52 protein-coding genes, 2 tRNA genes, 1 pseudogene and 1 riboswitch (1 of these 56 only partly in view) are annotated in these 56,304 nt (G+C 74.2%); of the genes and pseudogenes, 21 read left to right on the top strand and 34 right to left on the bottom strand.

Annotated elements, in window-relative coordinates:
• A protein-coding gene (locus tag AC060K_RS02010) for a LacI family DNA-binding transcriptional regulator (RefSeq protein ID WP_483763778.1) crosses the window boundary here: on the top strand, window positions 1–155 show its 3' end. The gene continues 961 nt to the left of window position 1, outside the view; only the last 155 of its 1,116 coding nucleotides appear in the window; its start codon lies beyond the left edge, outside the window; its stop codon occupies window positions 153–155.
• An 85-nt stretch (window positions 156–240) separates the two neighbouring features.
• Here the strand turns inward: AC060K_RS02010 and AC060K_RS02005 are convergent, their stop codons facing one another.
• The 7 genes from AC060K_RS02005 to AC060K_RS01975 all read right to left on the bottom strand — a co-directional run bounded on the left by AC060K_RS02005 (window position 241) and on the right by AC060K_RS01975 (window position 8,941).
• On the bottom strand, window positions 241–1,155 hold the full coding sequence (locus AC060K_RS02005; RefSeq protein ID WP_483763777.1) for a ketopantoate reductase family protein: 915 nt from the start codon (window positions 1,153–1,155) through the stop codon (window positions 241–243).
• Window positions 1,156–1,218: 63 nt separating this feature from the next.
• Window positions 1,219–2,631, bottom strand: coding sequence for a Re/Si-specific NAD(P)(+) transhydrogenase subunit beta (pntB, locus tag AC060K_RS02000; protein WP_483763776.1), 1,413 nt, complete (start codon window positions 2,629–2,631; stop codon window positions 1,219–1,221).
• The gene (locus AC060K_RS01995; protein WP_483763775.1) at window positions 2,628–4,148 is read right to left on the bottom strand and encodes a Re/Si-specific NAD(P)(+) transhydrogenase subunit alpha; all 1,521 of its coding nucleotides are present in this window, start codon (window positions 4,146–4,148) and stop codon (window positions 2,628–2,630) included. The genes pntB and AC060K_RS01995 overlap by 4 nt, the downstream gene beginning before the upstream one ends.
• Window positions 4,149–4,289: 141 nt before the next feature.
• Window positions 4,290–5,213, bottom strand: a complete 924-nt coding sequence (gene sigJ / locus AC060K_RS01990) for an RNA polymerase sigma factor SigJ (protein WP_483763774.1) — start codon at window positions 5,211–5,213, stop codon at window positions 4,290–4,292.
• The gene (locus AC060K_RS01985; protein WP_483763773.1) at window positions 5,210–5,800 is read right to left on the bottom strand and encodes a carboxymuconolactone decarboxylase family protein; all 591 of its coding nucleotides are present in this window, start codon (window positions 5,798–5,800) and stop codon (window positions 5,210–5,212) included. The genes sigJ and AC060K_RS01985 overlap by 4 nt, the downstream gene beginning before the upstream one ends.
• A 109-nt stretch (window positions 5,801–5,909) precedes the next feature.
• Window positions 5,910–7,217 carry a cytochrome P450 gene (locus AC060K_RS01980; protein WP_483763772.1) on the bottom strand — a complete coding sequence of 436 codons (1,308 nt, stop codon included), beginning with the start codon at window positions 7,215–7,217 and terminating at the stop codon, window positions 5,910–5,912.
• A gap of 101 nt (window positions 7,218–7,318) precedes the next feature.
• Complete coding sequence (locus AC060K_RS01975) at window positions 7,319–8,941, bottom strand: FAD-binding oxidoreductase (RefSeq protein ID WP_483763771.1); 1,623 nt, start codon at window positions 8,939–8,941, stop codon at window positions 7,319–7,321.
• 48 nt (window positions 8,942–8,989) lie between these two features.
• On the opposite strand from AC060K_RS01975, the gene AC060K_RS01970 reads away from it, so the two are divergent.
• Genes AC060K_RS01970 through AC060K_RS01960 form a run of 3 tightly spaced genes read left to right on the top strand, consistent with a single transcriptional unit; the run spans window position 8,990 to window position 11,779 of the window.
• Window positions 8,990–9,574: a TetR/AcrR family transcriptional regulator gene (locus tag AC060K_RS01970; RefSeq protein WP_483763770.1), complete on the top strand. Its 585-nt coding sequence runs from the start codon at window positions 8,990–8,992 to the stop codon at window positions 9,572–9,574.
• Window positions 9,571–11,112, top strand: coding sequence for a glycerol-3-phosphate dehydrogenase/oxidase (locus AC060K_RS01965; RefSeq protein ID WP_483763769.1), 1,542 nt, complete (start codon window positions 9,571–9,573; stop codon window positions 11,110–11,112). The genes AC060K_RS01970 and AC060K_RS01965 overlap by 4 nt, the downstream gene beginning before the upstream one ends.
• A gap of 31 nt (window positions 11,113–11,143) precedes the next feature.
• Window positions 11,144–11,779 carry a LysE family translocator gene (locus tag AC060K_RS01960; RefSeq protein WP_483763768.1) on the top strand — a complete coding sequence of 212 codons (636 nt, stop codon included), beginning with the start codon at window positions 11,144–11,146 and terminating at the stop codon, window positions 11,777–11,779.
• On the opposite strand, the gene AC060K_RS01955 is transcribed toward AC060K_RS01960, so the two are convergent.
• Window positions 11,728–12,468 carry a phosphatase PAP2 family protein gene (locus tag AC060K_RS01955; protein ID WP_483763767.1) on the bottom strand — a complete coding sequence of 247 codons (741 nt, stop codon included), beginning with the start codon at window positions 12,466–12,468 and terminating at the stop codon, window positions 11,728–11,730. The genes AC060K_RS01960 and AC060K_RS01955 overlap by 52 nt on opposite strands.
• A 139-nt stretch (window positions 12,469–12,607) precedes the next feature.
• The gene (locus AC060K_RS01950; protein ID WP_483763766.1) at window positions 12,608–13,087 is read right to left on the bottom strand and encodes an NYN domain-containing protein; all 480 of its coding nucleotides are present in this window, start codon (window positions 13,085–13,087) and stop codon (window positions 12,608–12,610) included.
• A gap of 217 nt (window positions 13,088–13,304) precedes the next feature.
• Here AC060K_RS01950 and AC060K_RS01945 point away from each other — a divergent pair, with 217 nt between their 5' ends.
• Window positions 13,305–14,744 (top strand): alpha/beta fold hydrolase, encoded by a 1,440-nt coding sequence (locus tag AC060K_RS01945; protein WP_483763765.1) that lies wholly within the window; start codon window positions 13,305–13,307, stop codon window positions 14,742–14,744.
• A 138-nt stretch (window positions 14,745–14,882) separates the two neighbouring features.
• Here the strand turns inward: AC060K_RS01945 and AC060K_RS01940 are convergent, their stop codons facing one another.
• Together AC060K_RS01940 and AC060K_RS01935 are read right to left on the bottom strand one after the other, a co-directional pair.
• Window positions 14,883–15,863: a sporulation protein gene (locus tag AC060K_RS01940; protein ID WP_483763764.1), complete on the bottom strand. Its 981-nt coding sequence runs from the start codon at window positions 15,861–15,863 to the stop codon at window positions 14,883–14,885.
• A gap of 114 nt (window positions 15,864–15,977) precedes the next feature.
• Entirely contained in the window at window positions 15,978–16,478 is a 501-nt protein-coding gene (locus tag AC060K_RS01935; protein WP_483763763.1) for a nitroreductase/quinone reductase family protein, read from the bottom strand.
• Between the two features lie 98 nt (window positions 16,479–16,576).
• On the opposite strand from AC060K_RS01935, the gene AC060K_RS01930 reads away from it, so the two are divergent.
• A complete protein-coding gene (locus tag AC060K_RS01930; RefSeq protein ID WP_483763762.1) occupies window positions 16,577–17,260 on the top strand; it encodes a TetR/AcrR family transcriptional regulator in 684 nt (227 codons plus the stop codon).
• A gap of 83 nt (window positions 17,261–17,343) precedes the next feature.
• Here AC060K_RS01930 and AC060K_RS01925 read toward each other — a convergent pair whose 3' ends face one another.
• Window positions 17,344–17,961: a GyrI-like domain-containing protein gene (locus AC060K_RS01925; RefSeq protein WP_483763761.1), complete on the bottom strand. Its 618-nt coding sequence runs from the start codon at window positions 17,959–17,961 to the stop codon at window positions 17,344–17,346.
• Window positions 17,962–18,127: 166 nt separating this feature from the next.
• On the opposite strand from AC060K_RS01925, the gene AC060K_RS01920 reads away from it, so the two are divergent.
• From AC060K_RS01920 to AC060K_RS01890, 7 genes are all read left to right on the top strand, one after another.
• Entirely contained in the window at window positions 18,128–19,330 is a 1,203-nt protein-coding gene (locus AC060K_RS01920; protein ID WP_483763760.1) for an acyltransferase family protein, read from the top strand.
• Between the two features lie 57 nt (window positions 19,331–19,387).
• Window positions 19,388–20,890: a carboxylesterase/lipase family protein gene (locus AC060K_RS01915; RefSeq protein WP_483763759.1), complete on the top strand. Its 1,503-nt coding sequence runs from the start codon at window positions 19,388–19,390 to the stop codon at window positions 20,888–20,890.
• Between the two features lie 54 nt (window positions 20,891–20,944).
• On the top strand, window positions 20,945–21,403 hold the full coding sequence (locus AC060K_RS01910) for a DUF2867 domain-containing protein (RefSeq protein ID WP_483763758.1): 459 nt from the start codon (window positions 20,945–20,947) through the stop codon (window positions 21,401–21,403).
• Window positions 21,400–22,011 carry a TetR/AcrR family transcriptional regulator gene (locus AC060K_RS01905; RefSeq protein WP_483763757.1) on the top strand — a complete coding sequence of 204 codons (612 nt, stop codon included), beginning with the start codon at window positions 21,400–21,402 and terminating at the stop codon, window positions 22,009–22,011. Before AC060K_RS01910 ends, AC060K_RS01905 begins: the two co-directional genes overlap by 4 nt.
• Window positions 22,012–22,054: 43 nt before the next feature.
• Window positions 22,055–22,555: an N-acetyltransferase family protein gene (locus AC060K_RS01900; protein WP_483763756.1), complete on the top strand. Its 501-nt coding sequence runs from the start codon at window positions 22,055–22,057 to the stop codon at window positions 22,553–22,555.
• 81 nt (window positions 22,556–22,636) lie between these two features.
• Window positions 22,637–23,143, top strand: a complete 507-nt coding sequence (locus tag AC060K_RS01895) for a PH domain-containing protein (protein ID WP_483763755.1) — start codon at window positions 22,637–22,639, stop codon at window positions 23,141–23,143.
• On the top strand, window positions 23,140–24,699 hold the full coding sequence (locus AC060K_RS01890; protein WP_483763754.1) for a PH domain-containing protein: 1,560 nt from the start codon (window positions 23,140–23,142) through the stop codon (window positions 24,697–24,699). Before AC060K_RS01895 ends, AC060K_RS01890 begins: the two co-directional genes overlap by 4 nt.
• Window positions 24,700–24,706: 7 nt before the next feature.
• Here AC060K_RS01890 and AC060K_RS01885 read toward each other — a convergent pair whose 3' ends face one another.
• Complete coding sequence (locus tag AC060K_RS01885) at window positions 24,707–26,098, bottom strand: MFS transporter (RefSeq protein WP_483764041.1); 1,392 nt, start codon at window positions 26,096–26,098, stop codon at window positions 24,707–24,709.
• A gap of 164 nt (window positions 26,099–26,262) precedes the next feature.
• Between AC060K_RS01885 and AC060K_RS01880 the strand changes: the two genes are divergently transcribed.
• Window positions 26,263–27,162: a helix-turn-helix domain-containing protein gene (locus AC060K_RS01880; protein WP_483763753.1), complete on the top strand. Its 900-nt coding sequence runs from the start codon at window positions 26,263–26,265 to the stop codon at window positions 27,160–27,162.
• Window positions 27,163–27,175: 13 nt separating this feature from the next.
• On the opposite strand, the gene AC060K_RS01875 is transcribed toward AC060K_RS01880, so the two are convergent.
• The 16 genes and pseudogenes from AC060K_RS01875 to AC060K_RS01800 all read right to left on the bottom strand — a co-directional run bounded on the left by AC060K_RS01875 (window position 27,176) and on the right by AC060K_RS01800 (window position 38,651).
• Window positions 27,176–27,248: transfer RNA gene (locus tag AC060K_RS01875), tRNA-Ala, on the bottom strand.
• An 85-nt stretch (window positions 27,249–27,333) separates the two neighbouring features.
• Window positions 27,334–27,666 carry a Rossmann-fold NAD(P)-binding domain-containing protein gene (locus tag AC060K_RS01870; protein WP_483764049.1) on the bottom strand — a complete coding sequence of 111 codons (333 nt, stop codon included), beginning with the start codon at window positions 27,664–27,666 and terminating at the stop codon, window positions 27,334–27,336.
• Between the two features lie 56 nt (window positions 27,667–27,722).
• A pseudogene (locus AC060K_RS01865) lies at window positions 27,723–28,139 on the bottom strand (SDR family NAD(P)-dependent oxidoreductase); the annotation flags it as partial.
• A gap of 82 nt (window positions 28,140–28,221) precedes the next feature.
• Window positions 28,222–28,294: transfer RNA gene (locus tag AC060K_RS01860), tRNA-Ala, on the bottom strand.
• A 93-nt stretch (window positions 28,295–28,387) separates the two neighbouring features.
• A complete protein-coding gene (locus AC060K_RS01855; RefSeq protein WP_483763752.1) occupies window positions 28,388–29,068 on the bottom strand; it encodes a histidine phosphatase family protein in 681 nt (226 codons plus the stop codon).
• Window positions 29,065–29,517 carry a ribosome silencing factor gene (gene rsfS / locus AC060K_RS01850; RefSeq protein ID WP_483763751.1) on the bottom strand — a complete coding sequence of 151 codons (453 nt, stop codon included), beginning with the start codon at window positions 29,515–29,517 and terminating at the stop codon, window positions 29,065–29,067. The genes AC060K_RS01855 and rsfS overlap by 4 nt, the downstream gene beginning before the upstream one ends.
• Complete coding sequence (locus AC060K_RS01845; protein WP_483763750.1) at window positions 29,514–30,698, bottom strand: hypothetical protein; 1,185 nt, start codon at window positions 30,696–30,698, stop codon at window positions 29,514–29,516. Before AC060K_RS01845 ends, rsfS begins: the two co-directional genes overlap by 4 nt.
• Window positions 30,691–31,299 carry a nicotinate-nucleotide adenylyltransferase gene (nadD, locus tag AC060K_RS01840; RefSeq protein WP_483763749.1) on the bottom strand — a complete coding sequence of 203 codons (609 nt, stop codon included), beginning with the start codon at window positions 31,297–31,299 and terminating at the stop codon, window positions 30,691–30,693. The genes AC060K_RS01845 and nadD overlap by 8 nt, the downstream gene beginning before the upstream one ends.
• A 36-nt stretch (window positions 31,300–31,335) precedes the next feature.
• Window positions 31,336–31,488 (bottom strand): hypothetical protein, encoded by a 153-nt coding sequence (locus tag AC060K_RS01835; protein ID WP_483763748.1) that lies wholly within the window; start codon window positions 31,486–31,488, stop codon window positions 31,336–31,338.
• Between the two features lie 105 nt (window positions 31,489–31,593).
• Window positions 31,594–32,970 carry a glutamate-5-semialdehyde dehydrogenase gene (locus tag AC060K_RS01830; protein WP_483763747.1) on the bottom strand — a complete coding sequence of 459 codons (1,377 nt, stop codon included), beginning with the start codon at window positions 32,968–32,970 and terminating at the stop codon, window positions 31,594–31,596.
• A 76-nt stretch (window positions 32,971–33,046) separates the two neighbouring features.
• The gene (gene proB, locus AC060K_RS01825) at window positions 33,047–34,228 is read right to left on the bottom strand and encodes a glutamate 5-kinase (protein ID WP_483763746.1); all 1,182 of its coding nucleotides are present in this window, start codon (window positions 34,226–34,228) and stop codon (window positions 33,047–33,049) included.
• Window positions 34,229–34,323: 95 nt separating this feature from the next.
• Entirely contained in the window at window positions 34,324–35,841 is a 1,518-nt protein-coding gene (obgE, locus tag AC060K_RS01820; RefSeq protein ID WP_483763745.1) for a GTPase ObgE, read from the bottom strand.
• An 82-nt stretch (window positions 35,842–35,923) separates the two neighbouring features.
• On the bottom strand, window positions 35,924–36,181 hold the full coding sequence (rpmA, locus tag AC060K_RS01815; RefSeq protein WP_483763744.1) for a 50S ribosomal protein L27: 258 nt from the start codon (window positions 36,179–36,181) through the stop codon (window positions 35,924–35,926).
• Between the two features lie 60 nt (window positions 36,182–36,241).
• Complete coding sequence (rplU, locus tag AC060K_RS01810) at window positions 36,242–36,550, bottom strand: 50S ribosomal protein L21 (protein WP_483764040.1); 309 nt, start codon at window positions 36,548–36,550, stop codon at window positions 36,242–36,244.
• A 229-nt stretch (window positions 36,551–36,779) separates the two neighbouring features.
• Window positions 36,780–38,237 (bottom strand): chitinase, encoded by a 1,458-nt coding sequence (locus AC060K_RS01805; RefSeq protein ID WP_483763743.1) that lies wholly within the window; start codon window positions 38,235–38,237, stop codon window positions 36,780–36,782.
• Window positions 38,238–38,444: 207 nt separating this feature from the next.
• The gene (locus AC060K_RS01800; protein WP_483763742.1) at window positions 38,445–38,651 is read right to left on the bottom strand and encodes a dodecin family protein; all 207 of its coding nucleotides are present in this window, start codon (window positions 38,649–38,651) and stop codon (window positions 38,445–38,447) included.
• A 145-nt stretch (window positions 38,652–38,796) separates the two neighbouring features.
• On the opposite strand from AC060K_RS01800, the gene AC060K_RS01795 reads away from it, so the two are divergent.
• Window positions 38,797–39,399, top strand: a complete 603-nt coding sequence (locus AC060K_RS01795; RefSeq protein WP_483763741.1) for a protein-L-isoaspartate O-methyltransferase family protein — start codon at window positions 38,797–38,799, stop codon at window positions 39,397–39,399.
• Window positions 39,400–39,490: 91 nt separating this feature from the next.
• On the opposite strand, the gene AC060K_RS01790 is transcribed toward AC060K_RS01795, so the two are convergent.
• From AC060K_RS01790 to AC060K_RS01780, 3 genes are all read right to left on the bottom strand, one after another.
• Window positions 39,491–40,078, bottom strand: coding sequence for a thymidine kinase (locus AC060K_RS01790; protein ID WP_483763740.1), 588 nt, complete (start codon window positions 40,076–40,078; stop codon window positions 39,491–39,493).
• Between the two features lie 22 nt (window positions 40,079–40,100).
• The gene (locus tag AC060K_RS01785) at window positions 40,101–40,679 is read right to left on the bottom strand and encodes a GNAT family N-acetyltransferase (protein ID WP_483763739.1); all 579 of its coding nucleotides are present in this window, start codon (window positions 40,677–40,679) and stop codon (window positions 40,101–40,103) included.
• 85 nt (window positions 40,680–40,764) lie between these two features.
• On the bottom strand, window positions 40,765–44,688 hold the full coding sequence (locus AC060K_RS01780; protein ID WP_483763738.1) for an Rne/Rng family ribonuclease: 3,924 nt from the start codon (window positions 44,686–44,688) through the stop codon (window positions 40,765–40,767).
• A gap of 470 nt (window positions 44,689–45,158) precedes the next feature.
• On the opposite strand from AC060K_RS01780, the gene AC060K_RS01775 reads away from it, so the two are divergent.
• From AC060K_RS01775 to cydC, 4 genes are read left to right on the top strand one after another with little or no spacing between them, the layout of a single operon-like run.
• A complete protein-coding gene (locus tag AC060K_RS01775; protein ID WP_483763737.1) occupies window positions 45,159–46,658 on the top strand; it encodes a cytochrome ubiquinol oxidase subunit I in 1,500 nt (499 codons plus the stop codon).
• A 52-nt stretch (window positions 46,659–46,710) separates the two neighbouring features.
• A complete protein-coding gene (gene cydB / locus AC060K_RS01770) occupies window positions 46,711–47,760 on the top strand; it encodes a cytochrome d ubiquinol oxidase subunit II (RefSeq protein WP_483763736.1) in 1,050 nt (349 codons plus the stop codon).
• Window positions 47,761–47,782: 22 nt separating this feature from the next.
• Window positions 47,783–49,675: a thiol reductant ABC exporter subunit CydD gene (cydD, locus tag AC060K_RS01765; RefSeq protein ID WP_483763735.1), complete on the top strand. Its 1,893-nt coding sequence runs from the start codon at window positions 47,783–47,785 to the stop codon at window positions 49,673–49,675.
• Window positions 49,672–51,510, top strand: coding sequence for a thiol reductant ABC exporter subunit CydC (gene cydC / locus AC060K_RS01760; RefSeq protein WP_483763734.1), 1,839 nt, complete (start codon window positions 49,672–49,674; stop codon window positions 51,508–51,510). Before cydD ends, cydC begins: the two co-directional genes overlap by 4 nt.
• 14 nt (window positions 51,511–51,524) lie before the next feature.
• Here cydC and AC060K_RS01755 read toward each other — a convergent pair whose 3' ends face one another.
• Window positions 51,525–53,213 carry a phytoene desaturase family protein gene (locus AC060K_RS01755; RefSeq protein ID WP_483763733.1) on the bottom strand — a complete coding sequence of 563 codons (1,689 nt, stop codon included), beginning with the start codon at window positions 53,211–53,213 and terminating at the stop codon, window positions 51,525–51,527.
• Window positions 53,214–53,319: 106 nt separating this feature from the next.
• Window positions 53,320–53,500, top strand: a riboswitch (cyclic di-AMP (ydaO/yuaA leader).
• Here AC060K_RS01755 and AC060K_RS01750 point away from each other — a divergent pair.
• Together AC060K_RS01750 and AC060K_RS01745 are read left to right on the top strand one after the other, a co-directional pair.
• Window positions 53,501–54,394, top strand: coding sequence for a C40 family peptidase (locus AC060K_RS01750; protein WP_483763732.1), 894 nt, complete (start codon window positions 53,501–53,503; stop codon window positions 54,392–54,394).
• A gap of 57 nt (window positions 54,395–54,451) precedes the next feature.
• On the top strand, window positions 54,452–55,435 hold the full coding sequence (locus AC060K_RS01745; protein ID WP_483763731.1) for an NAD(P)-dependent oxidoreductase: 984 nt from the start codon (window positions 54,452–54,454) through the stop codon (window positions 55,433–55,435).
• Here AC060K_RS01745 and mutM read toward each other — a convergent pair.
• Window positions 55,436–56,304, bottom strand: an 869-nt coding sequence (mutM, locus tag AC060K_RS01740) for a bifunctional DNA-formamidopyrimidine glycosylase/DNA-(apurinic or apyrimidinic site) lyase (RefSeq protein WP_483763730.1), incomplete at its 5' end; no start/stop codon positions are given.

Below are 56,304 nucleotides of genomic sequence, written 5' to 3'. Positions count from 1 at the left end.
TGCGGCAGCCGTTCGAGGAGTCGGGCCGCACGGCCGCTGACCTGCTGCTCCGCCTGATGTCCGACGGCACGAGCGTGACGCGCATGACGCTCTCGGTAGAGCTGGTGGTGCGGGCGAGCACGACGCGCGCCAAGGAGCTGGCCCCGGCGCCCTGATCGCCGGCCCGCGCCGCGCACCACGGCGCCCTCCCGCGCACCACCGCGACCCGTTCGACCGGATGCTCGTCGCGCAGGCGGGCCCTCAGCCCGCCACCCGCGACCCGATCCGCTCCACCACCCCGGCCAGCACGGGGGCCGCGATCCCGTGCGCCTGCGCCCGGCGCAGCATCGCGCCGCCGATCGCGTCGAGCTCGCCGGGGTTCCCGGCCTCGACGTCGGCCTGGAGCGACGACCGCATGCTCGCGGGGAACCCGCGCAGGATCCCGGACAGCTCGTCGCCGCCGGTCGGCACGCCCTCGGCCGTGGCCACCGCCGCGACCTCGGCGAGCAGCGCGTCGGTCAGCGCGGGGTCGCGGTCCAGAGCGGCACCCAACGAGGACTCCGCGAGGGTGGTGAGCAGCGCCATCGGTCCCAGGAACCGCAGCTTCTTCCACAGCACCTCGGCCTGCGTGCCGCCGGTCGCCACCTCGATGGGCGTGTCCCGGAGCGCGTGCACCAGGGAGAGGTGGGCCGCGTCGTCGGGCACCACGACCCGCAGGAGGCGACCGCGGTGCCGCACCCGCGGCGGCCCGAAGCCGCCCGCTCCGGTCCGGAGCGTCTCCCCCGCGATCGTGGCGCCCACGACGTCCAGCCCGGGCAGCGCCGCGCGCAGCGCGTCCAGGTGCTCGAGGCCGTTGAGGAGGGTGACCACCTCGGCGGGGTCCGTGCCCGCGAGCTGAGCGGCCGCGGCCTCGACCCCTTCGGCCTTGACCGCCACCACCACCCGGGCGCCGCGCGGCACCTCGGTCGCCGCCGCGAGGGGCGCGTGCCAGGTGCCGAACTCGTCCGTCTCGACGTCCAGGCCGTGCTCGGCGACCTGGCGGGCGGTGCGCTCCCGGGCGACCACGACGACGTCGTGCCCCGCCTTCTGGAGCATCGCGGCCACCAGGCCGCCGATGGCGCCCGCGCCCACGACGGCGACGACGGGTAGGTCAAGGGGGGTGCTCGCGCTGGTCACGGGTTCACCCTACGGCCGTCCGGCGCGGAAAGGGGAGCCCCCTCCCAGCTCCCGAGGGATCCCTCACAGCTCCCGGAGGATCGCCTCCACCTGCTCCTTCGCGTCACCGAACAGCATCTGCGTGTTCTCCCGGAAGAACAGCGGGTTCTGCACGCCCGCGTAGCCGGTGGCCATGGAGCGCTTGAACACCACCACGTCCGCCGCCTTCCACACCTCCAGCACGGGCATGCCCGCGATGGGCGACGACGGGTCGTCCTGGGCGGCCGGGTTCACCGTGTCGTTGGCGCCGATGACGAGCACCACGTCGGTGGCCGGCAGGTCGCCGTTGATCTCGTCCATGCCCTCCACCACGTCGTACGGCACGCGCGCCTCGGCGAGCAGCACGTTCATGTGGCCGGGCAGCCGCCCGGCGACGGGGTGGATGCCGAAGCGGACGCGGACGCCGCGGTCGCCGAGCCGCGCGGCCAGGTCGGCGACCGGGTACTGGGCCTTCGCCACAGCCATGCCGTAACCCGGCACGATCACCACGCTGCGCGCCGCGGAGAGCAGGGACGCCACCGCGGGCGCGGTGGTCTCCCGGTGCTCCCCCTGCGGCCCGACGGCGGACGGGTCACCCCCGCCGGTCGCGTCGCCCGTGCCGAACCCGCCGAGGATGACGCTCACGAACGACCGGTTCATCGCCTTGCACATGAGGTACGACAGGATGGCACCGGACGAGCCGACGAGGGCGCCCGTGATGATCAGCAGGTCGTTGCCGAGCATGAACCCGGCCGCGGCGGCGGCCCACCCCGAGTACGAGTTGAGCATCGAGACCACGACGGGCATGTCGCCGCCGCCGATGGCCGCCACGAGGTGCCAGCCCAGGGCCAGGGCGACGACCGTCATCAGCACGAGGGGCAGCAGGCCCCCGGTGCCCGCGTCCGCGAACCACCAGCCGAGCAGGACGCTCACCACGAGCATGCCCAGGTTGAGCCAGTTGCGGCCCGGCAGCGTGAGGGGCGCCGACCGGATGCGGGCGGACAGCTTGAGGAACGCGACCACCGACCCCGTGAACGTCACGGCGCCCACGAGCACGCCGACGAACACCTCGACCAGGTGGACGGTGTCGGTGGCGCCTGCCGCGGCGTCCGTCAGGAACGACCCGTACCCGACGAGCACCGCCGCGAGCCCCACGAACGAGTGGAGGAGCGCGATGAGCTCCGGCATCTGCGTCATCTCGACGGTCCGGGCGCGCCACGTCCCCACCGCCGCGCCGACCACGAGCACCAGCACGATGAGGGCGGCGGTCACCGCGACCGGCCGCTCGGACCGCTCCAGCGCGAGCCCCACCGTGGCCCCGAGCGCCAGCACCATGCCGCCCATGCCGAGGAGCACGCCGCGGCGGGCCGTCTCCTGCTTGGAGAGCCCGGCGAGGGACAGGATGAACAGGACGGCCGCGAGGAGGTAGACGGCCTGGACCACCGACGTGACGGTCATGCCCCACCTCCGCGACGGAACATGCCGAGCATCCGGTGCGTCACGAGGAACCCTCCGAAGATGTTGATGCTCGCGACGGCGGCGGCGACCACCGCGAGCAGCGTCACCACCCAGCTCGACGAGCCGATCTGCAGCAGCGCACCCACGAGGATGATCCCCGACACGGCGTTGGTCTGGGCCATCAGCGGCGTGTGCAGGGAGTGGCTCACGTGCGAGATGACGTAGAAGCCCACCACGACCGCGAGCGCCAGCACCGTGAAGTGCCCGGCGAGCGAGGGCGGCGAGACGGACACCAGCAGCCCGGCCGCGACGACGCCCAGGGCGAGGGCGACCCGGGAGGTGAGCGACCGGCGTCGAGCAGCGTCCATGTCCTCGACGGGCGGAACGCTCGGAGGCGGGGCCGGCGCCGCCGCCGTCACCGCGACGGGGGGCGGCGGCCAGAGGACCTCGCCCGCGTGGGCGACGGTCATCCCCCGCACCACGGGGTCCGTGAGGTCGAGGGCGAGGTGCCCGTCCTTGCCGGGCGTGAGCAGCGCGAGCAGGTTCGCGATCGCCGTGGCGACCAGCTCGGACGTGTGCCGGGGCATACGGGCCGGCAGGTCCGTGTAACCGAGGACGACGACGCCCCCCGGGGTCACCACCCGCTCGCCCGGCACGGTGACCTCGCAGTTGCCTCCGCCGGACGCGGCGAGGTCCACGATCACGCTGCCCGGCCGCATCCCGGCGACCATGTCGGCGGTGAGCGTGCGGGGCGCGACGCCGCGCACGAGCGCCGTGGTGACCACCACGTCGGCGGACGCCGTCTCCGCCGCGTAGACGCGCGCGGCCGCGGCCTCCTGGTCGGAGGTGAGGGCGGAGGCGTAGCCGTCGGCGCTGACCTGCTGGGTGGCGGCGTCGGCACGGACGAACGTGGCGCCCATGGACTCGATCTGCTCGGCTACCTCGGGCCGCACGTCGAAAGCGCGGACCCGGGCACCGAGGCTCACGGCGGCGCCGATCGCGGCCAGGCCGGCCACGCCCGCGCCGATCACGAAGACGGTCGCCGGCTTCGTGGTGCCGGCCGCGGTGACCTGGCCACCGAACATGCCGCCGTACTCGGCCGCCGCCTCGACGACGCCGCGGTAGCCCGCCACGTTGGAGAGGGCGCTGAGCACGTCGAGGGCCTGGGCGCGGGAGATGCGGGGCACGGCGTCGAGCGCCAGGGCGGTGACGCCGCCCGCGGCGAGCGCCTGCACCCGTCCGGGGTTCGTCGCGGGGGCGAGCTGGGCCACGAGGTACGAACCGGCGGGCGGCTCGCGGTCCACCGGCCCCACGGCCGTGACCACGTCGGCGCCCCAGACCTCGTCGGCCGAGCCGACGGCGGCCCCCGCCGCGACGTAGCCGGCGTCCGCGAGGCTGGCTCCCGCTCCCGCGCCCGCCTCGACGACGACGTCGTACCCGAGGGCGACCAGCCTGCTGACGCTCGACGGCGTGGCGGCGACGAGCCGCCCCTGCTCTCGTGGGACCCCGATACGCATGCGACCTCCCGCTCGTCATGGCGCGCGCCGGTCCGGGCGACGCTGCCACAGGCAACGTATCGCTGGACGCACGCCGAGCGCCCGGCGCGCCGTGGCGTGTCCGTGTTGCACAGGTCACTCGGGCGCGTCAGCAACCGGTGGTCAGGTGCGGCGCAGACCCGCCAGGCGGTCCGGGTTGCGGAACACCAGGACCCGGGCGACGCGGTCGCCGTCGAGCTCGGCGAGCGCGGCCATGACGGGCTCGCCGTCGGCGAGCCACAGCGTGCCGGTCTCGCCGTTGATCTCGGCCGGAACGGCCTCCAGGCCGGTCACGTCCTCACGCTCCACGAACGCGATCAGGGCGCGCGCCACCTTGTCCTGGCCGCGGATGACCCGGCGGGCCGCACGGGCCTTGCCGCCGCCGTCCGTCACGAGCTCGATCCCGGGAGCCAGGGCCTCCACCAGCGAGGTGACGTCCCCCGTGAAGCAGGCGCCGAGGAAGCGTTCGGTGACCTCCTCGGCACGTTCCGGCGGCGCGAACCGGGGCCGCCGGGCGCGCACGTGCTCCCGCGCCCGGTGCGCCACCTGCCGCACGGCCGGCTCGGTGCGGTCGAGCGCCGCCGCCACCTCCGGGTAGGGGAGGTCGAAGACGTCGTGCAGCACGAACACGGCCCGTTCCAGCGGCGACAGCGTCTCCAGCACCACGAGCAGCGCCATCGAGACGTCCTCCGCGCGCTCGACGGGCAGGGCGGCGTCGGGCGACGTGAGGAGCGGGTCGGGCAGCCAGGGCCCCACGTACGTCTCGCGCGACCGCTTCAGGGCACGCAGCCGGTCGAGGGCCAGACGGGTCGTCACGCGCACGAGGTACGCACGAGGGTCCAGCACGTGCGACCGGTCGGCGCCCGACCAGCGCAGCCATGCCTCCTGGACCACGTCCTCCGCGTCGGCCGCCGCGCCGAGAAGCTCGTACGCGACCGTGAAGAGGAGGCGACGGTGCTCGGCGAAGGGCCGAGCGAGGTCGTCGCCCGGCACGGCCGGGCCCCCGCTCGCCTCCGTGCCGACCGCGCCCGGGCCCGCCTCGGTCACGCGGCCCCCGACGCCGACGCCAGGCCGCCCGCGAGCGGCACCTCGCAGCGGTCCGAGAAGCCCTGGGCGGACAGGCCGAGCGCCGCGTTGATCCGGCTGCGCAGGTTCTCGACGGCCACCATGGCCGTCAGCTCGACGAGCGCCTCCTCGCCGAGCGCGACGCGCAGCCGCTCCGCGAGGTCGTCGGTCACGGTGGGCGGCGTGGCCGTCATGGCCTCGGCGTACTCGAGCACGTCCCGCTCGAGCGGGGTGAACCGGTCCGAGTCGCGCCAGCCGGGCACGTCGTGCAGCTTCGCGGCGTCCATGTCGCCATGCTGCGCCTCCCAGTAGCCGAAGTCCACGCACCACGTGCAGCCGATGGACACGGCGCTCGCCATGACGGCGAGGGTCTTCAGGCTCGGGTCGAGGGCACGCCACCGGCCCACGCCCAGCTCGAGGACCGAGTAGGTGCGCGCCACGGACCCGTGGTGCCCCACAGCGGCCAGCGGGTCCAGCACTGCGCCGTACCGCCGGCGCGAGAAGGCCGCGAGCAGGCGGTTCTGCAGGGTTCGCGGCGGGTCGAGGCTGATGCGGGCTGACGTGGTCACGGTGCTCTCCCTCCACCGGGCGGCCTGGTGCCACCCGGTCGACCATCCGACGCTCGCGCACCTCGGGCTGTGACATCGCCGGGCGTGGCGCGCGTCACAGCGGCCGGCGTCACCAGTCCTGCGCCACCTGGGTGGGCGGCGGAAAAGTCACCGGCAGGCTCAGCGGGAACCGCGCCCACAGCGACGGCGCCCACGGGATCTCCGCCGGGTCGGCCGCCAGGCGCACGTCGAGCCGGCGGAGCACCGTCGAGATGGCGACCCGGGTGATGATCCGCGCCAGGCGGGGTGCCGGGCAGGTGTGCGGCCCCGTGCCCCACGAGAGGTGGGCCCGGTTGCCGACCTCGTCCCACGGGTCGCCCGTGTGGACCCGCCGGTCGGTGTTGGCCGCCTGGAGAGCCATCACCAGGGCGTCCCCCTTGCGCACGTGCTTGCCGTCGATCTCGACGTCCTGCGTGGCGTACCGGGGCGACAGGTGCGCGGGTGGCGCTGCGTACCAGAGCACGTGGTCCAGGGCGTCGTCGAGGTCCATGCGGCCCCCGGCCAGCCGGTTCGCCACCCGGCTGTCGCTGAGCAGGATCCGCAGGGTCTGGGTGATCCACGACATCGTGTACCCGTCGCCCGCGCCCACCACGGCGAAGATCGTGTTCATCACCTCGAGGTCGTTCTCGAATCCCGGGTGCTGCACCAGCGCGGTCGTCAGGTCGCGCCGCGGGTCGGCCCTCCGGGTGGCGATGTGGTTGAAGACGATGCCGCCCATCTCCTGGCCGCTCTCGGACGCCTTGTCGCCGCCGGTCCAGACGGCTCGTGCGAGCTCGACCAGGCGACGGCTCGTCTGCTCGTCGAAGCCGAGCAGGCTCGCCGTGGCGAGCATCGGGATCATCGCCGCGTACTCCCAGACGAGGTCGGCGCTGCCCCGGTCGGCGAACCGGTCGACCAGGGTCTCGCACTGCCGGCGGACGCTCTCCGCCAGCGCGGTCTCGTCCACCCCGGCGAACGCGTCGTCGACGGGCTCCCGGAGGCGGCGCCGGGTCTCGCCGTCCTGGAGGTCGGCCGCCATGCGCCCCTGGGGATTGATGATCTGGAGCAGCGTGGGCGAGGCCGGCAGCACGGAGTGGCCGTTCCAGTGCCGCGGGTCGTGGGAGAACAGGCGCTCGTTCCGCATGACGTCGCAGATCTCGCGGTGCCCGAGGACCAGCCACGCGGGCACGCCCGGCTCCATGTCCACCGGCGCGACGACACCCCACTCGCGCTCGAGCCGGTCGTACTCCGCCCGCGTCTCCGGGGCGGTCGTGATGTCGGTCAGCAACGTCAGGCCTGTCAGCCCGTCCAGCACGAGAGGCCCTGAGCGGGCCGGTAGGGCCCGGCCGTCCTCGGACGCGCCCGTTCCCTGCAGCCCGGCCACGGTGGTTCCCGTCATGTCCCTGCTCCCCCGTCGGCAATGTTCGACGGCCGGATGCTATCGGAAAACCTTCGCCCCGAATTGCGAGTTTCGTCTCACTGTTGTAAGGGAACCGAGTCTCAGGCCAGGAGCGTGCCCGGGTTCATGATCCCGGCGGGGTCCAGCTCGGCCTTGACCGCGCGCAGCACCCGCAGCCCCACCTCGCCCACCTCGCGCTCCATCCAGCCGGCGTGGTCGGCGCCCACGCCGTGGTGGTGCGAGATCGTGCCGCCCGTGGCGGTGATCGCGTCGTTCACCGCGGCCTTCGTGCTCGCCCAGGCCTCCGCGGCGCGCACCGGGTCGGTACCGAGGTCTCCCACCACCGTGAAGTACAGCGCCGCGCCCGTGGGATAGACGTGCGACACGTGGCAGAGGATCTTGTGCCCGGCCCGGCCGAGACCGGCCCGCAGCGCCTCCGTCACAGCCTCTCGCAGACCGTGCAGGCCGGACCAGGTCGTGGCCGTCTCGAGCGTCTCCACGAACACGCCGTGCTCCAGCAGGGTGTCGCGCAGGTACGGGGCGTCGAACCGGCCGTGCTCCCACGAGGCAGCGAGCCGCGGGGCCGCAGGCGACCCACCCGCTCCCGCCAGCACGCGGCTCGTGGCCTCTCGCCGCGCAGCGGCGAGGCCCGCCGGACCCTCGTGCAGCACCACGACCGAGCACCCCGTGGTCAGCGCCTTGCCGATCGCCCCCACCTGCGCGAGGCTCACCGACGTCTCGGCTTCGTCCGACAGCCGGATCACCGTGGGGCCGGTGCCGAGCTGCGCGACCTGACGCAACGCGTCGGCGCCCGCGGCGAAGTCGGGGAACGTCCAGGCGTCGGCGAACCGCTCCTCGGGCAGGCGGTGCACCCGGACCCGCACCCGGGTGATGACGCCCAGCGCGCCCTCCGAACCGAGGAACAGCCGCACCAGGTCGGGCCCGGCCGACGACCCGGGCGCCCGGCCGAGGTCCAGGGTCCCCGTCGGCGTGACCACCCTCAGGCCCGTGACCATGGTCTCGAACCGGCCGTGCCCGGCGGAGCTCTGCCCCGACGACCGCATCGCTGCGAAACCACCGATCGTGGCGAACTGGAAGCTCTGCGGAAAGTGCCCCAGCTCGAACCCGCGCGCGCCCAGCGCGGCCTCGGCCGCGGGGCCGGTAGTGCCCGCGAGGAGGGTGGCCTCGCCCGACAGCTCGTCGAGCGACACCAGCCCTGACAACCGGCGCAGGTCGAGGGAGACCACCCCACGGTGCGGCCCGGCGTGCGGGGCGAGACCGCCCGTCACGGCCGTGCCGCCGCCGAACGGCACCACTGCCAGGCCGCGCTCGGCGGCCACCCGCAGCACCGCCGCGACCTCGTCCTCGTCCTCTGGCAGCACGACGGCGCCCGGGGCCTCCTGCTGCGACGCCCGGCGGCGGAGCAGGTCGGGCGTCGACTTGCCGCCCGCGTGGAGGAGGCGTGCGTCCCGGTCGGCCCGCACGTGGCCGTCACCGACCGCCGCGGCGAGCGCAGCCACGTCGGCGGCGCCGAGCGGCGGCGTGACGACCTCGACCTGGTCCCAGGCGGGGGCCGGGACCCGCCGCGGCACGCGCCCGAGGACGCCGGTCAGGAGCAGCCGCAGCGACGCGGGCAGGTTCTTGGCCCGAGCCGGGTCGCCCCAGCCGTCCCACCGCATGTCGGTGCGCTGCCCAGCGGTGGCCGCCGTGTCCCCGTGCGTCACTGTTCGTCCTCGTCGTCGCCCGTGATGTGGGTTACAGTCTTACATATTATGGCAAAGCGTAACGCTCATGACGCTGCCACGGCCACGGAGGCGCACCTCCTCGCCGTGGCCGGCGCGATCCTGGTCGCCCGAGGACCACGGGGGCTGTCCGTGGCGGAGCTCGCCCGCGAGGCCGGGGTCAGCCGGCCCACCGTCTACCGGCGCTGGACGGACGCCCAGGACGTGGTCCGGGACGTCCTCGCTCACCGGGCGTCGGCGCTCATCGCCGAGGTCGGGGCCGAGCCGTCGACGCGCGAGGAGATCGTCAGCACCACCGTCGCCTTCATCACCCGCCTCGAGACCGACCCCCTGTTCTCCCGCCTCCTGGAGCGGGAGCCCGAGACCTTCACCCGCTGGACGTTCCAGCGTCTCGGCCGCGCCCAGCACGTCCTCCTGGACCTCCTCACCGCGGCGGTGACCCGCGCGCAGCAGCACGGGTCGGTGCGGCCGGGCAAGGCGTCCGACCTCGCGTCGATGGTGCTCCTCCTGTCCCAGTCGGCCGCGCTCTCGCACGCCGCGGTGGCGGAGGTCCTGGACGACGCCACCCGCCAGGCCGAGCTGCGCCGGGCCCTCGACGGCTACCTGCGGCCATGACCGGCTCCGCCCTGCACGCCGTCCGCCGCGCGCGGGAGCTGGACGCCCTGGCCGACCGGACCCTCGACCTGCTCGTGGTCGGGGGCGGCGTGACCGGAGCGGGCGTGGCCCTCGACGCCGCGGCCCGCGGGCTCGACGTCGCCCTTGTCGAGGCGCGCGACCTCGCGTTCGGCACCTCGCGGTGGAGCTCGAAGCTGGAGCACGGCGGCCTGCGCTACCTCGCCACCGGCGACGTGGCGGTCGCCCGCGAGAGCGCCCGCGAGCGCCACCTGCTCATGACTCGTACCGCGCCGCACCTGGTGCGCGCCCTGCCGCAGGTCGCGCCGTTCGTGCCCGCCGTGTCCCGGGCCCAGCGGATCTCCACCTCGGTCGGGTTCGCGCTGGGCGACCGCCTCAGGTGGTCGGCCGGCACGCCGGCCGCGCTGCTCCCCCGGCCGCGGCGGGTCAGTGCTGACGCCGTGCTGCGGCTTGCCCCGGCCACGGCGCGGTCCGGGCTCACGGGCGGGATGCTCGGCTACGACGGGCAGCTCGTCGACGACGCCCGGCTCGTCGTGGCTCTCGCCCGCACCGCTGCCGGGCTCGGCGCGACAGTCCTGACCCGCGTGCGTGCCGAGCGCGCCCGGGGCGACGGCGCCGAGCTCGTCGACGGCGTCAGCGGCGCTCGGCTCGCGGTCCGGGCGCGGGCGGTGGTCAACGCCTCGGGCGTGTGGGCGGGCACGGTGGACCCGTCGGTCCGCCTCCGGCCGAGCCGCGGCACGCACCTGGTGCTGCCCGCCGGCCTGCTCGGCGACCCGTCCGCGGCCCTCATGGCCCCGCTGCCCGGCTCCACGAGCCGGTTCGTCTTCGCCCTGCCGCAGCAGCTCGGCCGGGTGGTGGTGGGCCTCACGGACGAGGACGCGCCGGGCCCCGTCCCGGACGTCCCGGAGCCGACGCCGGGAGAGGTCGCGTTCCTGCTCACCACGGTCTCCCGGGTCCTGGAGCGCGACCTCGCGCCCGACGACGTCGTGGGTGCCTTCGCCGGCCTGCGCCCCCTGGTCGACACGGGCGGCGGCGCCACCGCCGACCTCTCCCGGAGGCATCACGTCGGCGTCTCCTCCTCCGGGGTGGTCAACGTCCTGGGCGGCAAGCTCACCACCTACCGGGCCATGGCCCAGGACGCGGTCGACGCCGCCGTCGCGCACTCCGGGCTGGCAGCCGGGCCGTGCCGCACCCGGTCGCTGCCGCTTGTCGGCGCCGGGCCGCTGACCGCCCCCGACCTGCCAGGAGCGCTCGGCTCCTGGCTCGTCGCCCGCCACGGCGCGGAGGCGACCCGGGTCCTGGCCGGGGCGGTGCACCCGGGGGCGCGCGACGCCGTCGGGCACGGGCTGGACGTCACCCGGGCCGAGGTGGAGTGGGCGGTGACGCACGAGGGTGCGCTCGACGCGGACGACGTGCTCGACCGGCGCACGCGGATCGGGCTGGTGCCCGCCGACCGGGAGCGGGCGCGCGACGTGGTGGAGGAGCTCGTGGGCGCGACGCTCGCCCGGCTGGGCTGCTAGGAGGACGCGCGGGCGGGCGCATACTCGTAGGGTGCCCGACACCTCGACCCTGCTGTCGTTCGCGGGGGTCTCCCTCGCCTTCGCGCTGCTGCCCGGACCGAACATGCTGTTCCTGACGGCGACCGCCGCCTCGCGCGGCCCCCGCCCGGCGTGGCGGTCGGCGCTCGGCGTGGAGACGGCGACGCTCATCTTCGCCGTCCTGACCGCGTCGGGGCTGGGTGCGCTGGTGGCCGCGAGCACGGTGGTCTTCCAGACGGTGAAGTGGGCGGGCGTCGCCTACCTCGTCTGGCTGGGAGTCCAGGCCTGGCGGCTCGCCGCCCGGCCCACGGCCACCGGGCCGACGGCGGTCGCGGCGGCGCCCGGCGGCGACGCCCGGCGCGGCTTCCTCGTGGGGATCTCGAACCCGAAGGTGATCCTCTTCTTCGTGGCGCTCCTGCCGCAGTTCGTCCGGCCCGACGCCGGTCCGCAGTGGCTGCAGCTCCTGGTCTTCGGGCTGTTCTTCACGGTCGTGGGGCTGGCCGTCGACGCGGTGTTCTGCCTGACGGCCGGAACCGTCCGCCGCCTGCTCGCGGGGCGGGTCTCCCACCCCGTGGTGCGGCGCGCTCCCGCGCTCACCTACTTCGGGCTAGCGGGCTGGGCCGCGTTCACGGGGCACCGGACCGCCTGACCCGGCGCGCGCAGGACGACGAGCGACACCGCGAGCGCCAGCAGGCCCACCAGCCAGCCGCCGGGGACGTCGCTCAGCCAGTGGTAGTCGAGGAGCACCATGATCACGCCGACGGCGAGGGCGACCACCACCGAGGCGGCGAGCGCGAGCCGGAGCCCGGCGCGCGACGGCCGCAGGCCGCCCCGGCCCAGCACGAGGTACGACGCCATGGCCCACGTGTAGGCCGCGTTCGCGGCGTGCCCGGAGGGGAAGGCGCGGCCGCCGCCGAACAGCTCGTCCACGCCGGTCCACGGCATGGTGCGGCCCAGGCCGAACTTGATGGAGTAGCCGACGACCGCGATGGTGGCCACGCCGACGAGGACGGCGACGAGCGGGCCCCGGCTGCGCGTGCGGTACGACAGCCAGGCGGCGAGCGGGATCACGACGGGGAGCGTGAAGAGCCGCTCGCCCCCCACGCTCGCGACGCCGTCGAGGACCTGCTTGGCCCAGCCGCCGGGCAGGTGGGCGTCGGCCCACAGGTGGAGGGGCCAGTCCCACGCCACGAACGGGCCGCCCACCAGGACCTGCCAGGTCGCGGTGCCGAGGAGCAGGGCCGACACCACAGCCGTGAGGGTCGCGGGGTCGCGGGCGGCACGCGCCTGCCAGGGCCGCGTCGCGCTGGGCGACGCGGCGATCACATCGCCTGCCATACGTGCGTGCCTTCCGAGAGATCGGCCCCGATGCTACGACAGGGACATGAACGTCTCCGGACAGGTTTCTGCAGGGACGACGACGGGAGCGTAACGGTCCGGTGCAACCTGGACGTCACGCGGCCGGGGCGACCGCCCGTCAGGCAGCCGTGCCGAGCTCGCCGACGGGCAGGCGCACGTCCCGGGCGCGGAGCAGCCGCACGTCGTGGACCGCCGTCCAGAGGCGGGAGGAGATCCTGCCCTCGCGGGCCACGACCGTCACCTCGCAGCCGCTCCGGCCCAGGCCTGCCGCGGCGTCCGCGAAGATGCCGTCCCCGGACGCGATCACCACGTGGTCGAACCGCTCGGCGACGTCCTCCTCGAGGACGCCCAGGAGGGCCAGGTCCGCGCCGTCGGGGCCGCTGCGCCACACGTACCGGGCAGCGCCCCAGCCGTCGGCGATCGTCAGGGCCGCTGCGTGGCTGGAGCCGACGACGACGAGGTCGCCGTCGGCCACGGGGACCGTGCGCAGGAGGTTCTGCCGGGCTGCCTCCACCGCGAGCCGGTCGGGGAGCCCGGTGCCGGTGAGGTTCTCGATGTCCACCAGGTGCAGGGCGCGATCACGAAACTCGCGCGGCATGCTGCGACGTCGTCTCACGGCTCGCTCCCGTCTCTCGCCCCTACGCGATGGAGGTACACCGTAGACGCCGGAGCGCGTCGGAAAGTTCCGCCATGCGCGAGGAAACCTGCACGTCACGCGGCTGTCACGCGCCGTGCGATGACTCCGCGCCGAGGCGGCCGTCGGTCTGGGTACGAGGCACGCACCGGAGCGTGCCGCACGACCGGAGGAGAACGCGATGCGACACCTGCGAACCATGGCAGTACTGCCCACGGTGGCCCTGGCGCTAGCGGCGTGCGCCCCGGCCGCGGCGCTGGCCGCGCCCGGGGCCGCAGCCGGGGCGGCCGAGCCTGCCGCGGTCACCGAGCACACCGGCACCATCGACGGCGCCCGGTACCGCGTCCAGGTCCCCGACGACTGGAACGGCACCCTCCTGCTGTACAGCCACGGGCACTACCCGGGCGAGCTCGTCCCGCCCGAGTACGTGCCCTTCCTGCTGGCGAACCAGGAGGCGACGGCCGACGCCCTCGTCGAACGGGGCTACGCGCTCGCGGCGTCGCTCTTCCAGAACGGCGGCCTCGACCTCACGGTACCGACGGCGGTGCGGGACCAGTCGAACGTGCTCACCTGGTTCGAGGAGAACGTGGGCAAGCCGGAGCGGACGTTCACCTACGGGTCGTCGATGGGCGCGGTGACCGCGGTCAAGCACGCCGAGCTGGAGCCCGACCGGATCGACGGCGTGCTGGCGGTCGGCGGGGTGCTCGACGTCGTCGGCTCGTTCGACGCGATCCTCGACCTCAACCTCGCGACCAGGGTGCTGCTCACCGACGGGACCGACGCGAACGGCAACCCCGTCGAGCTGGTCCGCCCCACCGACCCGGCCGCGAGCCGTGACGCGCTCATGGCCGGGATCGCGGCGGCGGCGGAGACGGCGGAGGGCCGGGCGCGGATCGCGCTGATCTCGTCGCTCCACGACGTCACCGGCTGGTACGACGTGCTGAGCCCCGAGCCGGCCGACCCGGAGTCCCGGGCCAGGGGGCAGGCACAGTGGCTGACGTGGGCGTACACGGCCGGCCTGGGCCCTTCGGCCCGCCCGGGCTGGGAGGCGATGCTGGGCGGCAACCCGTCGAGCACGTTCGACGGCGACTGGTCGGCCCGGCTGGCGCGGTCCGGTGCCGTCCGGGAGGTGCGCGCCGCCTACGCCGCGGCCGGCCTCGACCTGGACGCCGACCTGGCGGCGCTGGACGCGGCGCCGGTCATCCACGCCGACCCGGCGGCCCGCGCGGCGCTCGCGCAGCACCGGCCTGAGGGCACCACGCCCTCGCCCGTCCTCACCCTCCACACGACGGGCGACGGCGGTGCGCCGCCGTCGTCCGAGCGGTCGTTCCGGGACCGCGTGGCGCAGGTGGGCGACCCCTCGCGGTACCGCAGCCTGTATGTCGAGCGGGGCGCTCACCTCACGGTGAACGTCGCCGAGGAGCTGGTCGCCCTGGACGCGCTGGAGACGCGGGTCGAGACGGGGACGTGGCCGTCGCTCAGCCCGCGCCACCTGAACGCGCAGGCGTGGGCGTACGGGCCGGGCTACTTCGGGGTGTTCGACCCGGTGACCGGGGTGTCGGAGCACGATCCGGCATTCGTCCGCTTCGTGCCGCCGCGCCACGCCCGCCCGTCGTGGTGAGCGGCCGCGACCCGGCTGACGCATCCGCGTGATCGGCAGTTCGGTGGGTGATCGGCAGCTCGAGCTGCCGATCACGCACCGAGCTACCGATCACGCGGGCCGATCACGCGGGCGGATCACGCCGCCCGGCCGCTGGGCTCAGCCCTCGTCGCCCTCGTCGCCGCCGAAGAAGTCGCCCACCTCGTCGAACACCTCGCCGAGGACCATGCCGCCGACGATGCCCGCGGCCAGACCGCCCGCCATGCCGAGCCCGGCCCCATGCCCGCCGTGCCCGCCGTGCCCCTTGCCGGCATAGCCCTGCTGGCCGTAGCCCTGCTGGCCGTAGCCCTGGCCGCCACGGCCGCCGAAGAGCGAGCGCCGCTCGGCGAGCTGCGCCACCCAGCCCTCCACCTCGGCGCCCCAGTCGCGCACCTCGTCGAGGCCCACGGTGAAGCGCAGCACCGTGTCCTGCCCGCTGCTGAGGAACCCGCCGCGCTTGTCGGCCTCCAGGATCACGTCCATGCCGTGCGCTCCCGCGACGAAGGTCAGCTCGACCTCGTTGATGCGGCCTGCGTACTGGCCGGACGGGACCAGCTCGATCTCCTGGAAGAACGGCAGCTGCTGCGCGACCCCGTGGAGCCGGCCGTACTCCAGGTCGGCCGAGCGGAGGCCGAAGCCAAGCCGCCAGAACGCGTCCAGGATCGCCTCCTGGACCGGCAGCGGGGCCACGCGGAGCGGGTCCACGTCACCCTTGTCGACCGCCTGCGCGAGCGCCAGCTCCGTACGCACGCCGAGCCCGATGCCGATCGGGCGGCCCTGCAGCTCGGTGACCGGGGTCTCCGGGTGCAGCGGGATCGAGAAGGGCAGCGACCGCTCCTCCCCGGCACCCAGCCGGAACCCGCCCGCGACGGTGAACCGCCCGAACGTCACGGTCCCGCGGCTCTCGCCGTCGCCGTGCTCGGCCTCGACCCGTGCCTCCAGCTCGAGCGTCACGTGCTGGACCTCGGAATCTGACGACCCGCCCTTCAGCCGCACCTCACCGTTGACCGTCCCGCCGGGCCGCACCGCACCCGGCTCGAGCACGGTGTCCACCAGGGGTCCGCCCACGCCGAGCGCACCCAGCAGCTTCTTGAATCCCATCGACGCTCCCACTCCCATGGTTGTGCTGACATGCTCCGGCTTCCGAACGTGCCGAATGCGCAGATCGTTCCCACGGGGGTCACGGGGATGCTGCCGCGTCCCGGCACCAGGACCTCAGCGCGGCTCCAGCACCACGACGGGGGTCTCGCGCGAGCGGAGCGCGGCGTACCTGTCGATCCCGTCCCCCCAACCCTGGTAGCCCGCGAACCCCGCCCAGAGCCGCTCCCGCTCCTCTCCCTCGGCGGCCCGTCCGCGCACGATGCGGGGGCCGTCGACGGTGTCCACGGCGGCGTCAGGGGTGGCCGCCAGGTTGAGCCACCAGGCGGGCGGCGGGTCGCCCCAGCCGTTCATCGCGAGGGTGACGAACCGGTCGCCGTCGGCCCAGTAGCAGAGCAGGACCGCACGCTCCTCGCCCGACCGGCGGCCCGTCGTGCGCAGCCGGAGGATGCCGGCCTTGCCGGGCCGGGCCGCCGTGCCGGGCCGCGGCCGGGCGAGGGGGTGCCGCCCGCCCGTGAGGCGGTACTGGGCACGCTGAAAGCGCCAGGCAGCGCGTACGAACAAGCGGGGCGGCAGCCAGGGCCTGCCCTCCGTGGCGGGGGTGGGGCTCTGGTCCATGAGTTCTCCCTCGGCAGGGGTGCGACGCCGGATGTCTACACCGTAGACCTACAGCGTAGACAGGCGGGCACGGCGACCGCAAGGGTAGGGTTTCGTGGGTGTCCAGCCAGCCCGCCCCAGCCCTCCGAGGGCGTGGCCTGAGCCGCGAGCGCATCGTCGCGGCGGCGATCGGGGTGGCCGACGCCGAGGGGCTCGACGCGGTGAGCATGCGCCGCCTCGGCCAGGAGCTGAGCGTGGACCCCATGTCGCTCTACCGGCACGTCGGCAAGAAGGACGAGCTGCTCGACGCGATGACCGACGCCGTCGTGGCCGGGATCGAGCCCGTGACCGACGCCGACGGCTGGCAGGCCTCCGCCCGCGCCACCATGCTCGCCGCCCGCGCCACCATGCTGCGGCACCCGTGGACCGCCGCGGTGCGCAAGGCGAGCACCACTCCCACCCCCGCGGAGCTGCGCTACCTGGACACCCTCCTGGGCATCCTGCGCGACGGCGGGTTCAGCGTCACCCTGACGCACCACGCGATCCATGTCCTGGGCAGCCGCATCCTGGGGTTCAGCCAGGACCTCTACGACGACAGCGGCGACGCGTCGGCCGAGGCGTCCGAGGCGCAGGCCCGCGCCTGGGCAGCCTCCCACCCGCGGCTCGCGGAGCTGGCCGCCGCCGTGACGCACGACGGCGCCCTGGGCGGGTGCGACGACGACGCCGAGTTCCGCTTCGCGCTCGACCTCGTGCTCGAGGGCCTGGAACGCCGGCGCGCCGCGGAGCAGGCGACGAGAGCGTAGAAACCGTCCCTGCGCCCCGGAGACTGGGCCCGGCTCTGCGCCGGCCGGGTCACCGTCCGCCCCGTCTGAGACGCCCCCGCCGCTCAGGCCGCCGGGGCCACCGGCTGGCGGAGGATCGTCCGCAGCCGGGCGGGCTCGGTCCTGCGTGCGTCGGAGAGGTAGATCTCGTGGTGGCGCCCGCGGGGCACCAGTCCGTGGGCGGGCAGGTGCTCGTCGTGGAGCCGCGCGAGGGTGGGTGCCTCGTCGTCGTACGACCCCACGTGCAGGATCTGCACGCACCGCCCCTCCGCGAACGACTCCAGGCGGACCAGGTCGAGCCCCGGCAGCCGCTTCTTCTCCCGGGCCACGGCGAGCGCCTCGTCGACGACCTCCTCGCCGATCCACGCGGGCTGGACGATCATCATCGTCCAGTCCCAGGAGTCCTTGTCGCGCGTGCGGAAGGCCGCGAGGTCGTCCGCCGACCACAGGCCTTCGAGCGGTCCCACGGTGTGCACCCTGCCGAGCTGCGCCTTCGCCACCGCACGGACCGCGTAGGAGGCCGTGTAGAGCGCCTCGACGGCCTGGGCGTACGACGCGGCCGTGTTGGGGTCGCCGTGCCCGTCGACCATGAGGTAGCCCAGCTCCGGCACGTCGACGTGAGCGAAGTCGCGTGACCCCGCGTAGAGATCCTTGCGGTCCTTCTTGATGTCGTACGTGGTCATGGTGTCCTCCTCGGCGCTCAGCCTAGGCACCGCCCGGCGGACGCGGGGGTCGGCCGATCGGCTGCACCACGTTCCACCCATCGGCCGCCCGAGGGGTCGATCCGCGACGGGGCAGCGCCGCACCACCATAGCCGGGTAGCCGACGCAGACCCGGAGGAGCCCGACCATGACGACCACCCGAACCCCACCGGACCGCCCAGGCGTGGCCGGCCCGCCGCGCGGGCGCCTGGAGCACGTGGACAACCTGAGGATCCTGCTGACGGTGCTGGTGATCCTGCACCACGCCGCCTGCGTCTACGCCCCTCTCCCCCTGTGGCCGTACAACGAGCCGGATGGTGGCCCCACCGCGTTCCTGCTCATGATCTTCGTGACGCTGAACCAGATGTGGTTCATGAGCGCGTTCTTCCTCGTCTCGGGCCTGTTCGTGCCCGGTTCGTACGAACGTAAGGGCGGCCGGCGGTTCGTCGTCGACCGGCTGTGGCGGCTCGGGGTGCCGCTGCTGGTGTTCCTGCTGGTGCTGCGCCCTCTCGTGACCTTCCCGGCCTACCCGGCGGCGCGTGACCTCGCGGCGCAGGCGGGCGACGGCGACCTCCCGTACTGGCTCTTCTACGTCCTGAGCTGGGACGCGTCCTACCTGTGGTTCGTGGAGGTGCTGCTCGTCCTGTCGCTGGGGTACGCGGTGTGGCGCCGGGTCCGGGGCGGGGCCCAGGCCACGACGGCCACCCCGGCCGGGGCGCCGGCTCCAACGACCCCCGCGCGAGCCGCCCGGTCCCCTCGCCTCCGCACCGTCGTGGCGTTCGGCGCCGGGCTGACCGTGCTCACCTACCTGTGGCGCATCATCGTGCCGAGCCTCAGCTACTGGCCGGTCGTCGGCCTGCCGACACCCGACCACCTGCCCCTGTACGTCGCGTTCTTCGCGGTCGGCACGCTCGCGCTGCGCCGCGGCTGGCTCGAGGCCCTGACGCCCCGGGCCGGCTGGACCGGCCTGGCGGCGACCGTGCTGGGGATCCTCGCGCAGCTCCCGCTCGCCGCCGCACCGCTCGACACCACGGCGGGCAACGGCACCTGGCAGTCGCTGGTCGTCGCGGCCGGGACGGTGGCGGTCGCCGTCGGCCTGACGACGGCGCTCGGTGCGCTGTTCCGCGCACGTCTCGACCGGCAGGGCCCGCGCCTGCGGTTCCTCGCCGACCACTCGTTCGCCGTGTACGTGGTGCACGGCGTCGTGGTGACGCTCACGGGCGTCGCGCTCGCGCCGGTGGAGGCGCCCGCGCTCGCCACGTTCGCACTGCTGGCCGCGGTCGCCGTCCCGGTCTCGTGGGCGCTGGCCTGGGCGATCCGTAGGATCCCCGGCGCCCGCAGGGTGTTCTGACCGGACCGACCGACCGGTATGCTCCGGCTCGACGACGACGAAGCCGATGGAGGCTCGATGGCAACGACGACCGACGGCGGCCGCGCCGTTCCGGACACCGGCGCGCTGGTGCGCGACACCGACACCGGTCCCGTACGAGGTCTCACCGAGGACGGCACCTTCCAGTGGCGCGGCATCCCCTACGCCGCGCCCCCGGTGGGCGACCTCCGGCTGCGGGCGCCGCAGCCGCCGGAGCCGTGGGCCGGCGTGCGGGACGCCACGCGGTACGGCGCCGCCTCGCCCCAGTCGCCGGGCGACGCACTGACCGGCGTCCCCGCCACCTGGCGGCAGGACGAGGACTGCCTCACCCTGAACGTCGTCGCGCCCGCGGAGCCCGCCGAGCAGCCCCGCCCGGTCGTGGTGTACCTGCACGGCGGGGCGTTCCTCGTCGGCTCCGGGGGTTCGTACCTCTACCGCGGCGAGGGCCTGGTGCGGGCCACGGACGTGGTCTACGTGTCCGTGAACTACCGGCTGGGCGCCCTCGGCTGGCTGGACCTCAGCGCGTACGGCACCGCCGAGCGCCCCGTCGACACCAACCTCGGCCTGCGTGACCAGGTCGCGGCGCTGCGGTGGGTGCAGCGCAACATCGCGGCCTTCGGCGGGGATGCCGCCGAGGTGACCGTGATGGGAGAGTCGGCCGGGGCGTCGTCGGTCCTCGCGCTCCTCGCGTCGCCGCTGGCGAGCGGCCTGTTCCGGCGGGCGATCGTGCAGAGCGGGTTCTCGGACGCCCGGCCGCGGGAGGAGGCCGCGCGGGTGGCGGAGCGCTTCGTGGAGGAGCTGGGAGGCCGGGCCGCCCTCCTCGACGCCGGGCCGACGGCGTTCGTGGCCGCCATGGAGCGGATGATCTCCGCGGGCCACGGCAGCCTGCCCGTGGGGCCCACGCTGGACGACGACGCCCTCCCCGCCGATCCCCTGACCGCGCTGCGCGACGGCGCCGCGGCGGAGATCCCGCTGCTCATCGGCACCAACCGGGAAGAGGGCCGCTTCTTCCAGAAGCAGACGAGCATCTTCCCCACGTCGGCCGACAGTCTCGACCGGCTCCTCGGCACGGGCCCCGCGGCCGACGCCGTCCGTACCGCCTACCGCGGCTACCGGCGCCGTCGCGGAGTGGCGGCGCGGCTGGGCGGCGACGCCGTCTTCTGGGCGTCGTCCGTGGCCCTGGCCGCAGCGCACTCGGCACACGCCCCCACCTGGATGTACCGGTTCGACTTCGCCCCTGCCGCCCTCCGCCTGGCCGGGCTCGGCGCCACGCACGGCATGGAGCTCCCGTACGTGTTCGGCCGGGTGGACACGCCGGGCATGCGGAGGACGCTCAGCCTCGGCGGGGCGCGGGCAGCCGCGGGCCTGGAGGCCCGCATGCAGTCGGTCTGGGGCACCTTCGCGCGCCACGGCACCGCGGGATGGGAGCTGTACGACGTCGGACGCCGCCTCACCCGGGTGTTCGACGCCACCGACCGCACTGTCGAGGACCCGGACGCGGCGCGACGGCTGGCGTGGGAGGCGTTCGCAGCCCGGGAGTGACTTACATACATGCGTGTATGTATGCTTCTGGTGCCGACAACCAGGAGGACGCTCATGTCCACGTACGCCGCCCAGCCCGTCCGACAGATCGAGCCCACCGACCCCGTCGCTGTCGCCGCCGCGCCCTACAGCTACGCCGACACGTTCGAGCTGCGGCTGCCCGGGCCCGACCTCCACGCACCGGAGGCCTGGGTCCGGGCGGGGCTGGCCGCGACTCCCCCGTGGGTGACCCGGCTCCTCGGGTTCCTGGGGATGGGCAAGGGACCGCAGGACGATCCCGGCGCGGTGGGACCGTTCCGGATCGTCCACTCCGGGCCGGAGGTGATGCACCTCGAGGCATCCCTGCCCCTCATGCGCGTGACCATGGTGGGCCGCAACCCCGAGCCCACGCGCCGGACCTTGACGACCGTGCTGCACTACCGCCGGCCCCTGCTCTGCAGGATCGTCTGGGCCGCCGTCGGGCCGGCCCACCGACGGACGGTCGCGGGGCTCCTGACGAGCGAGGTCGCGTGACCCCCGAGGCCCCGCGCCCCACCCAGGCCGGCCGCCGCGAGGCGACCCGGGCCGCCCTGCTCGAGTCCACCGCCCGGCACCTGGCCCGGTACGGTTACGGCAACCTCGTGCTGGAGCAGGTGGCCAAGGACGCCGGGTACACACGAGGCGCCCTCTACCACCAGTTCAAGGACAAGGAGGAGCTGGTCCTCGCCACCTGGTCGTGGGTGATCGACACCATGTGGGAGGAGGTCGCCCGCCCGGTCGACGCCGAGCCGGACCCGGTCGCCGCCCTCCTGCTCCTCGCCCGCGGCCACGCGGTGTTCTGCCGCCGTGACATCGCCCGCCTGGCCACAGCGCTCCGGGTCGAGCTCTCCGGCCAGGAGGAGCACCCGGTGGGACGGGAGGTCGAGCGGTCCTACGAGATCCTCGTGGGCCTCTGCGCCCGGCTGATCGAGGCCGGCCGCGCCACCGGCGGCATCCCGGACGGCCCGCCGGTCCGGACGCTCGCGCTCGCCGTGGTCGGGGCGCTCGACGGCGTCGTCGTGGCCGTCGCGGGACACGCCCCGCACGACGAGCTGCTGGCGGCCCGCGCGGTCGCCGGGGTGCTCGGGATCCGCGTCCCGTGAGACGCCGTCCCCGGGCCACCGGCAGCGTGGCACGCTGTCCGGCGTGCCTCTGACGATCCGCGCCGCGCAGCCTGCGGACGCCCCTGACCTGCACCGTTTCGTCCTCGCGCTCGCCCAGGACGAGGAGTTCCCCGGCAAGGTCACCGCCCGGCCGGAGGACCTCGCGGCCGCCCTGACCGGACCCGAGCCCGCCGCGCGCGCCCTCGTGGCCGAGCACGACGGCGAGCCCGTCGGCTGCGCCATCTACGTGTTCGGCTACAGCACGATCACCGGCTGCCGCACGTTGCACCTCGACGACCTCTACGTGGTGCCTGAGCAGCGGGACCGCGGGGTGGGCCGGCGGCTGCTCACGGAGCTCGCCCGGCGCGCGGTCGACGCCGGCTGCTCCCGCTTCGAGTGGTGGGTGCTGCGCACCAACGAGCGGGCTCTCCGCCTCTACCGGCGGCTGGGCGCCCGGACGCTCGACGAGATCCACGTGGTGCGGCTCGACGGCACGCCGCTCGCCGCACTGGCCTCGGCCGCGGACGGCCCGGCAGACCTGTAGCCCCGGGTCAGCCGAAGGGATGACCCCGGATCACCAGGAAGGTGGTTGTGACCGCCTCCTGGCACCCGGCAGCATGGCCTCATGACCAGCGCCGACGCGAGCACCCTCCGACTCCGTCCCCCTTGCCACGAGGTCGACCCGCGCGCCGTCGGGTTGTGGGCCCTCCAGCTCGTGCTGCTCGCCGGCATCCCTGCCCTGATCCTGGGCGTCCTCGGCCTGCTCATCCAGCCGGCCCGCTTCTGGCTGCTGCTCCCCGCCGTCGTGATCGCCGTGGTGGGCGGGGTCTCCGCCGTGCTGTTCCCCCGTCACTGGTTCCGGCACCACCGGTGGGAGGTGACCGACCACGCCGTCTACACCCGCACCGGGTGGCTCTTCCAGGAGTGGCGGATCGCCCCGCTCTCGCGGATCCAGACGGTCGACACGGTGCGCGGCCCGCTGGAGCAGCGGTACGGCCTGGCGACGCTGACCGTCACCACGGCGTCCGCCAAGGGCGCCGTCAAGATCGAGGGTCTCGCAGCCGAGACGGCAGCCGACCTCGCCGAGGCGCTGACGCTCGCCACCGAGGCCACGCCCGAGGACGCGACGTGAGCGGGCTCGGGCGGGCACCGGAGGAGGCTGTGGCCCCTGGCGGCACGACCGGGCCCGCCCTGGCGTGGGATGGTCTCGACCGCCGCGCCGCCCTCGCCGGCGCGATCTACGCGGGGGGCTTCGCCGTCGGGGCCGGGTTCGTCACCGGCTACTGGGTGGTGGTCGAGGGCTCTGTCGCCACCGCCCTGACTTGGATCGTCCCGGCGATCCTCCTCGTGACGGCGAGCGGCTCGGTGTTCGGGGAGTGGATGCGACGGGTCACCGCGTACCGCGTGGGCCCTGAGATGTTCGAGGTCCGGACAGGCGTCGTCTTCCGCAAGCGTCTCGCCCTGCGGCGGGAGCGGATCCGCTCGGTGGACCTCACCGCCGGCCCCGTGCTGCGCGTGCTCGGCACGGTCACCGTGCGCATCGGCACGGGCGAGCACGCGGGCAAGGAGGGGACGGTCACCCTCTGGCCGCTGCGCCGGGAGACGGCGCAGGCGCTGCGTGCCACGCTGCTCGCGCACGCCGCGGGCGAGGAGGCCCGGGTCTCCGAGGGCACGCTCGCGACGCTCGACCGGCGCTGGATCAGGTACGCGCCGCTGTCGGTGCTCACGCCCGTCCTGGGCGGCGGCGCCTTCGGCGGCGTGCTGCAGGTGGCTGAGTGGTTCGGACAGCAGGAGCGCGTCATCGAGACGGTCGGGTCCTGGTTCGGGCCGGCGCCCGTGCTGGCGATCGTCGCCGTGCTCACCGCCGCGCTGTTCGTCGTCGGCGCCGTCGCCGCGCTCGGCCTGTGGGTCGAGATGTGGTGGAACCACACGCTGGAGCGCGAGGCGGACGGCACGCTGCGGGTACGCCGCGGCCTGCTGACCGCCCGGTCGATCTCGCTGCAGGAGTCCCGCCTGCGGGGCGTGGAGCTCGTGGAGCCCCTCGGGGCGCGGCTCGCGGGCGCGGCCCGGGTCGACGCCGTCGCGACGGGCCTCGCCACCGGTGAGGAGGACAAGACCGACAGCCGCACGCTCCTGCCCGCCGCGCCACGCGACGTGGCCGACCGTGTGGCCGCCGACGTGCTGCGTGAGATCGAGGCTCCGCCCACGGCCGCACCGCTGACGCCGCACCCCCGTGCTGCTCGGCGCCGCCGGCTGGGCTGGGCCGTCGGCGCCGTCGTCGCGCTGGAGGCTGTGCTCGTCCTCCTCGGCCTGCTGCTCACCCCCGTGCTGCTGCACGTGGCGTGGGCGAGCGCCCTGGTCCTGCTGCCGGTGGCGGTCCTGCTCGCCCTCGACGCGTACCGGGCTCTCGGCCACGCGATCTCCGGCGAGTACCTCGTGGCCCGCAGCGGCACCGTCCGCCGCGCCACCGTGGCCCTCCAGCGGCGGGGGATCGTCGGCTGGACGGTCCGGCAGTCGGTGCTGCAGCGCCGCGCCGGGCTGGTGACGGTTCTCGCCACGACCGCCGCGGGGTCCGGCGAGTACGCGGTCCACGACGCTGCCGTGCACGACGGCCTGGAGCTCGCCGACACCGCCGTACCCGGCCTCCTCCGGCCGTTCCTGGAGGAGGCCGGTCGCACCCCGGCGTGACCCGTTCTCAGGACGCCGCGGCGATCGGCCGGGCGCGCAGGAACGCGGCTACGGCGAGGGCACCCGCGACGCAGATCGCGCCGTTGACCCAGATGGCCGCGGTCACGCCGTCGAGGACGGCCTGCGCATGCGGCACGGTGCTCGCCAGGACGACGGCGGTGACGACAGCGCTCATGACCGGGGTACCCATCGTGATCCCGACCTGCTGGCTCATCGTCGTCAGGCCGGTCGCGAGGCCCTGGTCCGAGGCCGGCACGCCTGACGTGGCGGTCACCATGAAACCGACGATCACGACGAGGTTCGCCACGCCGCCCACGAACGTCGCGACCAGGACGAGCCAGATCGAGCCCGGGGCGCCGGTGATGAGCACCAGCGACAGCGTGGCGGCAGCCTGGACCAGGAAGCCCCCGACGATGGCGGTCTTGTTCCCGAACCGGCCGATCACCCCGGGTCCCAGGAGGCCGCCGAGCACGGTGCCGACACCGAGGACCGCGAAGGTCAGCCCGGCCGCCAGCGGCGAGTAACCGAGCACCTCCTGCAGGTAGAGCGTGAGGAGGAAGACCAGCGACGTCTCGGTGACGAACGCGAGCGTCCCGGCGACGTTCCCCCACGCGACGTTCGACCGGGCAAGGATCCCGAGCGGCACGAGGGGGAACTCCGCCTGCCGTTCGACGAGCACGAAGGCGGCGAGCAGGACGACAGCCGCGGCGAACGCCACGAGGGTCACCAGGTCGGTCCAGGATGTCTCCGCCGCATGCGTCAGCCCGTAGACGAGGGAGAGCAGGCCCAGCGTGACGAGGACGGCGCCGGGCACGTCGAGGCGGGTGCGGTGCTCCGACCGGCTGTCCTCGAGCACCATCGGCGCCACGACCAGCACCGTGATCGCGATCGGGACGTTGATGAAGAACGCCCAGCGCCAGGACAGCAGGTCGGTGAGGAGCCCGCCGAGGATCGCACCGGTCGTGAAGCCGGCTGCCATCAGCGAGCCGTTCAGACCGAGTGCCTTGTCGCGGGCGCGCCCCTCGGGGAAGGCCCCGATGAGGAGGGCGAGCGCCGCAGGCACCACGATCGCGGTCGCGAAGCCCTGCGCCACCCGCGCGATCAGGAGCAGGGCCGGCGTGGTGGCGAGCCCGCCGACGACCGAGCCGGCACCCAGCAGGACCATGCCGATGAGGAGCATGCGACGGCGGCCGGCGAGGTCCGCGACGCGCCCCATGAGGAGCGTGAACCCGGCGGAGCAGAGCGCGAAGGCGGTGGCGATCCACTGGAGGTTCTCGATGCCGAGCCCGACGTCGGCGCCGATGCTCGGCAGGGCGACGTTGAGGATCGAGAAGTCGACGGCGAGCGTGAAGCTCGCGGTGAGCAGGACGACGAGCGCGACGCGCTGCCTGGGGGTCATGGCGGTGCCGAGGGGCGGTCCGGCTGTGCCGGCGCTGCCGGGGACTGCCTGGTCTGTGGTCATGCGCCCACCATCCGGTGGACCCTTCGTCACAGCCACACCCTCGTCGTCCTGTCACTGACGGGGACAGGCACGCCCGGCCCGCCGCACGGAGAATGGGCGGCATGAGCAGACCGAACGAGCTCGGCGACTTCCTCCGCGTACGCCGGGCCGCGCTCCGGCCCGAGGACGTGGGACTGCGGGGCTACGGCGCCCGGAGGGTGCCCGGCCTGCGCCGCGAGGAGCTCGCGATGCTCGCCGGGGTGAGCGCGACGTACTACTCGCGGCTCGAGCAAGGGCTGAGCACCAACGCCTCGGACGCGGTCATCACGTCCCTCGCCCGGGCGCTGGACCTGACGCCGGACGAGCGGGCACACCTCTTCGACCTGGCCCGGCCCGGCCGGGCACCGCGCCGGAAGCCGACGAGAGCAGACCGGGCGCGGCCGGGGACGCTCCGCCTGATCGCCTCGCTGGTGGGAACCCCGGCGATCGTCCTCGGGCGGCGCAGCGAGGTGCTCGGCTGGAACGCGCTCGGCCACCGGCTCGTCGCCGGGCACGTCGACGTCGACAGCCCCGGGCGGCCCGGCGACCGCCCGAACCTCACCCGGATCCTCTTCCTCGACGAGCACACGCGCGAGCTGTACGCACGATGGGACGAGGAGGCTGCCCGTGCCGTGGCCTCGCTCCGGGTCCTCGCAGGCCGCAACCCGGACGACGCGGAGCTCGCCACCCTGGTCGGAGAGCTGACCCTGAAGAGCCCCGAGTTCAGCGCGCTGTGGGCCAGGCACCCGGTCGAGAACTGCGTCTCGGGGGTCAAGCACTTCCGGCACCCGGAGGTGGGCGAGCTCGAGCTCGGGTTCGAGGTGCTCGCTCCCCCGGACGACTCCGGGCACCGGGTGCTCCTGTATACCGCCGACCCCGGACCCGCGGCCGAGGCGCTCGCGCTGCTCGGCCGCACCGAGGGGCCGCACACGACAGAGGGCCACTCCGTCGTCCCCGTACGGGATCTCGGAATGGCCCTCTGACCTGCTTATTCGGTGGAGCTGAGGGGACTCGAACCCCTGACCCCCTGCATGCCATGCAGGTGCGCTACCAGCTGCGCCACAGCCCCGCGCTCGGCTGCTGCCAAGCGGGCTCGGTCAGTCTAGACGGTCAGGTGCCCGGGGACCAAAGCGAGCAGCTGGCGGGTGCGGTGCTCAGTCGTAGACCGTCCACGGGTCTCGACGCACGCGCTCATCGACAGCGTCGGCGTCCTCGCCGATGACGACCCGCCAGTCGCCGCGCTCCACCGCGTCGACGACCTGCTGCGCCGCGGCGGCACTCGACACCGGCTGGTACTCGGCGAAAGCGGAGCCGAGCGCACGTCGCCAGGTCCGCGGAGGAGACGGCATGCCGGTGCGGACGTGCCCGGGCAGGACCAGGACGGCCGAGAGCTGCGGTGCGTTCTTCTGGAAGTCGACGACCAACGACTCGGTGAAGCCCCGGACGGCGAACTTCGCGGACGAGTAGGCCGTGTGGGGTGCGCCCACGCCGAGACTCGCCCACAGCGCGTTGACGGAGCAGATATTGAGACCTTGCCCTGGTCCGCGCCCAGCAGCAGCGGCAGGAACGCGCGCGTGCAGTGGTACGTGCCGAACCAGGACACCGCGAAGGTGCGTTCCCACTCCTCCCTCGGAGACGTCACGAAGGAGGACCCGCCGACGACGCCGGCATTGTTGAACAACAGGTGGAGGGGCGCGCCACTGCCGACCTCTGCAACCTCGTCGGCAAAACCGCGCACGGCGTCCTCGTCGACGACGTCGAGCACCTGCCCGAGGACCTCGGCCTCGGGGGCGATCGAACGAGCTCGTCGGATGGTGGCCTGGAGCCTGGCGCCATCGACATCGCACGTGGCGACATGGACGCCCCGTCGCACGAGCTCGAAGACCAGCTCACGACCGAGCCCGGAACCCCCTCCGGTGACGACCGCTCGCCGGTTCCGGAGATCGGGGAACGGAGTCACACCACGATCTTGTCACGTCTGCCGGAAGACGACACACCCCGCAGCGGTGAACCGCTGCGGGGTGTGAATGATGAACCTCGGGTGGAGCTGAGGGGACTCGAACCCCTGACCCCCTGCATGCCATGCAGGTGCGCTACCAGCTGCGCCACAGCCCCGACGCCCGGCTCTTGCCGGGCGGGCTCGGTAAGTCTACGCAGACCGGCGCCGGGTGACCAAATCGGAAACCGGGCCGGCCTGTGTGGACCTGATCACCTGGCCGAGGGTTCCAGATTCCAGTCCGGACCGGCCTGCCACTGGTCCAGCGGATAGCCGGCGCCCACGTTGTGGGCCACCAGGCGCCACGCCGGCACGCCCTGCGGGCCCGAGCGGTGCAGATGGGACCAGTGCACGTTGTGGAGCCCGTGCAGACCGCGCCACTCCCCCGGGTCGAGCCCGAGCAGACGCGTCACCGCCAGTGTGATGGCCGCCCCGTGGGAGACCACCACCAGCGTGTCGTCGGGCTCCAGCGCGTCGGCGTGCCGGCTGACCGCGGCCGCCATGCGCTCCGCCACCGCGGCCTTCGACTCTGCACCGGCGCGCGCCGGCTCGGCACCGCTGCGCCAGGCGGCGTGCTCCTCGGGCCACTGCTCGGCGATCTCGCCGTCCGTGAGGCCTTCCCACGCGCCGAAGCTGCGCTCGCGCAGCTCACGGTCGGTGGAGACGGGGACCCCGATGGTCTCGGCGTAGGCGTTGGCGGTGTCGACCGCACGGACGAGGTCGCTGGACACCACGACCGACGCCTTGTGGGACGCGGCGAGCGCCGCGGCCCCCTGAGCGGCCTGCCAGCGGCCGACGTCGTCGAGCGGGATGTCGATCTGGCCCTGCAGCCGCAGGCCCGCGTTGTAGGCGGTGCGGCCGTGCCGGAGAAGGACGACGGTGCCTGCCGTCACTGACGCGGCTCCGAGGAGAGGTGGATGGCGCCGTCGTCGGCGAAGTCTGCGTACTCGCTGTACTCGTTGCGGACCTCGTCGCTGCCGCGCGCGTCCTCGGGGAGCTCGACTGCCGGGCAGTCCTTCCAGAGGCGCTCGAGCGCGTAGTAGACCCGGTCCTCGGCGTGCTGCACGTGCACCACGATGTCACCGAAGTCGAGGAGGACCCAGCGGCCCTCGGACTTGCCCTCGCGGCGGATCGCCTTGACGCCCGCCTTGATCATCGCTTCCTCGACGGCGTCCACGATGGCGGAAACCTGACGCTCGTTGGTTCCCGAGGCGATGAGGAAGATGTCCGTGAGCACCAGCTGCTCGCTCACGTCCAGCGCGATGATCTCCTGCGCCTTGCGGTCGGACGCGGCGCGTGCCGCGACGATCGCCAGCTCGACCGAACGCTCTGTGGCCGTCATGCGGTACTCCCTGCTCGTTGATCGATCAGCAGACCCACCAGGCCTGCTGCCTCGCCGCTCTCGAACCCGGAGTCCGGGCCGGCCAGCACGAGGTTCCAGATCAGCAGACCCAGGACGAACGCGACAACCACGAGGATGATGTAGTGCAGCCAGGTGTACGAGGGGCCCGGGTCCTCCTCGACGTCGTCCCACTCGTCGGGCTGCTGGCCCGACCGGACGGACTGGGGCCGGCCCGACCCGACGAGAACCTCGAAGCCGTTGTCCGGTCCGGGTCCCCCCGGGCCCATGGGGCCGGGGCCACCAGGCGCGCCGCCCCGCGAGGGGAAGGGCGAGCCGCCGCCCGGAGGCATGGCCCCCGGCGGCACGGACGCGGGCGCTGCCGCCTGCGTCGCGGCGGACTCCCAGGGCAGGCCCGCCCCGGCGCCGGGCGCCGCGGGCGCCTGCGGTCCGGCCGAGTCCCACGGGAGGCCGGCCCCGGCGGGAGCACCGGGCGCTCCCGGGCCGCCAGGACGCTGACCGCCCTGCGCGGGCGGAGCGCCGAAGGGCGAGGGAGGGGCTGCCGGACCGGGAGCGGCGCCGAAGGCGGCGGGCCGCTCGGGCGCTGACGGCCGAGCGGGGGCGGGCGCCTGGGCCTGCCAGCTCTGGGAGTCGCCGGCGCCGGGGAACGGCGCGGCGGGGGCTGAGCCGAAGCGGCCGGGCGGCGCCTGCTGGGGGGCGGGTGCCGCGGGGCCGGGGCCTGCCGGACGACCGAACGGGCTGGGGGCTCCGCCGGGACCGCCCTGGTGCTGGCCTCCGGGCGCGCCGGGCGCGCCAGGACCTGGCCTGCCCTGAGCGGGTGCACCCTGCGGCGGGTACCCGGCGGGCTGTCCACCGTAGGCGGACGGACGCGCGGGACCCTGCCCACCCGGGGCGGGCGGGGGTGCGGCTCCAGGGTCGCCGACCTGCCGCACGGGCGTCAGACGGCCGGTGGCGTCGACGCCACGCACCCCGCCCGAGGCCTGCGGCGGGCGCACCACGGGCGCCTGCTGCTGGTACCCCTGCTCGGGGCCCGGCGGCCGGGCTCCGGGCGGACCGGCAGGCGGCTGCCCGCCCGGCGGATACCCGCCTGCGGGCGCGGCCTGAGCGGCCTCGCGTTCGCGAAGCTCGCGCCGCGTCAGTGGACGACCATTGTTGTCACTCATCGTGAAGACCTCGATACAGTCCGTGCTTGGCGATGTACTGGACCACGCCGTCGGGCACCAGGTACCACACCGGCTGACCCGCTCTCGCCCGACGACGGCAGTCGGTCGAGGAGATGGCGAGCGCCGGGACCTCGAGCGTCGTCACTCGGCCCGCGGGCAGACCGTCCACGCTCAGACGGTGCCCCGGCCGGGTGACCGCGACGAAGTGTGCCATGTCCCACAGCTTGTCGGCATCCTTCCACGTGAGGATCTGCTCGATCGCATCAGCCCCGGAGATGAAGTACAGGTCGGCGCCGGGGCGCTGTTCGCGCAGGTCACGCAGCGTGTCTACCGTGTAGGTGAGCCCTGGCCGGTCGATGTCGACCCGGCTCACGGTGAAGCGGGGGTTCGACGCCGTGGCGACCACCGACATGAGGTACCGGTGCTCGGCGGGCGTGACGGTCTGGTGCTGCTTGAAGCCCGGGCGCCCGGTGGGGACGAAGACGACCTCGTCGAGACCGAGATGTGCGGCGGCCTCGCTGGCCGCCACGAGGTGGCCGTGGTGGATGGGGTCGAAGGTGCCGCCCATCACGCCGATGCGTGGCCGCTGGCTCGTCGTCACTGGTCGCGTCGGTTCCCCGTCACCTGGCCCGTCAGATCAGTGCCGGTTGCCGACGTTGCGGAACGCGTACGTGACGATCAGCGCCGCGATCAGCGACCCGAAGGCGATGAGGCCCAGGGCGATCGGGTTGATCGGCTCGTTCACGTGCTCGGTGGCGGCCTGGGCGGCAAGGACTGCGGTGTGCAGCACGGGTTTTCCTCCAAGTGGTACGTGCTCGGGTGGCCCTTAGTCTCTCACGTCACCATCGCGGCCGGGGCGCACCGGGCGACACGCCGACACGGGCCGGACAGGTGGTCAGGGGCGTACGTGGCCGTCGCCCTGGACCACCCACTTCGTCGTGGTGAGCTCGGCGAGGCCCATGGGGCCGCGGGCGTGCAGCTTCTGGGTGGAGATGCCGATCTCCGCGCCGAGGCCGAGCTCGCCCCCGTCCGTGAACCGGGTCGAGGCGTTCACCATGATGGCCGCGGAGTCGAGCTCGGCCACGAAGCGCTCTGACGCGGCGAGGTCGCGGGTCACGATCGCCTCCGTGTGGCCCGACGTCCAGGCGCGGATGTGCTCGATCGCCACGTCGAGGTCGTCGACGACGCGGACCGCCAGCTCCAGGGCGAGGTACTCGGTGGCCCAGTCGTGGTCCGTGGCCGGCTCGACGTGGACGCCGGACGGCGCGAGCGCCCGCGTCGCGTCGTCACCGTGCAGCACCACCCCGGCACCCGCGAGCGCCGTCAGCGCGCCCGGCAGGAACCCGGGCGCCGCGTCGGCGTGGACCAGCAGCGTCTCGGCGGCGTTGCAGACGCCGACGCGCTGCGTCTTGGCGTTCATCAGGATCTCGAGCGCCATGGCGGGGTCGGCCGTGGCGTCGACGTACACGTGGACGTTGCCCACGCCCGTCTCGATGACCGGGACCCGGGACTCCTGCACGACCGTCTGGATGAGGTCGGCACCGCCGCGCGGGACCAGCACGTCCACGAGCCCGCGTGCCTGCATCAGGGCGACGCCGCCCGCGCGGCCGTACGCGTCGACCGACTGCACCAGGTCGGCAGGCAGCCCCTGCGCCGCGAGCGCCCCGCGCAGCACGTCCACGATCACCGCGTTCGACGATGCCGCTGCGGAACCGCCGCGGAGGACCACCGCGTTGCCACTCTTGAGGGTGAGGCCCACGGCGTCCACGGTCACGTTGGGCCGTGCCTCGTAGATCATGCCGACCACGCCCATGGGCACGCGCAGCTGGCGCAGGCGCAGGCCGTTGGGCAGCGTCTGGCCGCGCACCACCTCGCCCACCGGGTCGGGCAGGCCGGCGACCTCCCGCAGGGCGTCGGCGATGGTGCCGATGCGCGCGGGCGTGAGCGCGAGCCGGTCGAGCAGGCCGTCGGTCATCCCGGAGGCGCGCCCGCGAGCGAGGTCCTCGGCGTTCGCGTCCACGATCCTGCTCGCCTGGGTCACGAGCGCGTCGGCGAGCGCGCGCAGCGCCGCGTCCTTGGTACTCCGGTTGGCGGTCGCGAGCGCCCGCGACGCGGTCTTGGCGCGCCGTGCCACGTCCTGGACCCCGGCCGTCACCTCGTCGGTCACCGCGGTGCCCGACGGCGCCGGCCCGGCCGCGTCTCCCGGGGTGACCCCAGGAGCGGCGACGGGGCGCGCGGACGAGGCTTCGGCGTCGGGCAGCAGGCTGGTCATGGAACGAGCCTACGACGCCCGGCCTGCGGCGACCGGGGGCTATCCACAGGCCGGGCGAGCCCGCTGGGCGCGGCGCCTACCGGGCGGAGCGCGGCCTCTCGAGGACCAGGTCGTCGCGGTGGACCACCTCGCGGTCGTACCCCTCGCCGAGCTCCTCGCGCAGCGCGTAGGTGGAGCGACCCAGCAGGGCGGGGATCTCGCCCGCCCCGAACGCGACCAGCCCTCGGGCGACGACGCGCCCGTCCGGCGCGACCAGCTCGACGGGGTCGCCCGCCTCGAAGTCACCGTCGACCCCGGTGATCCCCGCCGGGAGCAGCGAGGCGCGGCCGCCCAGGACGGCGCGGACGGCGCCGTCGTCCAGGTGGAGGCGGCCGTGGGTCAGCGCGGCGTGCGCGATCCAGAGGCGGCGGGCCGACGAACGCTTGCCCGTGGTGGCGAAGAAGGTGCCCACGTCCTCGCCGGCCAGCGCGCCCTCGGCGTTCCCCGCGCGGGTGAGGACCACGGGGATCCCCGCCCCGGTCGCGATGCGCACGGACTCCAGCTTGGTGACCATGCCGCCGGTGCCCACGGAGCTCCCGCGCGCGGTGACCTCGACGCCCGCGACGTCGTCGAGCGAGCCCACGTAGGGGATGCGCTGGGCGCCGGGCCGGGACGGCGGGCCGTCGTGCAGGCCGTCCACGTCGGTGAGCAGGACCATCGCGTCGGCCCGGACGAGGTGCGACACCAGGGCGGCGAGCCGGTCGTTGTCGCCGAATCGGAGCTCGTCGGTGGTGACGGCGTCGTTCTCGTTGATCACCGGCACCACGCCGAGCGCGATCAGACGCTCCAGGGCGCGCTGCGCGTTGCGGTAGCGCAGGCGGCGCACCGTGTCCTCGGCCGTGAGCAGGATCTGGCCCACCGGCAGCCCGTGGGCGGCGAACGCCTCGGTGTAACGGGCGACGAGCTGCCCCTGCCCCACCGAGGCGGCCGCCTGCATCGTCGCGACGTCACGCGGCCGGACCGGGAGGCCCAGCGGGCCCAGGCCTGCCGCCACCGCCCCGGAGGTCACCAGGACCACCTGGCCACCAGCGGCTCGGCGCGCGGCCAGCACGTCCACGAGGGAGCGCAGCGCCGTCAGGTCCAGGTGCCCGTCGGGGCCCGTGAGGGACGAGGAACCGATCTTGACCACCACGCGCTGGGCTGTGGAGACCGCTGACCGGGAGACGATGGCGTTCACGGGCCCATCATCGCCGGTAGGGCGCCGAGGCCGCCGCTCCATATCGCCTCCTGGTCGGTTGTGGGTATGGCTGTGGCGTGAACTCCGCGGGGACTTCACGCCACAGCCATACCCACAACCGACCGCCGGCCAGGGCGTCAGTCCTTGTCGGGGTCCGTCCAGACGCCCGACTCGCGCTCGGTCCAGAGTTCGCGGCGCGCCTCGGCCTTGGCGTCCATGCGCTCCGTGAACTCCCGGCGACGGTCGCTGCGCGTCGGGCGCGCGTTGTCGTCGAGCCGCAGGTCCGTACCGCGGGAGCCGAGCAGCTCGGCACCGGCCTGGAGCGTGGGCTCCCAGTCGAACACGACAGAGTTGCGCGGGTCACCGATCCGCACCTCGTCGCCGGCGACCGCACCCGCCTTGAGGAGGCCGTCCTCGACGCCCAGCTTCGCGAGCCGGTCGGCGAGGAAGCCCACGGCCTCGTCGTTGTTGAAGTCGGTCTGGCGCACCCAGCGCTCCGGCTTCACGCCGCGCACCTCGAACCAGTAGTTCTCGGCACCGCCCACGCGACGGACGGTGAACCCGCCGTCGTTCACGGCACGGGGCCGCAGCACGATGCGCGCCGGCTCGGGGGCCGGAGCCTCGGCACGCGCCTTCTCGACGATCTCCGCGAGCGCGAACGTCAGGGCACGCAGACCCTCGTGGCTCGCGGTCGACACCTCGAAGACCCGCAGACCGCGCGCCTCCAGCTCGGGCCGCACCATCTCGGCCAGCTCGCGCGCCTCGGGGACGTCGATCTTGTTCAGCACCACGAGGCGCGGACGCTCCATGAGCGGCACGCGGCCGCCCTCGATCCCGAGGTCGCCCGCGTAGGCCGCCAGCTCGTTCTCGATCACGTCGAGGTCGCTGATGGGGTCGCGGTCCGGCTCCAGCGTGGCGCAGTCGAGGACGTGCACGATCATGGCGGTGCGCTCGATGTGGCGCAGGAACTCGAGGCCGAGACCCTTGCCCTCCGAGGCGCCCGGGATGAGCCCCGGCACGTCGGCCACCGTGTAGCGGGAGTCGCCGGCCTGCACCACGCCCAGGTTCGGCACGAGGGTGGTGAACGGGTAGTCCGCGATCTTGGGGCGGGCCGCCGAGATGGCCGCCACCAGCGACGACTTGCCGGCACTGGGGTAGCCCACCAGCGCCACGTCGGCGATGGTCTTGAGCTCCAGGACCAGCTCGGCCGTCTCGCCCGGCTCGCCGAGCAGCGCGAAGCCCGGGGCCTTGCGCTTGGAGGACGCGAGGTCCCGGTTTCCCAGGCCGCCCTTGCCGCCCGCGGCGGCCACGTACTCGGCGCCCACGCCCACGAGGTCGGCGAGGACGTTGCCGTCCCTGTCCTTGACGACGGTGCCCTCGGGCACCGTCAGCACCAGGTCGCCGCCCTTGGCGCCGTCCTTGTCATCGCCCTGGCCCTGCGTGCCGCTCGGGGCATAGCGGTGCGGCGAGTGGTGGTACTCGAGGAGCGTGGTGGTCTGACGGTCGACGACGAGGCGGACGCTGCCGCCGTCACCGCCGTTCCCGCCGTCCGGGCCGGCGAGCGGCTTGAACTTCTCCCGGCGGATCGAGGCGCAGCCGTTCCCGCCGTCACCGCCTGCGACGTGGAGCACGACGCGATCGACGAAGCTGGCCATGTTCTGATCCTCTCACTGCTGGGGCAAAGCACGAGGGGCGCACCGCGACGGTGCGCCCCTCTGCGAAGACTGCGTCGAAGGCTCAGGCCTCGACGGTCACGATGTCGATGACCTTGCGGCCACGACGCGTGCCGAACTGCACCGCACCGGCGGCGAGGGCGAACAGCGTGTCGTCGCCACCGCGACCCACGTTGGCGCCGGGGTGGAAGTGGGTGCCGCGCTGGCGGACGATGATCTCGCCGGCCTTCACGACCTGCCCACCGAAGCGCTTGACGCCGAGGCGCTGCGCGTTGGAGTCACGACCGTTGCGCGAGGAGCTCGCGCCCTTCTTGTGTGCCATCTCATCCTGCTTTCGTACTGAAGAACGGGGGGAATCCGGGGGGCTGCGGCCCCTCCGACGTCACTTGATGCCGGTGACCTTCACGCGGGTCAGCTTCTGGCGGTGACCCTGACGCTTGCGGTAGCCGGTCTTGTTCTTGTACTTGAGGATCGTGATCTTCGGGCCCTTCTCGTCCCGAACGACCTCGGCGGTGACCTTGACCTTCGCGAGCTTCGCCGCGTCGGTGGTCACCTTCTCCCCGTCCACGAGCAGGAGGGCTGCGAGCTCGATGCTCTCACCGGGAGCCGCCTGGACACGGTCCATGACGACGATGTCCCCGACGGACACCTTCTCCTGACGGCCACCGGCCTTGACGATCGCGTACACCACGTTGCTACTCATCTCTCTAGTCTTGGCATGCACGCACGACGGAACTCACCGGCTTGGCTTGAGACTCGGACCGCCGCGGCGGTCGAGTGCGGTGCGCCATGGGCACGCGGGACTGGTACGCAGACAGCGCACCGACACACAAGACTACGTGACCCGGCGGGTGTACTCAAACCAGGCGGGACGTGGGATGGGCCACGTCCCGCCTGGTCGTCCGGTCCCGGCGCGCGCGTCAGGCCGCGCCGAGGTCCTCCCACGGGCCCCACTGGGCAGCACCGGGGACGTCACCCTGCGTCCACCACTTGGCGCGCCACAGGTGACCGCCGTAGGTGACCCGGGAGTTCCCGGTGTACGCCGTCGACGCGTTCCACGGTGCCGCGGCGGGCACGGTCGGCGTCGGCGTCGGGGTGGGGGTCGGCGTCGGAGTGGGGGTCGGGGTGGGCGTAGGAGTCGGCGTCGGCGTCGTCCCGGCGCACGCACCCCGGTCCTCCCAGACCGCTGCCGCACCCGGCGTCTCGCCCTGCGTCCACCACTTGGCATACCAGGTACGGCCCGCGTGCGAGACGAGCGCGCCGCCCGTGTACACGGCCGACGAGCTCCAGGGCGAGGCCGTGCAGGTGCCCGGCTGCGTGGGCGTCGGCGTCGGCGTCGGGTTCGTGGAGCCGCCCGACGTGAACGGTGCGAACGCCTGGCTGAAGAACCACGTGGGCTGGACAATCCCGGAGCACGTGCCCGCGCCCACCGTCCCGGGGCAGCCGCCGTTGTCCCGCTGGAGGGCCCAGAAGGACAGGAAGCCGATGCGGCCGGTGGCCCACTGCAGCACCTCGCCCGCGTCCTGCTGGGTGAACGTCTCGGCGGGACCGTAGTCGTCGATGCCGACCATCTCGGTGATGCCGACCATGCGCCACAGCTGCGCGTCCGTCTTGCCGGGATACAGCGCCTTGAGCTGGTTGAAGAGGCCGGTCCCCGCGGAGATGGTGCTCTGGCCCATGTCGTGCGTGCGGCCGTCGTAGTAGTCGAAGGTCATGATGTTGACCAGGTCCACGCGGGCGCCGTTCGAGATGGCGTTGCGCAGGAGAGCCAGGCCCGCCTCCGACAGCCCGCTCGTGCTGGTCGGCAGCGTGTACTGGATCTCGAGGGTGCGACCCGTGGCGGCAGCCCAGTCCTGCACGATCTTGAGCGCCTTGTTGCGGCGGTCGATGCCCGCGGAGTTGCTCAGCGACGTGGACTCGACGTCGAAGTCCAGGCGTGTCACGTCGTACGTGGTGACGAGGTTCTGGATGGCGGTCGCGATCGAGGTGACGCTGGTGCAGCTGTCGGCGAGCTCCGTGCCGGTGGTACCGGCCGTGTAGCCACCGAGCGACGGGATGACGTCCCCGCCCTGCGCGCGCACCGCGGCGATCTCGCCGCCCCACGCGGCCTGGCTCACCGGGGTGTCGCCGTTCCAGAGGAGGGTGCACGAGCCGGGGGTCGCGGTCTGCAGGAACGCGAGGGTGAGGTAGTCGGCGCCGGACTGCTGGCTCAGGGTCGACATGTCGTCGCCGAGCCACATCTCGTAGTAGGGCGCGAACACGTGCTGCGGGATCGGCGTCGCGGCGGCGGCGGAGGTGGCGGCTGTGATGCCGATCCCCACGCCCGAGACCGCGACCGCCGCAGAGGCGGCGACAGCGGCCAGCTTCTTGCGGATCATGGAGGGCCCTTCCGGTACGGGCCGGCGCCCCAGAAGGACGCCGGACGGTCTGGCCAGGATTGTTCCCAGTCCTAACTTTTAGACCGTAGGGCTGGTCCTCGCTCTCCGGCAATGAGGGCAACCACGTATCCGCCACCCGCACATGCCGGGGGCACGGTCCGGCGGCCCTCACGGCCGACGACCCGTGCCCCCGGGGGTGAGGTGGGTTCAGTCCAGGACGAACGTGATCTGCAGGGCCACCTGCCAGGCCACGATGTTGCCGTTCTCGATCTCGACCTTCTGCTCCTTGACCCACGCGCCGCTCACGTTCCGCAGCGTCTCGTTCGCGCGGTCGACGCCGACGCGGATGGCGTCCTCGAAGCTCGTGTCCGAGCGCGCGCTGATCTCCGTGATCCGTGCGACCGTCCCAGCCATAGGTGCTCCCCTCGTCGGGGCCGGCGCAGGTCCGCGCCGACCGATGTCTCCACCATGACGCCGCCGCCCGGGTCTCGCCATCGCTGAGCGCGGCCCGGCGAACCCCGCTGCCCTGTGCTTACAGTGGCGGAGAGGAGACATGGGGATGAGCTCGACGGCACAGCAGTTCCGGTACGACCGTGACGACGCGGTCGCGAGGGTCATGCGCACCGTGGCCCGGCGCGGCTTCCTCCCCCGGTCCCAGCAGCCGTTCGCCGGCCACGACCGGCCGCTGCCGATCGGGCGCGGGCAGACGTCGTCGCAACCGTCCACGGTCGCGGCGATGCTCCGGCTGCTCCGGGTGCCGGTCGGCGCACGGGTGCTCGACGTCGGCTCCGGGTCCGGGTGGACGACCGCCCTCCTCGCGGCCCTCGTGGGCCCCTCGGGCGAGGTGCTTGGCGTGGAGCGCGAGCCAGGGCTGGCCGAGTGGGGCGCTCGGAACGTCGAGGCCGCCGGCATGCCGTGGGCCCGGGTGGTCCAGGCCCAGCCCGACGTCCTCGGCGTGCCCCGGCCGGGCGGCTGGGACCGCGTCCTCGTCTCGGCCTCGGCCACGGAGCTGCCCCAGGACCTCGTGGACCAGGTGGGCTACGGCGGTCGCATGGTGATCCCGGTCCGCACCACCATGTACCTGGTCGAGCGGCTGCCCGACGGCGGCGTCCGGACCACCGACCACGGCGCCTACCGTTTTGTGCCCTTGATCGAGGACTGAGACGGAGGTGCAGTGCAGCGTGGGGCCGCAGCGAAGCAGGACCCGCGCGGAACGGAACCGCAGGCTCGGGCCTCCACGAACGACGACTGACTCAGCCCCGGTGCTGCCGGCAGCGCGCCTCGTACAGGTCGGCGCCCCCCACGTGCGCCGGGACCGGCGTGAGGGACGAGCCCGAGCCGGGCGAGGCGTCGTCGGGCACCGGAGCCGTGCGGACGTGGAACGCCGCGTCCGCACCACAGACGGCGCACACCGCGGTGAGCTTCACCACCGACTCGGCCACTGCCATGAGCGCGGGCAGCGGCTCGAACGGGCGGGCGTCGAACGTGACGGAGAGCCCGGCGACGACGACCACGAGCCCGGCGTCGGCCAGGGCGGTCGCCACGGGCACGAGGGCGTCGCCGAAGAACTGCGCCTCGTCGACCGCCACGAGCTCCGTCCCGGCGGAGACGAGACCCGGGATCTCCTCCGCCGACGACGCCACGACCGACGCCACCTCGAGCCCCGAGTGCGACGACACCACGCCCGTACCCCGCCGCGTGTCCATCGCGTGGCTCACCACGAGCACACCCCGCCGGGCGATCTGCGCGCGCCGCACCCGACGCACCAGCTCCTCGGACTTTCCCGCGAACATGGGGCCGGCGATCACCTCGAGCCTGCCGGTGGAGAAGCCGTCATCCATGAGGACAGTCAACCACCGGGGCTCAGCCGGGCCACTCCTCGCGGAGCACGCCCATGACCACCGAGTCGTACCGCTGCCCGTCCACCACGCGGGCCCGCCGGAACCTGCCCTCCTCGGTGAAGCCGAGCGCCCGACCGACCGCCAGCATCGCGTGGTTGCCCGACCACGTCGCGAAGTCCAGGCGCACCCAGTCCGTCGTCCCGAACAGGTACGACACCCACAACCCGAGGGCCTCACGGCCGATGCCCCGCCCGCGCACCGCCGGGTCGTACACGGTGATACCGACCCGGGCCCACTCCGTCTCGCGTGACTCCCAGTACCAGGCCACGGTGCCGGCCAGCTCGCCGCCCACGTCGATCACCAGGCGGCGGGGCGGCAGCCCGTCCGCGTCGGGCGCCGGGCCGGGACCGAGCCCGGCCGCGCGGGCCAGCGCCTCCACCGCGGCGTCCGCCTCGGCGTCGGACGGCACCGGGTAGTACGGGCCGTCCCAGCGGTGCCAGTCGTGCCCGGGCCGCATCCACTCTCGGAACGCGGCCAGGTCGCGCACCGTCCAGCCCCGGAGGGTCACCTGCGGGCCGGCGGCGTAGGTCTCGGAGCTCACGCGCCGAGCCTAGGCCGCGACCACCGACCGACCCCGCTACCGTGGCCTGCCTCAGCGGCCCATCAGCCGCTGCCAGAACCCTCGCTTAGGCGACCTCGTCGCCTGCTCCTTTGGGCAGGTCGTCACCCTGCCCGACGTCGACCGCCTCGGGCCTGTCCGTCACCTGTGCCGAGGTACCCGTCTGGGTGGCGACCGCGTCCTCGACGAAGGCCTCCGTCGCGTCGGCGTCGACCCGCGACGCCTCGACCACCAGGTCGGCCGGCTCCTCGACGGGCGAGCCACCCACCGCCTCGGCGAGTGCCGCGAGGTGCGACGGGTCCCCGGAGGCCCCGTGCTCGTGGTCCCGCGTCTCGTGCGCGTGCGCCGCCGCGGCGGCGATCGTGGCGAGCGTCGCCTTCACCGCCTCGCGTGCCTCGGACCGCTCGTCCGGCAGCACGGGAACGACCGGCGTCGGCGCCGACTCCTTGGCCGGGGTGGCCGCGCCACGCTTGCGACGCTTGCCACGGCCCTCCTCGGAGGCCGACCCGTTGCCGTGCGACCCGTGCGCGACCGGGGCCGCGCCACCGTGCGAGCCCGTGGAGCCGGAGGCCCCGCCACGCTCGACGGGCTCCTCGTGCACGATGAACCCGCGCCCGTGGCAGTGCTCGCACGTCTCGGAGAAGGCCTCGACGAGGCCCTGGCCCACACGCTTGCGCGTCATCTGGACCAGGCCCAGCGACGTCACCTCGGCGACCTGGTGCTTGGTCCGGTCCCGGCCCAGGCACTCGACCAGGCGACGGAGCACCAGGTCACGGTTGGACTCCAGCACCATGTCGATGAAGTCGATGACGATGATGCCGCCGATGTCGCGCAGCCGGAGCTGCCGCACGATCTCCTCGGCCGCCTCGAGGTTGTTCCGCGTGACGGTCTCCTCGAGCGTGCCGCCCGCACCGGTGAACTTGCCGGTGTTGACGTCCACGACGGTCATGGCCTCGGTGCGGTCGATGACCAGCGAGCCGCCGGACGGCAGCCACACCTTGCGGTCCATGCCCTTGGCGAGCTGCTCGTCCACGCGGTGGACGGCGAACACGTCGGTGCTCTCCACCCACTTGGACACGCGCTCGCGCAGGTCGGGCGCCAGCTCGTCGACGTAGGACGAGATCTCGTCCCACGCCCCGTCGCCCTGCACCACCAGCGACGAGAAGTCGTCGTTGAAGATGTCGCGGACCACGCGGATCGCCAGGTCCGGCTCGCCCTGGAGCAGGGCCGGGGCGTTCGCCGTCTTCGACTTCTTCTCGATCTGCGTCCACTGGTTCTGCAGGCGCTCGACGTCGGCACGCAGCTCGTCCTCGCTCGCGCCCTCCGCCGCCGTGCGGACGATGACGCCCGCCCCCTCGGGGACCACCTCGCGGAGAATCTTCTTGAGGCGGTTGCGCTCGGTGTCGGGCAGCTTGCGGCTGATGCCGGTCATCCCGCCGCCCGGCACGAACACCAGGTAGCGGCCGGCGAGCGTGACCTGGCTGGTCAGACGCGCGCCCTTGTGGCCGATCGGGTCCTTGGTGACCTGCACCAGCACCGAGTCGCCCGACTTCAGCGCCTGCTCGATCCGGCGCGGCTGCCCCTCGAGGCCCGCGGCGTCCCAGTTGACCTCGCCCGCGTACAGCACGGCGTTGCGGCCCTTGCCGATGTCGACGAACGCGGCCTCCATGCTGGGCAGCACGTTCTGCACGCGGCCCAGGTACACGTTGCCGGCCATCGACGTCTGCGACTGCTGCGACACGTAGTGCTCCACGAGCACGCCGTCCTCGAGCACCGCGATCTGCGTGCGGCCGTCCTTCTCGCGCACCACCATCGAGCGCGTGACCGACTCACGGCGGGCCAGGAACTCGGCCTCCGTGATGATCTGGCGGCGACGGCCTGCGTCACGGCCCTCGCGGCGGCGCTGGCGCTTGGCCTCGAGCCGGGTGGAGCCCTTGAGCGCCGTCACCTCGTCGGAGACAGGTCCTGCGGCGCGCTCGCGGGTGCGGCTCGCGGCCGCCTCCGCGCGCTCGCCGCGCGTGCCCCGGCGGCGACGGCGACGACGGCGGCTCCCGCCCTCGTCGTCACCCTCGTCCTCGTCCTCGTCGGCCGACGACGGCGTGCTCGCCTCGTCCTCAGCCGTCACGTCGTCCGCGGAGCCGGGCTCGTCGGACTCGTCACGCTCGTCGGCGTCCTCGTCGGACTCGTCGTCGTAGCCGTCACGGCCACGGCCACCCCGGCGGCCACGCCCGCCCCGGCGACGACGGCGGCGCACCGGCCGGAGCTCGTCGTCGTCCTCCTCCTCGACCTCGTCGAAGTCCTCGGGGGCGAGATCGGCGAGCTCGACGCCCTCGGCCAGCAGCTCGGACTCGATGAGCCCGACCTCCTCGGCCGCCGCGGCGTCGTCCTCGCTGAGCTCGACCGCCAGGAACTGCGGCGTGGAGATCGTGGTGGGCTCCACGGTGCCGTCGGCGAACGTCTCGTCAGCCTCCGCGTCGAGCACCGCGGCCTCGGGGGCCTCGGCGACCGGGGACGCGGGGGCCGTCGGCTCGGCGCGCTCGGGAGCGCGCTCCGGAGCCGGCGCGAAGGTCGCGGCGGGCGACGCGGCGGGCCGGGTCGCCGCCCGGCGGCGACGTCCGCGCGTCTCGGTCGCGGGCGCTGCCTCGGCCGCGGGTGCGGCCTCGGTACGCGACGGCGCCTCGGTGCGGGTGGGTGCCTCGGCGCGGGTGGGTGCCTCGGTGCGCGACGGCGCCTGTGCCTCCGCGCCGAACGGGGTCGCGGCCCGGGCCGGGGCCTCCGCCTGGGCGGGGGACGCTGCCCGCGTCCGGAACGTGGCCTGGACCTCCTGCTCGGCCTCGTGCGGGCGCGGCGGGCCTGCGGGGGCCTGGGCGCGACGCGGGCGGCGCGCGGCCGACAGGTCCGGCGCCTGGAAGAGCAGCGCCGTCGTGGCGAGGCGAGGCGTGCGCGAGCCGCCGGTCGTGGCGGCGGGCGACTCGGGCCGGGCCGGGGCCTCGGCTGCTGCCTGGGCCTCGGCTGCTGCCGGGGCGGACTCGGCCGGCCGGCCGGTCGCGGCAGGCCCCGCGGCCTGCGGGGGCACGGCGTCGGCCGGCTCACCGCCGCGGCGGCGCGCGGTCCGGCGGGCACGGGCGGGCTTCTCGGGCTCGGCGACGGGCTCCGGGGCCGCCTCGGCGGCGGGCTGAGCCGCGGGCGGCGTGGCCGGCGCCTCGGGCAGCACGATGCCCAGGTCCTCAGGAGCAGGCGTGGTGGCACGACGGCGGGAGCGGGCGCGCGGCGCCGGCTCGGCGTCCTCCGCGGGGGCCTCGACCGGCTCGACGGCCTCAGGCTCGACGCGCTTGGTCCGGCGGCGGGCACGCGGCGCCTTCGGCTCCTCGACCGCGGGCTCGTCTGCCGGGACGGGCGACTCGGCGCGGGCGGCGGGACCGCCGGGCAGCACGATGTCGTCCAGGCTCCGGATACCGCCCGCAGCAGGGGCGGGCTGCGCCTCCACCGTGCGCTCCGGGAGGCGGAGGTCGGCGAGGAGATCCTTCGCCGACGTCACCGGCTCCTCGACCTCGGCCGCGGCCGGGTCGGTCTCGGCGGACCGGTCGTCGAGCGACAGGTCACCGGGCTCGACGATCTCCTCGACCGGCGTCGGCTCGTCGTCGGCCACCGGGGTGGCGGGCGCGACGACCGCGGGCGGCGCGGCCGTGTCGCGCACGGCGCGCCGGGACCGCTTGCGCGGCGCCTCGGTCGCGTCGGCGGAGGTCACGACCAACGCGGACGTGTCCGGCTGCTCACCGGTCGCCGACGTCTCGGTCGCGGCCGGGGCGACCACGATCGGCGCGACGGCGGGAGCCGGCGCCGCCGTGGGGCGCACGGCACGGCGGCGCGTGGGACGTCCGCCGGACGTCGCCTGCACCTCCTCGCCCTGTCCCGCCTCGGCGCTCCCCTCAGGAGCGTCGTGATCGTTCTGTGACCCGAGGGTTGAATCTGTGGTGCTGCGAGGCGTCACGTGCTGTTCTCCTGTGACCCAGGGTCCGCCCCACACCCGCGGACCGCCGGGCGGTCGGTCGCCCTGGGGCACGTCGCGTCGAAGCGAGTGCCGGGACGGAAGTCTCGGCTGCGGCCACCTCTGCCACGTCTTCGCGGACGCCTGCGACACGGGACCCCTTCACAGTCCTTCGTCGCGGCACCGCGTGCGGATCGCGGAGCTGCTGGCTCGTCAGGCCGTGCGGGGGTGTGGGGCCCAGCACAGCTTCGTCAAGTATCGCACAGCAGGTCACCACCGCCCGAGGAGCGGACGGCCCCGGCGCGCCCCGCGCGCCACGCCGGTCGGCCACAACCATGGCCGTCGCTTGTGGCCGATGTCACCCGCCAGGTGGAGCGCCGGCCGTGCCGCCACCGGTACCTTCCTTGTGAACGCCTTCACAAGCATTCGGACCGCACCTGCAGAGCGCCTGCTCTGAAGAACTGGAGCCCCCTGTGGACGCCCTCGACCTCGCCCGATGGCAGTTCGCCATCGTCACCGTCTACCACTTCGTCTTTGTGCCCCTCACCATCGGGCTGGCACCCCTGGTCGCCATCATGCAGACCGCCTGGGTCCGCACCGGCGACGAGCGCTGGCTCCGGCTGACCAAGTTCTTCGGCAAGCTCTTCCTCATCAACTTCGCGCTCGGCGTCGTGACCGGCATCGTCCAGGAGTTCCAGTTCGGCATGAACTGGAGCGAGTACTCGCGCTTCGTGGGCGACGTCTTCGGCGCGCCGCTCGCCATGGAGGCCCTGGCCGCCTTCTTCGTGGAGTCCACGTTCCTGGGGCTGTGGATCTTCGGCTGGGACCGCCTGAGCAAGCGCGTCCACCTCGCCTGCATCTGGGCCGTCGCGGTCGCCGTCAACCTCTCGGCGTTCTTCATCCTCGCGGCCAACTCGTGGATGCAGCACCCCGTGGGCACCCGGTACAACCCCGAGACCGGACGCGCCGAGATGGAGTCCATCTGGGCGATCCTCGCCAACAACACCCTCTGGGCGGCGTACCCGCACACGGTCACCGCGGCGTTCCTCACGGCGGGTACGTTCGTGGCGGGCATCGCCGCCTGGTGGATGGTCCGGCTCGTGCGCACGCGCGTCCCCGAGAACATCGAGCTGGCGCGCACCGTCTACCGGCCCGCCGTCGTCCTGGGCACGGTGACCATGCTCGTGGCCGGCGTCGGCGTCGCGGTCTCGGGCGACCTGCAGGCCAAGCTGATGTTCGAGCAACAGCCGGCCAAGATGGCGTCGGCCGAGGCGCTGTGCGAGGGCACCGAGGGCGCGGCCTTCTCGATCCTCACCATCGGCGACCTGACCAACTCCTGCGAGGGTGTGCGGCACCTCATCGAGGTGCCCGGGCTGTCCAGCTACCTCGGCACCGGGCACTTCTCGGGCGAGGAGAGCTACCTGCCCGGCGTCGAGGACGTCCAGGAGGACTACACCGCCCGGTACGGCGACACCGACGCTGCGGGCAACCCGGTGGTCTACACCCCGAACCTCGCGCTCACCTACTGGAGCTTCCGGCTCATGATCGGCTTCGCGGCCGGTTCCGTCGCCCTCTCCCTCGCCGCGCTGTGGTTCACCCGGGGCGGGCGCGTCAGCGGCAACCCGTGGCTCGCCCGCATCGGCATCGCCGCCATCCCCACGCCGTTCCTGGCGTCCTCGTTCGGCTGGATCTTCACCGAGACGGGCCGGCAGCCCTGGGTCGTCGTGCCGAACCCCTCGGGCATCGACATGGTGCGCCTGCTCACCGAGCGAGGCGTGTCCACGGTGGTCAGCCCCGGGATGGTCCTCGCCTCGATGATCGTGTTCACCCTGCTCTACGGGGTGCTCGCCGTCGTCTGGTTCCGGCTCATGCACCGCTACGCGGTGGAGGGCGTCCCGCTGGTGGTCCACGACGACTCGCCGGAGGCCCGGACGGACGACGACGCGGACCGCCCCCTCAGCTTCGCCTATTAGTCCCGAGCCGCTTGGTCCCGAGCCGCCGGCTCCATTGACTTGAGGGAATGGTATGGATCTCACCATCGTCTGGTTCGTCCTGATCGCGGTCCTGTGGACCGGGTACCTCGTGCTCGAGGGCTTCGACTTCGGCGTCGGCATGCTCGCGTCGCTGCTCCCCCGCGGGGACCGTGCGGCGCGTGAGAAGGAACGCCGGCTCCTCGTCAACACGATCGGCCCCGTCTGGGACGGGAACGAGGTGTGGCTGATCACCGCGGGCGGTGCCACGTTCGCCGCCTTCCCCGAGTGGTACGCCACCCTGTTCTCCGGCTTCTACATCCCGCTGCTGCTCATCCTCGTGGCGCTCATCGTGCGCGGGGTCGCGTTCGAGTACCGCGGCAAGATCGCCGACGCGGCGTGGGCCCGCCGCTGCGACGTCGCGATCCAGGTGGGGTCGTGGCTGCCCGCCGTGCTGTGGGGCGTCGCCTTCGCCAACCTCGTGCGCGGTGTCCAGCTCGACGAGGGCCACCAGTACGTGGGCGGGTTCTGGGCGCTGCTCAACCCCTTCGCCCTGCTCGGCGGGCTCACCACGCTCGTGCTCTTCCTGCTCCACGGCACCGTGTTCGTGGCGCTCAAGACCGACGGCGACATCCGGCACCGTGCACGACGCCTCGCCGCAGGGCTCTCCGTGGCGGCGGTCGCCGTCGCCGGAGGCTGGGCGGTCTGGGCCCAGGTCGCCTTCTCCCCGGCCTGGACGTGGGTGGCGGTGGCCCTCGCCGCGGCCGCTCTGGTGGGCGTGGCCGTGACCAACGGGGCCGGCCGTGAGGGCTGGGCCTTCACGCTCTCGGCGGTGTCGATCGTGGCGGCGGCAGTCCTGATCTTCGGGTCCATGTTCCCGGACGTCATGCCGGGTCTGGACGGCGGCGAGTCGCTCACCGTCACGGAGGCGGCCTCCACCCCGTACACCCTCACGGTGATGACCTGGGTGGCCGTCTTTCTCACGCCGCTGGTCATCGCCTACCAGGCGTGGACCTACTGGGTGTTCCGCCGCCGGCTCAGCGTGGAGCACATCCCCGCGCCTGCCGGGCTCACCTGGCAGAAGATCAAGGACGCGGCGTTCTGAGCACGCACGGGAGGATGGGCTCGTGAAGCCTTTCGACCCGCGCCTGGCGCAGAGCCCGGCGGCGCGCGCCTACGTGGTGCTCACCGTGGTGCTCGGCGCGCTGTCGGCGGCGCTCGTGGTCGCGCAGGCCCTGCTGGTGGCCCGGATCCTGACGCCCGTCGTGGCCGGCGACGTCGTCGCCGGTCCGCTCGGCGGCGCCTTCACCGCGCTCGTGCTGGTCGTCGTCGCCCGGGCCGGGCTCGCCTGGGCGCAGGACCGGTACGCCCTGCGGGCGGCCGCCCGGACGGTCGCCGAGCTGCGCGCCGCGGTCGTGACCGCCTGGGCCACCCGACCCGCGCGGTCGTCGGTGAGCCGCGAGGCCGACGTCGCGACCCTCGCCACCCGAGGCCTCGATGCGCTCGAGCCCTACCTCGTGCGCTACCTGCCCCAGCTCGTCCTCACAGCGATCCTCACGCCTGCGCTCGTGATGGTCGTGTGGACGCTGGACTGGGTTTCCGCCCTCGTCGTGGTCGTGACGCTGCCGCTCGTCCCGGTGTTCATGGTGCTGGTCGGGCGCCTCACGGCCGGGACGTCGGAGCGACGTCTGGCGACCGTGCAGCGGCTCGGCGCCCAGGTGCTCGACCTCGTCGCCGGGCTGCCGACGCTCCGCGCCTTCGGCCGCTCCCTCGGCCCGGTGGCCCGGGTCCGGGAGCTCGGCGAGGCGTCACGCCGGGCCACGATGGGGACGCTGCGGGTCGCGTTCCTCTCGTCGATGGTCCTCGAGCTGCTCACCACCCTGTCGGTCGCGATCGTGGCTGTCGGCGTGGGCCTGCGTCTCGTGGAGGGCGCCATGCCGCTGGAGCCCGCCATCGCAGTGCTCATGCTGGCGCCCGAGGTCTACCTCCCGCTGCGCCGGGTCGGCGCGGAGTTCCACGCCTCCACCGACGGCCTCGCGGCGGCGGACCGGGCCTTCGCGGTGATCGCCACGGCCCCGGGCGCCGCCCCCTCCGCCGCCCGCTCCGCCGCTGTGGGTATGGCTGTGGCGACAATCCGACACCAGATTCCCGCCACAGCCATACCCACAGCAGGCGGGGGCGGGGTGGCGGGCGGGACCATCGTGCTCGACGGCGTCACCGTCCGGGCCGGCGACCGCGCCGTCCTCGCGCCCGCAGGCCTGTCGGCCCGCATCCCGGTCGGTGACGGGACGCCCGGCACCGGCCGCGTCGTCGCACTGCGCGGCCCGAGCGGTGCCGGGAAGTCCACCGCGGTCCTCGCCCTCCTGGGCCTGCTGCGGCCCGACGCCGGCCGCGTCCTGCTCGAGCGCGCCGGTGGCACCGCCGTTGACCTCGCCGAGGTGGACCCGCAGTCCTGGTGGGCGCAGCTCACCTGGGTGCCGCAGCGCCCCACGCTCCCTCCGGGCACGCTGCACGACGTCGTCACGGCCGGCCGGGCGACCGCCCCACCGCGTGACGGTGGTCCCGGAGCCCCGGGCGCCGGGGTCGGGCCGGACCTGGAGGCGGCGGCTCGGCGCACCGGGCTCGACGCCGTCGTCGCGGACCTGCCGCAGGGCTGGGACACGGCTGTCGGACTCGGTGGGGTGGGCCTCAGCGTCGGGCAGCGGCAGCGGGTCGCGCTCACCACGGCCCTCCTCGACGACGCCGCCGCCCGGCCGCTCGTCATCCTCGACGAACCCACCGCGCACCTCGACGCGCGGGGCGAGCAGGCCGTGCTGGACACGGTCCGGACCTGGCGCGACGAGGGCCGCACCGTCGTCGTCGTGGCTCACCGGGCGTCGCTCCTGGCGCTGGCCGACCAGGTGGTCGACGTGTCGTCGGCCCCCGCCCCCGCCCTCACGTCCGCTGTGGGTATGGACGTGGCGGCAATCCGCCCCGGAATTCACGCCACAGACAGACCCACAGCGGGAGGTGAGTCATGAGCGCGACCCAGGCGTCGACGTCGGGCAGCGTGGGCCGGACGAGCGGCGACCCCCTGCGGCGCGTGCTGCCGATGCTCGAGGTGCGACCCGGGCGGGTGGTGGCAGCGATCACGCTGGGGACGCTGGCGCTGGCCTGCGCGGTCGGGCTGGCCGCCGCGGCGGCGTGGTTGGTCGCCCGGGCCTCGCAGATGCCGCCGGTGCTCACGCTGTCGGTGGCTGTGGTGTCGGTGCGGGCGTTCGGGATCGGGCGGGGCGTCCTGCGGTACTGCGAGCGCCTCGCGTCGCACGACGTGGCGCTGCGTGGCATGGCGGCACTGCGCGCCAACGTGTACGAGGCCCTCGCCCGGAGCACCGCTCCGCTGACGGTGCGCCGCGGCGACCTGCTCGCCCGGCTCGGGGCGGACGTCGACGACGTGGGTGACGTGGTGGTCCGCGCGCTCGTCCCCGCGGGGGTGGCGCTCGTGGTGGGGCTGGGGTCCGTGGTGCTCGTCGGTGCCTTCCTGCCCGCGGCCGGCGCGACGCTCGCGGCCTGCCTCGTGCTGGCGGGGGTCGTGGCGCCGTGGCTGGCTGCACGGGCGGCGTCGACCGTCGAGACCCAGGGCGCCGCGGTCCGGGGCGAGGTCACGGCACTGACGCTCGAGCTCCTGGAGGACGCCGCCCCGCTGCGGGTGGCCGGCCGCTTCGACGACCGGCTCGCCGCCCTGGCACGCGCCGACGACCGCCTCACCGCGGTGGCCGACGCCGGCGCCCGCACCACCGGCCTCTCCGCCCTCCTCGGGGCCCTCGCCCAGGGGCTCGCCGTCGTGGCGTCGGTCGCGCTCGGCGTACCGGCCGTGCTCGAGGGGCGGCTCGCGCCGGAGGAGCTGACCGTGGTGGTGCTGACCCCGCTCGCCGTCTTCGAGGCGACGGCGGGCCTGCCCGCGGCGGCGGTCCAGCTGCACCGGTCGCGGGCTGCGGCACGGCGGCTGCTGGCCCTGCTGGGCGACCCGGGCCCCACCTCCGCCACGCCCCCGGGCGGCGCCGAGCCCCCCACCCGCGTCATCGGTAGTTCGGTGCGTGATCGGCAGTTCGAGCTGCCGATCACGCACCGAACTACCGATCACACAGACCAGGGCGTCGTCGGACCGGACCGCGCCGACCCGGTGCTCCAGCTCACCGACGTCACCGCCGGGTGGGGCGAGCGCGCCGTCGTCATGGGAGTCTCGCTCACCCTGCGGCCGGGATCGGTGGTGGCGCTGGCGGGGCCGTCGGGCGTCGGCAAGACCACGCTGCTGGCCACGGCGGCGGGTCTGGTGCCTCCGCTCTCGGGGGAGGTGAGCTCGCCGTCGGCCCTCTTCGTCGCCGAGGACGGGCACGTGTTCGACACGACGGTGCTGGAGAACCTGCGGGTCGCGCGCGGCGACGTCACGCCGGACGAGGCTCGCGAGGCGCTGGCCACGGTGGGCCTCGGGGACTGGCTGGGTGCGCTGCCGGACGGCCTCGGCACGGTGCTCGGCTCGGACGCCGCGGCGGTCTCGGGCGGCGAGCGCCGCAGGCTCCTGGTCGCGCGCGCCCTGCTCGCCCCGGCCCGGGTCCTGCTTGTCGACGAGCCCGCCGAGCATCTCGACGCCGCCACCGCCGACACCCTCGTGCAGACCCTCGCGGCGCACGCCCGCTCGACGGGTCGAGCGGTGCTCGTCGCCACGCACCGGCTCAGCCCGCTGGCGGCGGTGGACGAGGTGGTCGTCCTCGGTCCCGGCGAGCCGGCGACGGTCCGCGCGCGGGGCACGCACGCCGACCTCCTCCGCGACGAGGCCTACGCCTGGTCGGTCGCCCAGGAAGCTCGGGCGCACTGACCCGGACGAGCTGACTATCTCGGCGCCGCCTCCAGGACCGCCATCGCCGCCGAGCGGCCCGGGATGCCGCTCACTCCCCCGCCCCGCCGCGCGCCGGCGCCCGCCAGCAGCACCCGGGGATGGTCGGTCTCGACGCCCCACCGGCCCGCGTCGCGAGGGTCTTCGGCGAACGGCCACGCGAGGTCGCGGTGGAAGATGTGCCCGCCCGGCAGGCCCACGTCGCCCTCCAGGTCCACGGGGGTCCGCACCTCCAGGCACGGTGCCCCGTCGGCGTCGAGCGCCAGGCAGTCCTCGATCGGCTCGGCGAGCACCGAGTCGAGCGACCGGAGGGTCGCCGCGAGCGCCCGCGACCGCGCCCCCTCGGGGTCCTCGCGGAACAGCCGCGCGGGCAGGTGCAGCCCGAACAGCGTGATGGTCTGCGCCCCGGCGGCGCGCAGCTCCGGCCCGAGGATCGACGGGTCGGTGAGCGTGTGGCAGTAGATCTCGCACGGGGGCAGGTCCGGGATCTGCCCCGCCGCCGCCTGCGCGTACGCGGCCTGCAGCTGGGTGAACGACTCGTTGACGTGGAACGTGCCGCCGAACGCCGACGCCGGGTCCACCCCGTCGCGCAGCCGCGGCAGCCGGGTGAGCAGCAGGTTCACCTTGAGCTGTGCGCCTTCGGGTGCGCTGCCCGATGGCGATCGCCCGCCCAGGTGCACCGCGTCACCACGGGCGCCGCCGGCCAGCGCGCCGCCGCCCACCGCGGCTTCCCCGCCCACCGGCGCGCCGCCGCCCGCCACGAGCAGCCGGTCCAGCGTCGCGGGGGCGCAGCCGGCCAGCACGTGACCGGCGCGCACGCCGTGAGCCACACCGTCGTCGTCCGTCCAGGCGACCTCGGCGTCACCCCCGCCGCCCGAGCCCACGCCACCCCCGGCGCCACCCGGCGCCACCGCCGTCACGTCCGCCCCGGTCAGGATCGTCGCCCCGGCGGCGAGCGCCGCGTCCCGCAGCGCCCCGCTGACGGCGCCCATGCCACCCACGGGGACGTCCCAGTCACCGGTCCCGTTACCGATCACGTGGTAGAGGAAGCACCGGTTCTGGCGCAAGGAGTCCTCGTCGAGGTCGGCGAACGTGCCGATCAGGCCGTCGGTGGCGGCGACGCCGCGCACCACGTCGTCGGCGAACGTGCGGCGCAGCACGGCGCCCAGCGGCTCCTCGAACAGGGCCCGCCACGCCTCGTCGTCGCCCACCGCTGCCTGTGCCTGGGCGCGGGAGAGCAGCGGCTCGGTCACCGTCGGGAACAGCCGCCGGGCCACGGAACCCGTCATGGCGTAGAACGCCTGCCAGGCCTCGAAGTCCGCGTCGCCCCCGGTGAGGCGGCGGAACGACGCACGGGTGACGTCGTCGGACCCCGTGTCCACGAGGAGGCCGCCCGCGCCCACCGGCGTGTACGACGAGTAGCGCCGCCGCCGGAGGCGCACGTCGAGGCCGAGCTCGGCCACGATCTGCCGCGGCAGGAGCGAGACGAGGTACGAGTACCGCGACAGTCGCGCGTCCACCCCGGCGAACGGGCGGGCCGACACAGCCGCGCCGCCCACGTGGTCCAGGCGCTCCAGAACCAGGACCGAGCGGCCCGCACGGGCGAGGTAGGCGGCGGCCACGAGGCCGTTGTGGCCCGCTCCGACGACGACGGCGTCGTACCGGGCGGCGAGGTGCTCCTGCATGGCGACATCGTGGCACGTGGCCGGAATATGCCGTCCCGTGATCCTTTCGTGACATTTCACGGGAAGACCGGTACGGTCATCCTCGCCTCGCCGTCCAGACGAGGCCCAGGACCGGACGCCGAGCCCCGCCACCGGTTCTGACCAGCGACGACGTGGCGGGGACGGGGGAACCAGGTAAGCCGGACGCACCTGCGTCCTTGGGGTGAAGCCCTGCACGTCAGTGCGGGGCCGGGTGACTCCCCATCCGAACCCGACAGCTCACCTCGCAGGCGTCGAGGAGATCCATCGTGCCTACTCTGACCGAGCCCGAACAGTCGACGACCCGAGCCGCCCGCGCCCGCCACCGGGCCGACGGCCGGGCCATCACCCCCCTCACGTCCATCACCCAGACCGCCGCCGAGAACATGTCGGTCGCCGCCCGCACGGGAGCGATCGCCGTCGTCTCCTCGGGGCTGCTCGCCTCCGTCTTCACGCAGACCGCGAGCGCCGCCCCCGTGTCGAACGGGGTCACGGAGCACAGCCTGGACCGCACGGCCGTGCCGGGTGCCACCCTCCAGCTGGTGCCCGTGGTGACCGTCGCCCCCGAGACCACCTTCGCCGTCGAGCAGGCCCCGGCCCCGGTGCTGCCCTACGCCGAGACCGAGGCGGGCATCGCCGAGGCTCGGGCCAAGGCGGAGGCGGAGGCCCGTGCCAAGGCCGAGGCCGAGGCCCGTGCCCGGGCGGAGGCCGAGGCACGTGCCGCCGCCGAGGCCCGCGCTGCCGCGGCAGCCGCCGCGGCGGAGGCGGAGGCGGAGGCAGCCGCCGCGCAGGCCGCCGCGCAGACCGTCTCCACCAGCACGTCCGCCGTGGGGCAGCAGGCCGTCAACCTCGCGCTGGAGCTGGTCGGTACGCCCTACGTCTACGGCGAGGAGTCGCCGTCGACGGGCTTCGACTGCTCGGGACTGATCTGGTACGTCTACAAGCAGCTGGGCATCAGCCTGCCGCGCACGTCGTCCGAGCTCCGGTACGCGGGCACGCAGGTGTCGCTCGCCAACGCCCGGCCGGGTGACATCGTGTGGACCTCCGGGCACGTCGCCCTCTACGCGGGCAACGGGATGATCGTCGAGGCCAACAAGCCCGGCATGCCCGTCCGGTACGTCTCGATGTGGCAGGACAACCCGATCATCGTCCGGGTCGCGTGAGACTCCTGACGTCCTGGGCCGCTGGGGCGGCCCAGGACGTCAGGTAACGTCCGGCGGGTGAAGATCCTCGTCCCGGACGTCCCGTTCGACCTCGACTTCCCGGCCCGGCTGCCCGACGGCGGAGCCTCCTTCGGCGCCGGCGGCACCGACATGGTGGTGGCCTACGGGATGAAGGACCCGGTCCCCGAGGAGCACATCGACGCCGAGGTGCTGGTGACGTGGTCCAGCCCGCCGCGGGTCGTGGCCGACGCCGCCCGCCGGCTCACCCGGCTGCGCTGGGTGCAGACGCTGTCCGCAGGGCCGGACGTCGCGCTCGCCGCGGGCTTCGCTCCGGAGGTCGTGATCTCGTCGGGCCGCTCGCTGCACGACGACACCGTCGCGGAGCACACGCTGGCCCTCGTCCTCGCGACCGTGCGGCGGATCGACGTGGCCCTGAGCGCCCAGCGGGAGCACCGGTGGGAGCGCGCCATCGCCTTCGCCCAGGCCGACCCGGCCACCGAGGGGCAGTACACGCTCGATGGTGCGCGGGTGACGATCTGGGGTTTCGGGTCCATCGCGCTGCGCCTCGCGCCGTTGCTCGCGGCGCTCGGCGCCGAGGTGACCGGGGTGGCGGGCACGGCGGGCGAGCGGGCCGGGTTCCCGGTGGTGACCGCCGCGGACCTGCCGCGGGTGCTGCCGCGGACCGACGTGCTGATCTCCCTGCTGCCGGCCACGGACGCCACCCGGCACGCCCTCGACGCGGCCACGCTGGATCTGCTCCCACCGCACGCACGGTTCGTGAACGTAGGCCGCGGGGCGACGGTGGACGAGGCGGCGCTCCTCGACGCCTTGCGCTCCGGCCGTCTCGCCGGGGCAGCGCTCGACGTCATGGAGACCGAGCCGCTCCCGGCCGGCTCTCCCCTGTGGGACGCGCCGAACACGATCCTCACGCCGCACGTGGCCGGGGGCCGGCCCCGGCGGGCGGCGCAGTTCCTGGCGGAGCAGCTCACGGCCTGGCGGTCGGGCGGGGCAGAATCCCTGCGCAACGTCGTGCCGAGATAGTCAGGTCGTCCGGCGCTGCGCCGCCCGGCCGCGTGGGGGCGGCTGGCACACCGGGCACGTGAACGACGACCGGTTCATGAACGATTCACGGCGGATCGCCGTCCCGCAGCGCCGGCACGGCTCGCCCTCCCGGCCGTAGACGTTGAGCGACCGCTCGAAGTAGCCCGACTGGCCGTTGACGTTCACGTACAGCGCGTCGAAGCTGGTGCCGCCCTGTACGAGCGCCTCCCGCATGACCTCCTCGGCCGCGTCGAGCACCCGGTGCACATCGGCGGCCCGCAGCTTGTCCGTCGGCCGTGCCCAGTGCAGGCGGGCGCGCCACAGCGCCTCGTCGGCGTAGATGTTGCCCACCCCGGACACCACGGTCTGGTCGAGCAGCGCCCGCTTGACATCGGTCCGACGGCGGCGCACCCGCGCCACGAGGTCGTCGCGCCCCAGGTGCGGGTCCAGCAGGTCGCGGGCGATGTGCGCGACCGGGCCCGGGATCAGGGGGAGGTCGCTGCCGAGCCCGGCCGACACGCCGTCGGGCACGGGCTGGAGGTCCACGACGCTCAGGTGGCCGAACGTGCGCTGGTCCACGAAGTCGAGGTACCGGGCGCCGGAGGGCGCGCCCTCCAGGTGGAGGCGGACGCGGAGGTGGGGGTGCTGGAAGTCGTCGCCGGGGTCCTCCGCGCGGACCAGGAGCTGCCCCGACATGCCGAGGTGCGCGAGCAGCGCCGCGGCCGGGAGCCCGTCCACTGTGGGAGCGAGGGGAAGCCACAGGAACTTGCCGCGGCGCACGGCGGCGATCAGACGCTGCCCGGCGAGCTGACCGCGGAGGGCGACCGCACCGCCGTCGTGCCGGCGGACGCTGTAGTCGCGGAAGACCT

The organism is Antribacter sp. NEAU-D49 (assembly GCF_057158775.1).
This window is presented reverse-complemented; position numbering and strand designations above follow the sequence as displayed.

What these genes read in the sequence shown, in the direction of transcription:
- pntB (WP_483763776.1), bottom strand. Translation starts at nt 2,631, where the DNA reads ATGACCGTCACGTCGGTGGTCCAGGCCGTCTACCTCCTCGCGGCCGTC.
- AC060K_RS01995 (WP_483763775.1), bottom strand. Translation starts at nt 4,148, where the DNA reads ATGCGTATCGGGGTCCCACGAGAGCAGGGGCGGCTCGTCGCCGCCACG.
- AC060K_RS01980 (WP_483763772.1), bottom strand. Translation starts at nt 7,217, where the DNA reads ATGACGGGAACCACCGTGGCCGGGCTGCAGGGAACGGGCGCGTCCGAG.
- AC060K_RS01970 (WP_483763770.1), top strand. Translation starts at nt 8,990, where the DNA reads ATGGCAAAGCGTAACGCTCATGACGCTGCCACGGCCACGGAGGCGCAC.
- AC060K_RS01965 (WP_483763769.1), top strand. Translation starts at nt 9,571, where the DNA reads ATGACCGGCTCCGCCCTGCACGCCGTCCGCCGCGCGCGGGAGCTGGAC.
- AC060K_RS01955 (WP_483763767.1), bottom strand. Translation starts at nt 12,468, where the DNA reads ATGGCAGGCGATGTGATCGCCGCGTCGCCCAGCGCGACGCGGCCCTGG.
- AC060K_RS01950 (WP_483763766.1), bottom strand. Translation starts at nt 13,087, where the DNA reads ATGCCGCGCGAGTTTCGTGATCGCGCCCTGCACCTGGTGGACATCGAG.
- AC060K_RS01945 (WP_483763765.1), top strand. Translation starts at nt 13,305, where the DNA reads ATGCGACACCTGCGAACCATGGCAGTACTGCCCACGGTGGCCCTGGCG.
- AC060K_RS01940 (WP_483763764.1), bottom strand. Translation starts at nt 15,863, where the DNA reads ATGGGATTCAAGAAGCTGCTGGGTGCGCTCGGCGTGGGCGGACCCCTG.
- AC060K_RS01935 (WP_483763763.1), bottom strand. Translation starts at nt 16,478, where the DNA reads ATGGACCAGAGCCCCACCCCCGCCACGGAGGGCAGGCCCTGGCTGCCG.
- AC060K_RS01925 (WP_483763761.1), bottom strand. Translation starts at nt 17,961, where the DNA reads ATGACCACGTACGACATCAAGAAGGACCGCAAGGATCTCTACGCGGGG.
- AC060K_RS01920 (WP_483763760.1), top strand. Translation starts at nt 18,128, where the DNA reads ATGACGACCACCCGAACCCCACCGGACCGCCCAGGCGTGGCCGGCCCG.
- AC060K_RS01915 (WP_483763759.1), top strand. Translation starts at nt 19,388, where the DNA reads ATGGCAACGACGACCGACGGCGGCCGCGCCGTTCCGGACACCGGCGCG.
- AC060K_RS01910 (WP_483763758.1), top strand. Translation starts at nt 20,945, where the DNA reads ATGTCCACGTACGCCGCCCAGCCCGTCCGACAGATCGAGCCCACCGAC.
- AC060K_RS01895 (WP_483763755.1), top strand. Translation starts at nt 22,637, where the DNA reads ATGACCAGCGCCGACGCGAGCACCCTCCGACTCCGTCCCCCTTGCCAC.
- AC060K_RS01885 (WP_483764041.1), bottom strand. Translation starts at nt 26,098, where the DNA reads ATGACCCCCAGGCAGCGCGTCGCGCTCGTCGTCCTGCTCACCGCGAGC.
- AC060K_RS01880 (WP_483763753.1), top strand. Translation starts at nt 26,263, where the DNA reads ATGAGCAGACCGAACGAGCTCGGCGACTTCCTCCGCGTACGCCGGGCC.
- rsfS (WP_483763751.1), bottom strand. Translation starts at nt 29,517, where the DNA reads ATGACGGCCACAGAGCGTTCGGTCGAGCTGGCGATCGTCGCGGCACGC.
- AC060K_RS01845 (WP_483763750.1), bottom strand. Translation starts at nt 30,698, where the DNA reads ATGAGTGACAACAATGGTCGTCCACTGACGCGGCGCGAGCTTCGCGAA.
- AC060K_RS01830 (WP_483763747.1), bottom strand. Translation starts at nt 32,970, where the DNA reads ATGACCAGCCTGCTGCCCGACGCCGAAGCCTCGTCCGCGCGCCCCGTC.
- proB (WP_483763746.1), bottom strand. Translation starts at nt 34,228, where the DNA reads ATGGAGCGGCGGCCTCGGCGCCCTACCGGCGATGATGGGCCCGTGAAC.
- obgE (WP_483763745.1), bottom strand. Translation starts at nt 35,841, where the DNA reads ATGGCCAGCTTCGTCGATCGCGTCGTGCTCCACGTCGCAGGCGGTGAC.
- rpmA (WP_483763744.1), bottom strand. Translation starts at nt 36,181, where the DNA reads ATGGCACACAAGAAGGGCGCGAGCTCCTCGCGCAACGGTCGTGACTCC.
- AC060K_RS01805 (WP_483763743.1), bottom strand. Translation starts at nt 38,237, where the DNA reads ATGATCCGCAAGAAGCTGGCCGCTGTCGCCGCCTCTGCGGCGGTCGCG.
- AC060K_RS01800 (WP_483763742.1), bottom strand. Translation starts at nt 38,651, where the DNA reads ATGGCTGGGACGGTCGCACGGATCACGGAGATCAGCGCGCGCTCGGAC.
- AC060K_RS01795 (WP_483763741.1), top strand. Translation starts at nt 38,797, where the DNA reads ATGAGCTCGACGGCACAGCAGTTCCGGTACGACCGTGACGACGCGGTC.
- AC060K_RS01790 (WP_483763740.1), bottom strand. Translation starts at nt 40,078, where the DNA reads ATGGATGACGGCTTCTCCACCGGCAGGCTCGAGGTGATCGCCGGCCCC.
- cydB (WP_483763736.1), top strand. Translation starts at nt 46,711, where the DNA reads ATGGATCTCACCATCGTCTGGTTCGTCCTGATCGCGGTCCTGTGGACC.
- cydC (WP_483763734.1), top strand. Translation starts at nt 49,672, where the DNA reads ATGAGCGCGACCCAGGCGTCGACGTCGGGCAGCGTGGGCCGGACGAGC.
- AC060K_RS01755 (WP_483763733.1), bottom strand. Translation starts at nt 53,213, where the DNA reads ATGCAGGAGCACCTCGCCGCCCGGTACGACGCCGTCGTCGTCGGAGCG.